We start from the raw sequence: 41,301 nt of genomic DNA on the forward strand, positions 1-41,301 counted from the left end.
GTCGCAAGACCAAAGAGGGGGACCTTCGGGCCTCTTGCCATCGGATGTGCCCAGATGGGATTAGCTAGTAGGCGGGGTAACGGCCCACCTAGGCGACGATCTCTAGCTGGTCTGAGAGGATGACCAGCCACACTGGAACTGAGACACGGTCCAGACTCCTACGGGAGGCAGCAGTGGGGAATATTGCACAATGGGCGCAAGCCTGATGCAGCCATGCCGCGTGTATGAAGAAGGCCTTCGGGTTGTAAAGTACTTTCAGCGGGGAGGAAGGGAGTAAAGTTAATACCTTTGCTCATTGACGTTACCCGCAGAAGAAGCACCGGCTAACTCCGTGCCAGCAGCCGCGGTAATACGGAGGGTGCAAGCGTTAATCGGAATTACTGGGCGTAAAGCGCACGCAGGCGGTTTGTTAAGTCAGATGTGAAATCCCCGGGCTCAACCTGGGAACTGCATCTGATACTGGCAAGCTTGAGTCTCGTAGAGGGGGGTAGAATTCCAGGTGTAGCGGTGAAATGCGTAGAGATCTGGAGGAATACCGGTGGCGAAGGCGGCCCCCTGGACGAAGACTGACGCTCAGGTGCGAAAGCGTGGGGAGCAAACAGGATTAGATACCCTGGTAGTCCACGCCGTAAACGATGTCGACTTGGAGGTTGTGCCCTTGAGGCGTGGCTTCCGGAGCTAACGCGTTAAGTCGACCGCCTGGGGAGTACGGCCGCAAGGTTAAAACTCAAATGAATTGACGGGGGCCCGCACAAGCGGTGGAGCATGTGGTTTAATTCGATGCAACGCGAAGAACCTTACCTGGTCTTGACATCCACAGAACATTCCAGAGATGGGATGGTGCCTTCGGGAACTGTGAGACAGGTGCTGCATGGCTGTCGTCAGCTCGTGTTGTGAAATGTTGGGTTAAGTCCCGCAACGAGCGCAACCCTTATCCTTTGTTGCCAGCGGTCCGGCCGGGAACTCAAAGGAGACTGCCAGTGATAAACTGGAGGAAGGTGGGGATGACGTCAAGTCATCATGGCCCTTACGACCAGGGCTACACACGTGCTACAATGGCGCATACAAAGAGAAGCGACCTCGCGAGAGCAAGCGGACCTCATAAAGTGCGTCGTAGTCCGGATTGGAGTCTGCAACTCGACTCCATGAAGTCGGAATCGCTAGTAATCGTGGATCAGAATGCCACGGTGAATACGTTCCCGGGCCTTGTACACACCGCCCGTCACACCATGGGAGTGGGTTGCAAAAGAAGTAGGTAGCTTAACCTTCGGGAGGGCGCTTACCACTTTGTGATTCATGACTGGGGTGAAGTCGTAACAAGGTAACCGTAGGGGAACCTGCGGTTGGATCACCTCCTTACCTTAAAGAAGCGTTCTTTGAAGTGCTCACACAGATTGTCTGATGAAAATGAGCAGTAAAACCTCTACAGGCTTGTAGCTCAGGTGGTTAGAGCGCACCCCTGATAAGGGTGAGGTCGGTGGTTCAAGTCCACTCAGGCCTACCAAATTTGCACCGCAAATTTGAAGAGGTTTTAACTACATGTTATGGGGCTATAGCTCAGCTGGGAGAGCGCCTGCTTTGCACGCAGGAGGTCTGCGGTTCGATCCCGCATAGCTCCACCATCTCTGTAGTGATTAAATAAAAAATACTTCAGAGTGTACCTGCAAAGGTTCACTGCGAAGTTTTGCTCTTTAAAAATCTGGATCAAGCTGAAAATTGAAACACTGAATAGTCGAAAGATTATTCGTGAGTCTCTCAAATTTTCGCAACACGATGATGGTTCGTAAGAAACATCTTCGGGTTGTGAGGTTAAGCGACTAAGCGTACACGGTGGATGCCCTGGCAGTCAGAGGCGATGAAGGACGTGCTAATCTGCGATAAGCGTCGGTAAGGTGATATGAACCGTTATAACCGGCGATTTCCGAATGGGGAAACCCAGTGTGATTCGTCACACTATCATTAACTGAATCCATAGGTTAATGAGGCGAACCGGGGGAACTGAAACATCTAAGTACCCCGAGGAAAAGAAATCAACCGAGATTCCCCCAGTAGCGGCGAGCGAACGGGGAGGAGCCCAGAGCCTGAATCAGTATGTGTGTTAGTGGAAGCGTCTGGAAAGGCGTGCGATACAGGGTGACAGCCCCGTACACAAAAATGCACATGCTGTGAGCTCGATGAGTAGGGCGGGACACGTGGTATCCTGTCTGAATATGGGGGGACCATCCTCCAAGGCTAAATACTCCTGACTGACCGATAGTGAACCAGTACCGTGAGGGAAAGGCGAAAAGAACCCCGGCGAGGGGAGTGAAAAAGAACCTGAAACCGTGTACGTACAAGCAGTGGGAGCCTCTTTAATGGGGTGACTGCGTACCTTTTGTATAATGGGTCAGCGACTTATATTCTGTAGCAAGGTTAACCGAATAGGGGAGCCGAAGGGAAACCGAGTCTTAACTGGGCGTTAAGTTGCAGGGTATAGACCCGAAACCCGGTGATCTAGCCATGGGCAGGTTGAAGGTTGGGTAACACTAACTGGAGGACCGAACCGACTAATGTTGAAAAATTAGCGGATGACTTGTGGCTGGGGGTGAAAGGCCAATCAAACCGGGAGATAGCTGGTTCTCCCCGAAAGCTATTTAGGTAGCGCCTCGTGAATTCATCTCCGGGGGTAGAGCACTGTTTCGGCAAGGGGGTCATCCCGACTTACCAACCCGATGCAAACTGCGAATACCGGAGAATGTTATCACGGGAGACACACGGCGGGTGCTAACGTCCGTCGTGAAGAGGGAAACAACCCAGACCGCCAGCTAAGGTCCCAAAGTCATGGTTAAGTGGGAAACGATGTGGGAAGGCCCAGACAGCCAGGATGTTGGCTTAGAAGCAGCCATCATTTAAAGAAAGCGTAATAGCTCACTGGTCGAGTCGGCCTGCGCGGAAGATGTAACGGGGCTAAACCATGCACCGAAGCTGCGGCAGCGACACTATGTGTTGTTGGGTAGGGGAGCGTTCTGTAAGCCGTTGAAGGTGTGCTGTGAGGCATGCTGGAGGTATCAGAAGTGCGAATGCTGACATAAGTAACGATAAAGCGGGTGAAAAGCCCGCTCGCCGGAAGACCAAGGGTTCCTGTCCAACGTTAATCGGGGCAGGGTGAGTCGACCCCTAAGGCGAGGCCGAAAGGCGTAGTCGATGGGAAACAGGTTAATATTCCTGTACTTGGTGTTACTGCGAAGGGGGGACGGAGAAGGCTATGTTGGCCGGGCGACGGTTGTCCCGGTTTAAGCGTGTAGGCTGATTTTCCAGGCAAATCCGGAGAATCAAGGCTGAGGCGTGATGACGAGGCACTACGGTGCTGAAGCAACAAATGCCCTGCTTCCAGGAAAAGCCTCTAAGCATCAGGTAACATCAAATCGTACCCCAAACCGACACAGGTGGTCAGGTAGAGAATACCAAGGCGCTTGAGAGAACTCGGGTGAAGGAACTAGGCAAAATGGTGCCGTAACTTCGGGAGAAGGCACGCTGATATGTAGGTGAAGCGACTTGCTCGTGGAGCTGAAATCAGTCGAAGATACCAGCTGGCTGCAACTGTTTATTAAAAACACAGCACTGTGCAAACACGAAAGTGGACGTATACGGTGTGACGCCTGCCCGGTGCCGGAAGGTTAATTGATGGGGTCAGCCGCAAGGCGAAGCTCTTGATCGAAGCCCCGGTAAACGGCGGCCGTAACTATAACGGTCCTAAGGTAGCGAAATTCCTTGTCGGGTAAGTTCCGACCTGCACGAATGGCGTAATGATGGCCAGGCTGTCTCCACCCGAGACTCAGTGAAATTGAACTCGCTGTGAAGATGCAGTGTACCCGCGGCAAGACGGAAAGACCCCGTGAACCTTTACTATAGCTTGACACTGAACATTGAGCCTTGATGTGTAGGATAGGTGGGAGGCTTTGAAGTGTGGACGCCAGTCTGCATGGAGCCGACCTTGAAATACCACCCTTTAATGTTTGATGTTCTAACGTGGACCCGTGAACCGGGTTGCGGACAGTGTCTGGTGGGTAGTTTGACTGGGGCGGTCTCCTCCTAAAGAGTAACGGAGGAGCACGAAGGTTGGCTAATCCTGGTCGGACATCAGGAGGTTAGTGCAATGGCATAAGCCAGCTTGACTGCGAGCGTGACGGCGCGAGCAGGTGCGAAAGCAGGTCATAGTGATCCGGTGGTTCTGAATGGAAGGGCCATCGCTCAACGGATAAAAGGTACTCCGGGGATAACAGGCTGATACCGCCCAAGAGTTCATATCGACGGCGGTGTTTGGCACCTCGATGTCGGCTCATCACATCCTGGGGCTGAAGTAGGTCCCAAGGGTATGGCTGTTCGCCATTTAAAGTGGTACGCGAGCTGGGTTTAGAACGTCGTGAGACAGTTCGGTCCCTATCTGCCGTGGGCGCTGGAGAACTGAGGGGGGCTGCTCCTAGTACGAGAGGACCGGAGTGGACGCATCACTGGTGTTCGGGTTGTCATGCCAATGGCACTGCCCGGTAGCTAAATGCGGAAGAGATAAGTGCTGAAAGCATCTAAGCACGAAACTTGCCCCGAGATGAGTTCTCCCTGAGACTTTAAGTCTCCTGAAGGAACGTTGAAGACGACGACGTTGATAGGCCGGGTGTGTAAGCGCAGCGATGCGTTGAGCTAACCGGTACTAATGAACCGTGAGGCTTAACCTTACAACGCCGAAGATGTTTTGGCGGATGAAAGACATCAATATCAGCTTGATACAGATTAAATTAGCCGGCGATAAGCGGGTTAATAAACAGAATTTGCCTGGCGGAGATAGCGCGGTGGTCCCACCTGACCCCATGCCGAACTCAGAAGTGAAACGCCGTAGCGCTGATGGTAGTGTGGGGTCTCCCATGCGAGAGTAGGGAACTGCCAGGCATCAAATTTAGCAGTAAGCCGGTCATAAAACTGGTGGTTGTAAAAGAATTCGGTGGAGCGGTAGTTCAGTCGGTTAGAATACCTGCCTGTCACGCAGGGGGTCGCGGGTTCGAGTCCCGTCCGTTCCGCCACTTATTAAGAAGCCTCGAGTTAACGCTCGAGGTTTTTTTTCGTCTGCAATTTCATTATTGCCAGAATCGCAAAAATCCTCTGCATTTTACGCTCTTTTTCCGCAACAATCTGAAGTCCATAATCATCTCAGTTAACGAACATATCATTAAAAGAGGCATATTATGGCTATCCCTGCATTTGGTTTAGGTACTTTCCGTCTGAAGGATGACGTTGTTATTGTATCAGTAAAAACCGCGCTGGAACTTGGCTATCGCGCAATTGATACCGCACAAATCTATGATAACGAAGCTGCTGTAGGTCAGGCGATTGCAGAAAGCGGCATACCACGTAATGAACTCTATATCACCACTAAAATCTGGATTGAAAATCTCAGCAAAGACAAACTGATCCCGAGTTTGAAGGATAGTCTGCAAAAATTACGTACCGATTATGTCGATCTGACACTGATCCATTGGCCGTCACCAAATGATGCGGTATCAGTAGAAGAGTTTATGCAGGCGCTGCTGGAAGCGAAAAAACAAGGGCTGACGCGTGAGATCGGTATTTCCAACTTCACCATCCCGTTGATGGAAAAAGCGATTACTGCTGTTGGCGCTGAAAACATCGCCACCAACCAGATTGAGCTCTCTCCTTATCTGCAAAACCATAAAGTGGTCGATTGGGCTAAACAGCACGACATTCATATTACCTCCTACATGACGCTGGCTTATGGGAAGGCATTGAAAGATGAGGTTATTGCTCGTATCGCCGCGAAACACAATGCGACTCCGGCACAAGTGATTCTGGCATGGGCGATGGGGGAAGGTTACTCGGTTATTCCTTCTTCTACTAAACGCGAAAATCTGGAGAGTAACCTGCAGGCAGTAAATTTACAGCTTGATGCCGAAGACAAAAAAGCGATCGCCACGCTGGATTGCAACGACCGCCTCGTAAGTCCGGAAGGTCTGGCTCCTGAATGGGATTAAACTTCTCTGACAGCTCCTCCGGGAGCTGTTTTTATATGCTCACTAAGGAAATCGATAAAGGCTCGTATACGGGTGCTCACTGCACGGTCGCTGTAATAAACGGCGCTGAAAGGCATTTCCACTGGCAGTACTCTATCTGCCATTAACTCTACCAGTTCACCACGTGCAATTTCTTTGTCGATCATATAGTCAGATAAACACGCGATCCCGTTGCCACTCAGGCAAAGCTGTTTCAGCGTTTCCCCGCTATTGGATGACAAACCGTACTTCACCTCATGTAATTGCCCATCGCTACAGGCTATCGGCCAGGTATTGAGGGAGGCTGGTTCAGTGAATCCCAGGCAAACATGCTGCTTTAAATCGTCGATAGTTTCTGGCTTCCCGTGGCGGGCAATATAATCGGGGGAGGCGATAATTTTTCGATAGCTGTTAAACAACGGTCTGGCTCGGAGGCTGGAATCCGTTAATGCGCCGGCGCGAATCGCAACATCCACTTTTCTTTCGATCAAATTAATAATGGTTTCGGAGGAGACTAGCGATAAAGTAACTTCCGGATAGCGTTCACGAAATGGTTTAATCAACGGCATCAGAAAGTGCAATATCACGGGGGTCGCGGCATCGATTCGTAACAGTCCGCGTGGCGTATTACGTGTCTCCATGATTTCTGATTCTGCTGCGGCCATTTCCTGCAAAATCGACTGCACACGCCGAAAATAACGTTCCCCTTCCTCCGTCAGGCTAAGTTGCCGCGTGGTGCGATTAAGCAGGCTAACGCCAAGTTTCATCTCCAGCTTTTTCACCGCCCGGCTTACCGCAGAGTTCGCTTGTCCTAATTGTTCTGCCGCCCGGCTAAAACTTCCGCTTTCGACTACCGAAACAAAAATGGCGAGTTCTTCCGACGTGGCTTTCATTTTTGCTCCTGTTGCAAAATATAAAAGAGATTTTGAATTTATTTGTTATTAAACCATTCGGACAGGTGATAAGTCATCCGATTTAATGATCATCAATGATGAGCCAAATTCTGTCCGATGTAAGCACTTGCTTACATAACAATATACAATTGCTCGTTGAAAGAGTGAGCTAAAATCCCTATAACAGTAGAACCCTCCCGAGTGCGGAAGGGTTGACGTAATAGAGGTTTCAAAGTCAAAAGTGCGAAAAAACACCTATGCCATGCGCTATGTTGCCGGACAACCTGCGGAAAGGATCTTACCGCCAGGGTCTTTTGCGAGCATCGGCCAGGCATTACCCCCCGGAGAGCCGTTAAGTACCGAAGAGCGTATTCGGATCCTGGTGTGGAACATTTACAAACAGCAACGTGCTGAATGGTTGTCGGTACTGAAAAATTACGGCAAAGATGCGCATCTGGTGTTATTGCAGGAAGCGCAAACAACACCAGAGTTAGTGCAGTTTGCGACCGCTAACTATCTCGCCGCTGATCAGGTGCCTGCTTTCGTACTGCCACAACATCCTTCCGGTGTTATGACGCTTTCGGCGGCGCATCCTGTTTATTGCTGCCCGTTACGCGAACGAGAACCTATTTTGCGTCTGGCAAAGTCGGCGCTGGTGACGGTCTACCCATTGCCAGATACGCGTTTATTGATGGTGGTGAATATTCATGCCGTTAACTTCAGCCTGGGCGTGGATGTCTATAGTAAGCAGTTACTTCCTATTGGCGATCAGATAGCCCACCACAGCGGCCCGGTCATTATGGCGGGAGATTTCAATGCCTGGAGCCGTAGAAGGATGAATGCCTTATACCGCTTTGCGCGGGAAATGTCGCTGCGTCAGGTGCGTTTTACTGATGATCAACGCCGTCGGGCGTTTGGTCGTCCGCTCGATTTTGTTTTCTACCGTGGGCTGAATGTTAGTGAAGCTTCCGTACTGGTTACGCGCGCTTCCGATCACAATCCGCTACTCGTTGAATTCGGTCCCGGCAAGCCTGATAAATAAGGTATGTCAGGTCTGCCACAGGGCAGACCAATGTTTGGCGCTGCCCTTTAATACTCAAACAACTAAAGGACAGCGCAATGACAACACAATCCCACCATGACCATGTAGAAAAGCAGTTTAGCTCGCAGGCCAGTGAGTATTTAACCAGTACCGTGCATGCATCCGGGCGAGACTTGCAGCGTCTGGCTGCGCGTCTGGCCGGATATCCTGAAGCTTGCGTGCTTGATATGGGCTGTGGAGCAGGACATGCCAGCTTTGTCGCGGCGCAAAATGTGCAGGCGGTGGTGGCGTATGATTTATCTTCACAAATGCTGGATGTTGTTACACAAGCGGCCAATGCACGGCAACTGACAAATATCACTACTCGCAAGGGATATGCTGAATGCCTGCCATTTGCCGATCGCTCTTTTGATATTGTTATCAGTCGTTATTCTGCCCATCACTGGCATGATGTCGGTGCGGCACTGCGTGAAGTGAATCGGGTACTGAAGCCCGGTGGTCTGTTGATTGTGATGGATGTGATGTCACCGGGTCATTCGGTGCGCGATATTTGGTTACAGACGGTAGAAGCGTTACGTGATACTTCTCACGTGCGCAACTACTCCAGTGGCGAATGGTTGGCGTTAGTCAATGAAGCCAGTCTGGTTGTTGATAACTTGATCACCGATAAATTGCCGCTGGAATTTTCTTCGTGGGTCGCGAGAATGCGCACGCCAGAAGTATTAGCAGACGCTATTCGTGTTTACCAACAGAGCGCATCTACAGAGGTGAAAACGTATTTTGCCTTGCAGAATGATGGCTCTTTCACCAGTGATACTATTATGATTGAAGCTCATAAAGCGGCATAAATAAAAAAGGCACCGGGGGAATCGGTGCCTTTCTGTTATCTGGTTTGTCAGGAATCTGGCATGTTGTTGTTTTTTACAAACAACGTCAGCTTATCGCCTGGTTGCAGATTCGCAGTGTCGCTGTTCCAGCGCATCACATCTTTGATGTTCACGCCGTGACGCTTAGCAATGCTTGAAAGCGAATCGCCTTTGCGCACACGATACGTAATGCTATCGCTGTTGTTTGCCAGCCGCTGTGCGCTATTACCCGCGCCGATCGTCAGACTTTGGCCGGGTTTCAGCTTAGAACCGCGCAGATTGTTCCACTGCTGCAAATTCTTTGTGCTTACGCCGAGACGTGAAGCGATGCTTGAAAGCGTGTCGCCAGAGCGTACGGTGTAAACACGGCTGTTAAGTGGCGTATTGTCGGCAACCAGAGTTGATTGTACGGCAGCAATTTCGCCTGAAGCCAGAGATTCACGCAGTTGATCTGCATGTTTCTTTGGCACCATCACGTATTGCGGACCACTTGCGCCCAGCGTGGAACCTTTTACGCCAGCGTTGAATGTCTTCAGCTTGCTGACAGAAATTCCCGCCATATCTGCAACCTTCGCCATTTCAACTGGGCTACTCAGGTGTACACGCGCCAGAGCACGGCTTTCATCGGTCGTCGGCAGACGTACGCCATAACGCTTGCTGTTCTTGAGAATATCACTCAATGCCAGCATTTTAGGCACGTACTGCTTCGTTTCCTGTGGCAACGGTAACGACCAGAAGTCTGTGGATTTACCACGCGCTTTGTTCGTTTTAATTGCCTTCATGACTCGACCTTCGCCGCTGTTATAAGCCGCTACGGTCAGAAGCCAGTCGCCGTCAAACATTTTGTTCAGACGCTGCATCATGTTCAGCGCAGCCGTTGTTGAAGCAACAACATCGCGACGCGCATCATAATTGCGGGTCTGTTTCAAACCATAATTGCGCCCCGTGCTCGGAATGATCTGCCAGATGCCTGCGGCATTGGCGCCAGACGTTGCGTGAGGATCAAAAGCGCTCTCCACTATGGGTAGTAGTACCAGTTCCATAGGCATGTTACGTTTTTTAACTTGCCCGGCAATCCAGTACATATACGGCTCTGCCCGTAAAGTTACATCGTGGAGATAGCTCTTATTGCGTAAATATTTCTGTTTCTGTTCGCGAATCCGGTCATTTTCCGGAATTCCCATCTTTAGCTCGTCGCCTATGAAAGCCCACAAGTCACCATCTGGCGCGATAGACGTCCCATCGTCCATCCATCGTGCCTGACTTGTAAACTTTGCTGCTTCCCCTTGACCAGCTGCAGAAAGGCTCTGTGCGTGCTGTTGAACGTTACCGGTACTCTGGCAACCTACGAGCAGGACAGAGGCGAGTAATATCGCTTTTGCCTTCATGTGTGTGTCAATAGTTGCTTAAAAGACGACCGATCATAACGGCGAACGAAGCCAATGACAAGAAAGTTTTATCAGAACCTATCTTTCTTTGACCTTAACCATGCAAAACGCTCTTCAGGTTGTTGCAATAATGTTTCTTTATTAATTACATTAATTAAATCAATATCTTCTGTTCTCAAAAAAACATTAATTTGTCGCTCATTTTTCAGAATTACGGGGAGTGTTATTTGATTTTTTGCCCGTAACTCCTTAACTTTACGATAATAATCATTTATGGACAAATCGTGCGGAAGAATACTCAAGGCAAACTTCATATTTGATAAAGTATATTCATGAGCACAACACACCAATGTATCATCAGGAAGTTCACTTAGTTTTTTAAGTGATTGATACATCTGTGGTGGAGTACCTTCAAATATCCTCCCGCATCCTCCAGAAAACAAAGTATCGCCGCAAAATAGATAAGGATTACTGAAGTAGCAGATATGTCCTAAAGTGTGACCTGGTGTAGCAATTACACTAAATTCATGCCCTAAAACGAAGGCAGTATCGCCATCTTTGACTACCTGCGTTGTTCCCTTATCTTGTGTCTCTTCGGGTCCATACACCACAATTTGCGGATACTTTTCTACCAGTTCTTTTACACCTCCAACGTGATCGTGGTGATGGTGAGTGAGGAAAATCGCTACTGGTTGCCAGTTGTTATCTGAAATCGCCTTTAATACAGGTTCTGCCTCTCCCGGATCGACAATCAGGCAACGACCTGCTTCATCAGATAAAACCCAGATGTAATTGTCATCAAAGGCGGAAATACTGTTAAGATTCATAGATTACCTCTCAGTGCGAAACGGAAGGTTGTGATGAAACCGGCAAGGAACCCTCAAACTGTCGTGGCTCCTGATTGCTGGGGCGATTTGCCCTGGGGAGAGCTTTATCGCAAGGCGCTGGAGCGTCAGCTCAACCCATGGTTCGCTAAAATGTATGGTTTTCATCTGCTTAAGATTGGCAATTTAAGCGCAGAAATCAATTGCGAAGCGTGCGCGGTTTCTCATCAAGTGAATGTTTCTGCACAAGGAACGCCCGTACAAGTGCAGGCGGATCCGCTTCATCTTCCTTTTGCCGATAAATCCGTCGATGTTTGTCTACTGGCGCATACGTTGCCGTGGTGCACTGACCCGCATCGTTTATTACGCGAAGCCGATAGGGTATTGATTGATGATGGTTGGCTGGTTATTACTGGCTTCAATCCCATCAGTTTAATGGGATTACGTAAACTTGTGCCGGTATTGCGAAAAACATCGCCCTATAATAGCCGGATGTTTACCCTGATGCGGCAACTGGACTGGCTTTCTTTGTTGAATTTTGAAGTAGTGCATGCCAGCCGTTTCCATGTTCTCCCGTGGAACAAATATGGTGGAAAACTATTGAGCACGCATATTCCTGCGCTTGGTTGCTTACAACTTATTGTTGCCCGGAAACGGACTATTCCTCTAACGCTCAACCCGATGAAACAGAGCAAAAACAAACCGCGAATTCGCCAGGCGGTTGGTGCCACCCGGCAATTTCGTAAGCCGCAGGCTTAAACTTCGGCTTGATAGCCCGTATCTTCCAGCGTGGGATTCATCGCTGCTGCGCGAGCCAGTTCATCGCAACGTTCGTTTTCCGGATGCCCGGCATGGCCTTTAACCCATTCCCATTTGATTTGATGCTGACCCAACGCGGCATCGAGACGTTGCCAGAGATCGACATTTTTTACCGGTTTTTTGTCTGCGGTTTTCCAGCCCCGTTTTTTCCAGTTATGGATCCACTGGGTGATCCCCTGGCGGACATACTGGCTGTCGGTACTCAAAATGACTTCGCAATGTTCTTTTAACGCTTCCAGCGCAACAATAGCAGCCATCAACTCCATACGGTTGTTGGTGGTGCGGGTGTAGCCTGCGCTAAAGGTTTTTTCGCGTCCGCGATAGCGTAAAATAGCGCCATAACCACCCGGCCCGGGATTACCCAGACACGAACCATCGGTGAAAATTTCTACCTGTTTAAGCATCTCTGGTAGACTTCCTGTAATTGAATCGAACTGTAAAAAGACAAGTCTGACATAAATGACCGCTATGAGCACTGCAATTACACGCCAGATCGTTCTCGATACCGAAACCACCGGTATGAACCAGATTGGCGCGCACTATGAAGGCCACAAGATTATTGAGATTGGTGCCGTTGAAGTGGTGAACCGTCGTCTGACGGGCAATAACTTCCACGTTTATCTGAAGCCCGATCGGCTGGTAGACCCGGAAGCCTTTGGCGTACACGGTATTGCCGATGAATTTTTGCTTGATAAGCCCACGTTTGCCGACGTAGCTGATGAGTTTATGGACTATATCCGCGGCGCGGAGCTGGTGATCCATAACGCAGCGTTCGATATCGGCTTTATGGACTACGAGTTTTCGCTGCTCAAGCGCGATATTCCAAAGACCAATACCTTCTGTAAGGTAACCGATAGCCTTGCGGTAGCGAGGAAAATGTTTCCTGGCAAGCGCAACAGCCTCGATGCGTTATGCGCTCGCTATGAAATAGATAACAGTAAGCGTACGCTGCACGGGGCATTACTCGATGCTCAGATCCTGGCGGAAGTTTATCTGGCGATGACCGGTGGTCAAACGTCGATGGCTTTTGCGATGGAAGGAGAGACACAGCAGCAACAAGGCGAAGCGACAATTCAGCGTATTGTGCGCCAGGCAAGTAAGTTACGCGTTGTTTTTGCGACAGATGAAGAGCTTGCAGCGCATGAAGCCCGTCTTGATCTGGTGCAGAAGAAGGGCGGAAGCTGCCTCTGGCGGGCATAATTATCCGTTGAAGGCGCTAAAAATAGCACGTTGGGCGATTTTTGCAGCAAACGATTCAAAAGATGAGAAAAACCGTTGACGAAGAACGAGGCAGTCCGTAATATTCGCCTCGTTCCCAACGGAACACAACGCGGAGCGGTAGTTCAGTCGGTTAGAATACCTGCCTGTCACGCAGGGGGTCGCGGGTTCGAGTCCCGTCCGTTCCGCCAGTATTCAGAAAGCCCGAATCAGTAATGATTCGGGCTTTCGTCGTTTTGGACGCTGAGGGAATGTGTTGCCCCAGAATTAAAACGGATATGATTTAAAAAATGGCCACATAATATAATGGCCAGCCGTTATACATTCCGTCCATTTCTGTTATTCCAGCGCATCCCATTTCTCCAGCAGTTCTGCTGGAATTTCATTTATTACCTCCGAGAAGCGTTTTCCACTCAGCCGTTCCGCCTGGCGCAGCAAGGGAATAGTCGGGCTGCTCGGTTCGCTGTGCTCAAACCATCGACGTATAACTCGTAAACGTTCCAGCGCGTCGTTCCGGTCACGGATCTGCCGGGGTTCTGCGCCGGGCAGCGGAGATATTCCCACCGCAGTATGTACCGGTGGCACAACGTGCTCTGCCTGTATCTGTTCAGTATGATCGATGGCGGCGTTCTCCGGCTGTTCAGCCTGCGGTTGCGGCGGGATCTCCGGCGTGGTGCTCTGCACCGCTCCTGGCAATAGGGCCAGCAATTGTGTAAGACGCGAAAAGTCCGGGGCATGATCATTCAGCGTTGCACGCGCATGACATTGCAGGCGCTCTGTGGTTTCCGAGGCCTGGCGAAAGGCATCCAGCGGCAGTGCGCCTTGAGCTTCCAGGTCGGCCAGTTGCTGGCGTACTGATTCTGGTGCCAGCGCATCCGTCGGGCGTGATGCAGACAGCGAACGCTCCACATCCCGTACCTGAAGGCGCATAGCAGCATTGTTTGACAGCATAATGCCACGAATATCCGCCATTACTCCTTCGTGGTCCAGCAGCGCCGACAGCGCGTTACTGCGTGCTACTGTAGCATCTTCGGCAGTGATATCTTCAGTCGCGAGCAGTTGTGGATGGATGGTGTCCGGGTACGTGGCGCACAGCATTTCCAGTAAGGTAAATGCCTCCGCCAGCCCTCTGGCACCGGCCTGCTGGATCCGGCAGCGCAGCAGGACAACCAGAATACGGATATCTTTACTGCGCGTCAGCAGGCGGCGGGCATCCCGCTCAAGCTCCGCCCAGTTAATGGTTTCCGGCGTACTGACAAAATCGCCGTATTGCGCTTCTTCACGCGGCGTTGCGCGGGTGAACAGCAGCAGGTATTCAGGATCGTACTCCAGATCCGGGCCACATGGGCATTCAGCCGAAACAGGGTCAGCCAGAGATGTTTCCATTAAATTATCCTCAGTACGCCAGATAGTGTTCAGGTTCGAAAATCATGCCCGTCACCGGGTTATCATGCATGGCCTTTCCAGCCCAGGCAGTCCAGCCAAGCTGGTATGGGCCGCCTGTAACAACCGGAGGTGCAGTGTGTGGTTTAAGCTGTAGCTCAATTTCCCAGCAGTATTCAAAACCGGTGAAGGCGCGAACCAGTTCCGTCAGCACCGGCAAATTATTGCCGCCAGGCAGAAAACGTTGGTAATCCTCTAGTGTCAGCGGACCAATGACCAGCCGAAACTTATACTGCATGTCCGGTACGGCCTGTCCTATGAGTGCGCCGTTGCCAATAACGGAAGAGGGGGCAGGAATGCCCAGTCGGGTGATCTCGTCATTTGCTACGGCTATCCAGTGCAAAACGTACTCCTGTACCCGGAATGGCACGCCGAAATAGTGCGCCAGCGTGGCTGCCAGTCCGTCCGGATTGCGGGATTCACGCACCAGATGAGCCGATGCCGCAAGGCGAACGTGATCCGGCAACGGGCTGTCGGCGCATTCCCGCAAATCCTGTCCGCTGAGACTGGCGATATAAAAGGCAAAGCGGTCATGTTGCGGATTATCCAGACCGCCCCCGGCGGACTGAGCGCTGCGCCATGCCTGGTAAAATTGCGTCAGCCAGCGGTGATGAAAAAGATCGGAAAAACGAGTTAGTGTCGGATCGCGGCGGCTTTCGGTCCGGTTATGTGCCAGTTCTGTGTAGTGCAGCGGTAGCGGGCCGTTCGGCCCCCACAGCCCGAGGCTGTAAAGGCTGATGTTCAGTCGTCCTTCCTGCCAGCTCACACTGGCGATTTCCCTTGGTGCAAAGGTCAGCGCAGGTGTTTGTCCCAGGCGAAATTTTTCCATCCTCGGTTGCCATGTGCCGCCAGCCGGGACGGTGCACAACTGCACATCAACGCGACGCATCAGGTTCAGAAAACCGTAACGCCAGGGAGTTTCCTGCGCCTGCGTGAAATTGCCGCTCATATGCTTCCCCGCTGTCCAGCCCTGACCGGCCAGGTCATAATTCTGCCGCGCTGCATGCTGTGTAGCGTCATTTGCGAGAAGGTGTTAATGGAAACATGACGGGCGATATAATGCTCCAGCACCAGACCGAACAGATATGGACTGATACCCGAGAAGCCTTCTTCATCCACGGTCAGTTCACAACTGACGCCTCGACCATAGACCAGCAAACCGGAACCTGGCAGACGACGTGTGACCGGTGTCGTTTTGCAGCCAACCAGACTACGCACCTGACGCGACAGCGGACTGTCATGCGCCGGAATAAACAGGCTCAGCAGATCGCGCAACGCCTGGCCGCCGGTGCGGTGATCCAGATCGGCCAGTGGCAGATAATTAAAAGATAACTGGCGGATCAACCGCCAGGCCATTTCACGTTCAGCCAGCGGGGGCTGCGGCGGTCGCGGTGGACGGATAAGCCCGACGCCCGCCACCGGGATTGCCGCATCCACGGTCAGGTCGTTCCGGCCATTGCGTGTAATAAGACAGGGGAGATCGCGGTTGGTTATCATGGCCGTGATGGTGATATGGCGCAGATTTTCCGGGTACGGCGCTTCATACTGATCAACCAGTGACAGGAACACTTCCGAACCCGTATAGGGGGTTCGGGTGCCGTAACGGCGGGCGTTTTCTGATAAGCGGCGCGGTTCCCGGCGCAGGGAAAAATAACGCCCGTGGTTGCCTTCATCGTTATTGCGCGTGTGGTAGAGCGGGCGAAAGGCTATCTTCCGTGTGGTGTCAGTTTCCAGCCCTTCCACTTCCTGAACCGAGAACACCTCATAATCCAGTGGATGGGTTCTGTCTACTACCAGATGCTGCTCCGTCGTGCTGTGCGTGACGTCGATCCGGGCGGTGACTCGGGGGAACAGGTTGACAACCGGGGTACAGAATAGACTGAGCTGTGTGGCATCCGTCTGGTGGGTAAGCCAGTCCGGCGGCAGGCGGTTCAGCAAAATGACGATTTCCGCCACGCCGCCGTGAATTTTCTGTAGCCCGGCAGACAGTCCCGTTGGTGTGAAAAAATAAAATCGCTCCGGGCAGGCGAAATATTCATGCAACAGGTTATGGCCGTGGAATACGTTCCACGCCAGCGGCAGTAGTCCCTGATCCGGCTCCAGACCCTCATACATGACGGGCTGTTTCAGGTTCACATCCAACATGCCGTCAAAATGGCCCGGAACGCCAACCAGTGTGGCGATAGCGCTGGTATGCAGCAGTTCGAACAGGTGTGAGGCCGTGCGTTCCTCGCCGCAGAGATAAAGCGGCAGCCTGTCCAGCCCGGCAATCTGGCTGAAAGTCAGTTCACCGAAGGTGCGCAAGGTAATACGCAGCGCGCCAGCAACGTGAATGTTAGCAGGCAGGTAGCGGTGCAGGGCGGGCATATCTGGCGGTGCGGCGGTCAGACGTGCTTCTTCGATGGCGAGTGGCCACAGTGTCACATCCTGGCTGCTGCGAAACTGACAGGCGGTGCTTTCACCTTCCGGGATGGCGGAAAAAAAGGCAGTGCTGCGCGGTACGGTGAACCCCTTTGCCAGATCACCTTCTTCCGGGTCGGGATGGAGTTGCGCCACACTCATTGAGGGCGTGGGGGTAACGTAATTAGGGCTGACGACCTCCAACAGACGCTGGGTGAGTCGGGGGAATTCAGCATCAATTTTAAGCTGCGTGCGGGCGGTCAGGAAGCTGAAGGCCTCGACCATCCTTTCTACATACGGATCGGCAATATCCGTTCCATGCATACCCAGCCGGGCGGCGACTTTAGGATGACGGGCGGCAAATTCGGCTCCCGTTTCCCGCAGATAGCTCAGTTCGCGGTTGTAGTATTCCAGTAGCCGTGGATCCATCGGTCACCTTCTGTATTAAAAAAATGTAATGTGGCTCTGTTCCATATCCAGCACGCTGCGTACCCGAAATGCTGTAGGGTACGGCTGCGTGAGGATTTCGCCGCGAATTTCAAACTGTAATGTGTTATGACCGCTCTGGCGGCGCTCATCCTGGAGCGGGATGATTTGCAGAGTGGATGCTTTCAGGCGGGGTTCAAACCGAATGATGGTACGTAAAATGGCCCTGCGGATATCGTCCCATTTGTGTTCATACAGAAAGCTGCCAGCCAGCGGCGGCAGACCGTAGTTCAGTACGGAAGCCGCAGCCTGCGGGTAACGCGCGGCATCAATATTATCTTCATGACTGACCGTGTTGAGCAAAAATGACAAATCCCTACGGATGATCTCCCTGAGCTGTACCGGACTGACGCTGATATCGTGGTCGCGCTTCTGCTGTGGAGCATCGTCACACAGTCGATCAAACAATGTAGGCATCAGGTGGTTGCTATGGCGCAGGCGAAAGTCGCTCATGCGTCACTACCTTCGGGCGCATTAAAGGTACAGGCGGTCATATCCAGCAGGCTGATATCGCCGTGACTGGTGAGCCACATTTTTTGTCCCAGTGCCGTAACCAGGGTATCTCCTGGCCCGTCCTGCCAGACGGTTTCCCGGCAAAGGCGTAAGGTGTCAGAAGCACTTTCAGAACCGCTGTAGCGGGAAAACAGCCAGGCGCTGTGCGTGTCACCGTTATGCAGGGTGATGTTGACGGGTTTCCAGAGCAAATCGGTCAGATGCACGGGCCGTGGCGATTTCAGCGAACGAATTTGTGAAAATGGCAGCCAGATATATACACCGCCCGCGATCAGTTCGAGTACCGGGCCGGTACGGGAATCACTGTCACTAATCCAGTCAAATTTACCGCCATTCCACTGCCCGGTAGTGTCTGTGATGGCCTCAAGTGCGCGGTTGCGGTGGACATCAGCTTCCTGCGCTTCACCACGGGTGTTACCGGTGAGGGCGGCCAGCAAATTCTCCATCCACGCGGGCGGGGAGAGAATAAAACCGGGACGCTGTTCCCCCTGAAAGCAGGTGTGGCGGTATATCTCACAGCGGATCAGCTCCCCAAATATCTGAGCCTCTCGGGTATAATTAGCGTCTATTCGGGCGCAAAGCTGAATTTGTTGTAGCGCCCGCGACCAACAGCCTGTCACGCACAATAACTGAAACAGATTGTGCCGATGTGAAGCCAACGTCGGCTGCTTCTTTACCTGTTGCTCCGCTATCTGAATTCCTTCCGCTACAGAATAATCCCGCAACAGCACCGACAACATCGCCGGTAGCACGTTATTATTTGTCATGATAAATATCTCCGTGTTGTACCGGGGTGACCCGGTAATGACTGTCAATGCCGATGATGCGGTGCTCACGTTGTGTCAGGTCGGGTAGAATGGCGTTATGTATCGTTTCCTGTGCATATTCCGGGGAAAGCAGATGCAGGATATCGGGGAGAATCGTTTCGACAGGCCAGGTGGTTTCTTCTTCGCCGGTGGTATCCAGCACATCGAGAATCGCGTCAATACTTAGCCCACCAGTGACTATATCCTGCAATGTATCAGTTTCAGAGGTCAGGCTGCATAAGGAGGTCAGATCCTGTGTGACTGCCTCTTCGTACAGGGGAAAAGGATCAACATGGTGATGAATATCCTGTTCGGGGGATGACAACGCCTGGCGGTATTCTTGATAAAGAAGGGGGAGTGGGTTATCTGTTTCTGGGGCAACTTCTGTGGTGACTGCGCCGTGGATCGGAATGATATCGAACGGGTTTTGCGGTTGTGTTTGCTGTTGTCGAAACCAGTCGAGATCGAGATACTCAATCATTGTTTTTGGTGAAGCGGTAATCTGCGCTGTCGTCTTTTCCACGTGTAAAGCCGTGGATGGTAGGTTACCGCGCACAAGACACCATGAAGATAATCCCCATTCAATCAAGTCTCCTTCGTTCAGGCGCATACGGTGATGCGGCTCGACAATCTGATCATTTACCGTGCAACAATATTCATCAGACTGATTAATTATCCACCATGCCTCTTCGTGGCGGGTCAGACTGAGGGCAATCTTTACATCATCATTTGCCTCAAAAACAGGGATCCAGGGAGTGGTAACGGTGAAGATAATTTGGGTTCCTGCAGTCGCATAAATTGTGTTATCGGAGATCCCATGCGCCTGTATTTTTTGTAGTCCCCAGGTAATATTTTGTTTCATTGCATATCACTGTGTAGAGTGTTTTTTTCAACAGAATAATTAATTAAAATTTTTAGATAAGCAATACTGATCAATTTGCTTTATCAATATTAGTCTTCGCGGAAATATATAGTGGTGATTTTTAGTGTAATATATTCATCATATATATGAAATTAAATTGCTATATTGAATATCACCATAAAAAAGATACTAACTGCTATATTACATTGTGTTCTGTGATATGCATCATTGTTTCATTCTGGGTTTTTGATGATTCTATTAATTAGGAATTTTAATCGATACAGTTATGCTTATGTATCATTTATATGATTTTACATCATCAGGTGTAACAGATGGACACTCCTGTTTCACGCAGTGCACTATATGGAAAGCTGACCAAATCTTTATTTAGATCTTTGGAATCCGCGACAACGTTCTGTAAATTACGTGCTAATCCTTATGTCGAACTGACACATTGGTTGCATCAACTCATACAACAACCAGAGAATGACATTCACAATGTGCTTCGACACTATCAAATAACATCTGCTGATGTAGAGAATGCGTTAATTCGACAACTGGAGATATTGCCTGCCGGGGCGAGTGTAATTAACGATTTTTCCCATCATATCGATCTATCTGTCGAAAAAGCCTGGATGTTGGCAAGTATCCGTTTTGGTGATCAAAAAATTCGTAGTGGCTGGTTATTACTTGCCTGGTTAACCACGCCAGAATTGCATCGGGTGTTAAAAAATATCTGTGCGCCTTTGGCTGGGCTACCGGTAGATGAACTATTAGATATCCTTCCGTCTTTAATCACATCATCTTCTGAAATAACAGAAATGCCATATGACGGCTCGGGTTTGAATTCTGCAGTACCGGGGGAAGCTAGCCAGGTATTTGCCAGCGAATCAAGCGGAAGTAAATCTGCGCTGGCGAAATACTGTCAGGACATGACTACACTGGCGCGTGAAGGCAATATTGATCCGGTCACCGGCCGCGAACACGAAATTCGTACCATGACGGATATTCTGCTGCGTCGTCGGCAGAACAATCCGCTGCTGACCGGCGAGGCGGGCGTCGGGAAAACGGCTGTGGTGGAAGGATTTGCGCTGGCGATTGCCCGGGGCGAAGTGCCGCCTTCACTGCGAAACGTGCGTCTGCTGTCGCTGGATGTCGGGGCGCTGCTGGCCGGGGCGTCCATGAAGGGCGAATTTGAATCCCGCCTGAAGGCGCTGTTGGAAGAGGCTGCGCGTTCGCCGCAGCCGGTTATTCTGTTTGTCGATGAAGTTCACACCCTGGTGGGCGCTGGTGGTACATCCGGTACGGGCGACGCTGCCAATCTGCTGAAACCGGCGCTGGCGCGTGGCACCCTGCGCACCATCGGCGCAACCACCTGGAGTGAGTACAAACGCCATATCGAAAAAGATCCGGCGCTGACCCGGCGTTTTCAGGTGTTGCAGGTGGCAGAGCCGGAAGAGGTTGCTGCTGTTGAGATGGTACGCGGGTTAGTCACCACGCTGGAAAAACACCATGACGTCCTGATCCTTGATGAGGCTGTGCGCGCCGCCGTACAGCTTTCTCACCGTTACATTCCGGCCCGGCAGCTACCGGACAAGGCTATCAGCTTGCTGGATACGGCGGCGGCCCGTGTAGCGCTGTCGCTGCATACCCCACCAGCGAAAGTCCAGTATCTGCGTCAGCAGCTCAATGCCGCCGAACTGGAGCAGGAGTTGTTATTAAAGCAGGAAAAAATGGGTATCCGCGCAGAGCGGGGCGACATACTGACGATACGGATCGCCTCACTGAATGCAGATCTTTCTGACACCGAAGCGCGCTGGCAGCAGGAACTGGAGTTGGTTCATACCTTACAGGAACAGCGTGCCGCAGAGCCCGATGAGCGTGATGAAACCACGTTACAACAGTCGGAAACTGCATTACGAGTCTGGCAGGGTGAAAACCCCATTGTGTTCCCGGAAGTTAACGCGGCGGTGGTGGCAGCGATTGTCTCCGACTGGACAGGCATTCCCGCCGGGCGCATGGTGAAAGATGAAGCCAGCCAGATCCTCGAACTCCCCATCCGTCTGGCGCAGCGTGTTACCGGGCAGATGGATGCGCTGGTGCAGATTGGTGAGCGTATCCAGACCGCGCGGGCGGGTTTAGGTGACCCGCGTAAACCAGTGGGTGTCTTTCTGCTGGCCGGGCCGTCCGGTGTGGGTAAGACCGAAACCGCGCTGGCGCTGGCGGAAGCTATTTACGGCGGCGAACAGAACCTGATCACCATCAATATGAGCGAGTTTCAGGAGTCCCATACCGTCTCCACGCTGAAAGGTGCGCCGCCCGGCTACGTGGGCTATGGCGAAGGCGGCGTGTTGACGGAAGCTGTACGTCGTCATCCCTGGAGCGTGGTGCTGCTCGACGAAATTGAAAAAGCCCATCATGACGTCCATGAGTTGTTCTACCAGGTATTTGATAAAGGCGCGATGGAGGATGGCGAAGGTGTCCACATCGATTTCAAAAATACCACGCTGTTGTTGACTACTAACGCAGGAGCGGACCTTATCAGCCAGATGTGTGAGGATCCGGCGCTACTGCCTGATTTGTCAGGATTAAAAGAAGCCTTAATGCCGGAGTTACGCAAACACTTCCCGGCTGCTTTCCTGGGACGGGTGACGGTTATCCCCTATCTGCCGCTGGATGAGACGGCGCGTGGCGTTATTGCCCGCCTGCATCTTGACAGGCTGATGGAGCGGATGGCAGAGCAGCATGGCGTTTCACTCGTCTATGGCGATGAATTAATTACGCACATAGTGGCACATTGCCCGATGCACGAAACCGGCGCTCGTTTGCTTATCGGCTATATCGAACAACATCTCCTCCCACAACTGTCCCGTTACTGGTTGCAGGCGATGACAGAGAAAACGGCCATCACGCAAATCCGCATTCGTGTTGATGAGGATGAACAGATTATTTTTGAAACGGTTCATGAAGCATGATTTATCCGTATGAACCAACTGTTTGCTGTGCATTTTTAAACTGTACCGTTGAACCGCTCTCCTGGCGGTCGGCGGCTGACTGATAAGGAAATGAAGGATTATGGCTATCAACAACAGCGCGCAGAAGTTTATTGCCCGCAACCGTGCGCCCCGCGTGCAGATTGAGTATGACGTTGAGATTTATGGCTCCGAAAAAAAAATCGAACTGCCGTTTGTCATGGCGGTGCTGGCCGATCTGGCCGGTAAGCCACGTGAAGAGTTGCCCACAGTAACCGATCGTAAATTCCTTGATATTGACATCGACAATTTCAACGAGCGAATGAAGGCTATTGCGCCGCGCGTGGCGTTTGCTGTCCCCAATACGCTGACGGGCGAAGGGCAGTTAATGGTCGATATTACGCTGGAGAATATGGATGATTTTTCACCTGCGCAGATTGCCCGCAAGGTGGACGCCCTGAACCAACTGCTGGAAGCACGTACTCAGCTTGCCAACCTACAAACCTATATGGATGGTAAAGCAGGAGCAGAAAATCTGATCAATAAACTCTTACAAGACCCGACGTTACTGAACGCTCTGGCCAGTGCACCAAAACCTGTCACTCAACAGGAAAGTGTCTTATCAGGTGAAACGGGAACAACAGACTAACTGCGATTTTATTAAGGAACTTTCATGGTAAACGATACTCTTCTGGCGACAGGCGATCTCACTGCTGAGCAAAGCACAGCCTATCAGGACACTGAATTTGATTCACTGCTGGATAAAGCCTTCCGTCCCAAGACACCTCAGGCTGCAAAGGCTGTTGAGGCTGCAGTTCAGACGCTGGCCCAACAGGCTCTGACAAATACAGTCACCGTCAGTGACGATGCTTACAAAAGTATTGCTACGATTATTGAGCAGATCGATTTCAAATTAACGGAACAGATCAAGCTAATCCTGAGTCATCCGGATTTTCAGAAACTGGAGTCTTCCTGGCGTGGGATGGAACATTTGGTTTACAACACCGAAACCGATGAAAAATTAAAAATCCGCTTTATGAACCTTTCAAAGGATGAATTGCGGAAAAATATGAAGCGTTACAAAGGGATCGCCTGGGATCAAAGCCCCATGTTCAAAAAGCTGTATGAAGCTGAATATGGGCAGTTAGGCGGAGAACCCTACGGTTGTATCATTGCGGATTATTATTTTGATCACACCCCGCCGGATGTGGATCTGCTCGGCTCCATTGCCAAAGTGGCTGCCTCAGCCCATGCGCCGTTTATTGCCGGGGCCTCTCCGTCAGTGTTGCAGATGGACTCCTGGCAGGAACTGGCTAACCCGCGTGATCTGACCAAAATTGTGACCCAAAACCTCGAATATGCTCCGTGGAATTCGCTGCGAAAAAGTGAGGATTCTCGTTACATTGGCCTGACGATGCCACGTTTTCTCTCCCGTTTGCCTTATGGTGCGAAAACAAACCCTGTCGATGAGTTTGATTTTGAAGAAGATGCAGATGGTGCAGACCACAGCAAATATGTCTGGAGCAATGCTGCCTATGCAATGGGCGTAAATATCAACCGTTCTTTCAAACATTACGGTTGGTGTACGTTGATCCGTGGTGTGGAGTCTGGTGGTGCGGTGGAAAACCTACCCTGTCATACATTCCCTACCGACGATGGTGGTGTGGACATGAAATGTCCGACGGAAATTGCCATCTCTGACCGTCGGGAAGCTGAACTGGCGAAAAATGGTTTTATCCCGCTGATCCACCGCAAAAACTCTGATTACGCCGCCTTCATTGGCGCACAGTCGTTGCAAAAACCACAGGAATATTACGATCCGGACGCCACGGCCAACGCCAATCTCTCCGCACGCCTGCCGTATCTATTCGCCTGCTCGCGGTTTGCGCACTTCCTCAAATGTATCGTGCGCGACAAGATTGGCTCGTTCAAAGAGCGTGAAGATATGCAGCGCTGGCTCAATGAATGGATCATGAACTACGTTGATGCCGATCCGGTGAACTCCTCGCAGGAAACCAAAGCCCGCCGTCCGTTGGCTGCTGCTGAGGTAGTGGTGGAAGAAGTGGAGGGGAATCCGGGTTATTACGATGCCAAATTCTTCCTGCGCCCGCATTTTCAGCTTGAAGGATTAACAGGATCGCTGCGTCTGGTGACAAAACTGCCGTCAGTAAAACAGGGTACTGCCTGATTTTTATGAATATTTTAATGAATGATGTCGGGTAATACTCAGGGGGGATATATGGCATATGTTTATGGACTGGTAGATTCATTGCAGGGCACTGAAATGGTGGGAATGGCGGGGGCAGGAGACAGAAAGGAATGTGTGTTCTTGGTTCAGGTATATGCACATGTGGGGCATACCGGAACGTGGAAGCAGGGTCGGAAGGTTTTCGGAGACAAATCGATTCCCAGAGGAACAGCAATTGCGACTTTTGTGAATGGGAAATATCCATCGGGGGACAATGCTCATAAACATGCTGCTTTCTATCTCGAACAGGATGATTCGTATATTTATGTTATGGATCAGTGGACAGGCAAAGCCTCGAATGTATCTGCGCGCAAAATCTCCAGAAAAGGTGGGATGCGCAGTGATGGGACATATCATGATGCCAGTAATAACGCTGAAGCTTTTTATGTTATTGAGTAGAGGATAGATTCAATGGGGACCCGTTTTATTTTTTCTCTGTTATTGGGTTATATGTTGTTTTATTCACAATTTGTTGCAGCGTGGGAAGTCAGTTGCCCCGAGTTTATCAATATAAAATCCTCAACGACAGTACTGGAGTCGGATGTACCTGCATCCTGGCAGGGATCTTCCCGCTATGAACCCCGTCTGTGGCTGGACGGCGTAGGGATGTCGCAGGGAAAACCTGAAAATCGGATAGATCTAAAACCAGAGACAGAGAAAATAAAGGGTGAAACCAGGCAAATATGGGATACCACAATGACCACTAATCAGGATAGTGAGCGTTACTGGGTTTCTTGTATTTATAACCACGGACAGGTTTGGTTATCACAACCAGTACCAGCATCTGCAACACAGTGCCAGGCATCTTCTTTACAGCGTCAGCGGGAACAAGGAGAGTCATTGATATCTGTGATATGTAAATAGACGTAATACATTCAACATGTAAATTAATTAAATACTGGTATCTCATTACCGGAAATTATACAGCCTTCTGTTCTTCTGAAATAAAGGAGAGGGGGTTCTGTACGGCAATGGTTTATCTGCATTCAGCTATGCAGATAAATCAGAGATTATTTTTAAGTAATTCTTAATAAGGAAATAAAAATGGCTTATGACATTTTTTTGAAAATTGACGGCATTGACGGCGAGTCAATGGATGACAAACATAAAAATGAAATTGAGGTGCTGAGCTGGCGCTGGAATATCCACCAGGAATCCACCATGCACGCGGGCAGCGGCCTGGGATCCGGTAAAGTCTCCGTGACTAACCTGGAGTTTGAACATTATATCGATCGCGCCAGCCCGAACCTGTTCAAATACTGCTCCTCCGGCAAGCACATTCCGAAGTCCATCCTTGTCATGCGTAAAGCAGGCGGCAATCCGCTGGAATACCTCAAGTACACTTTTACTGACCTGATTGTGGCTGTGGTTTCCCCCAGTGGTAGCAAGGAGGGCGAGATCGCCTCCCGCGAAAGAGTCGAACTCTCTTTCAGCACCGTGAAACAGGAATACGTGGTGCAGAACCAGCAGGGCGGCAGCGGCGGCACTATCACGGCAGGTTACGATTTCAAAGCTAACAAAGAAATTTAAGCAATTTTTTTCCGGCCAGGTATATAGCCTGGCCGTTATTTATTATTTGATTTTAAAGGAAATTACAGTGAATAAATGGCGTGACCCCGGTTGGCGGTTATGGGCGGTAGCGTTGTTTTTTATCTGCCTTTTGCCCGGGTGCAGCATTGACAGCGACACCGTGCCGGACCTGATGTCACAGCGACTTGATCTGGTGATGAAGGCTTCCGATAAGGTGAACCCAGACAATCAGAAGAAAGCCGCGCCCATAGAGATACGCGTTTATGAACTGAAAAATGATGCAGCTTTCACGGCGGCGGACTGGTGGTCTCTTCAGGACAATGACAAAACTGTTCTTACCGATGATTTACTGCACCGCGACAGCTTTATCCTACGTCCGGGCGAGGAGAAAAAGCTGCGTCGCTCTCTCAATAAAGAAACCACGGCACTGGGGATCCTTGCTGGCTATCGCAATCTGGGAAAATCGGTATGGCGAGTCACGTATAAAATTCCTGATCCCCCGGAAAAAAGCTGGTACAGCCGCTTTATGCCAAAGAAAAAAGTCGAACTGGATGCCGGTATAGAGCAAAGCGCCATAGTGATTAAAGAACGGGATGAGTAAATTATGAGTTGGAATAACCGGGTAGTCTGGAGTGAAGGGCAATTTTTGCTGCCACAGATGTTTCAGCAGCAGGAACGCTATCTGGAACATGTCATTCATTACCGCAGTTTGCCTCTTTCCCCCTTTTTCTGGGGCTTCAGTGAATACGGCATTGACAGTGAAGCACTGAACATCGGAAAGCTGGTACTCACGAAGGCTTTTGGGGTGTTTGCCGACGGAACACCGTTTAATGCGCCGGGACACACACCACTACCGCCGCCTCTTACCATCCTGCCAGAGCACCTTAACCAATTGATTTATTTGGCGGTGCCAATACGTACACCGAACAGCGAAGAAACCAGTTTTGGCAATAATCCAGAATCGCTGGCACGCTTTTCGGTTCATGAAAATGAAATCCGTGATGCAAACTCATTGGGGCGCGGCGCACAACTGTTGCAACTCAGCCACCTGCGCCTCCGTCTGTTGCCGGAAAAGGCGGTGACGGATGCGTGGATCGGCCTGCCGCTGACACGTATCACAGCATTGCATCCAGAGGGGCGGGTTGATATTGATGAAGATTTGATCCCGCCGGTGGTGAACTATCAGGCAAGTTCACTGATATGTACATGGTTGTCGTGGATCAACGATCTGATCAAAATGCGGGCAAATTCTCTGGCTGAGCGATTGACGGGCAGTGATAAACACGGCCATGAGGCGGCGGAAGTGTCGGATTACCTGCTATTGCAAATTCTCAATCGTTTTGGCCCCTTACTGATCCATATGTCGAAAACGCCGCTGTCGCCTGAAGTGCTCTATCGTAATCTTTGCGCACTGGCCGGAGAACTCTCTACCTACGTGCGTCCGCAAACACGCCGTCCGGAAAAATATAAAGAATATAAGCACCTGACGCCCTATGCCGGGCTGAAATCGGTGGTAGATGAGGTGCAGTATCTGCTAAATGCTGTGCTGATCCGCGGGGCGCAGCGAATCACTCTGGAGGAGGGAACTTACGGTATTCTCAATGCGGTGATTGAACCTACCGAACTGTCAGATTTCAGCTCGTTAGTATTGGCGGTGAAGGCGCAGATGTCCGCCGAAACCTTGCTGCAACATTTTTCGGCTCAGACCAAAATAGGGCCGTCCGAACGCCTGCCGGAGCTGATTCGTTCGCACCTGCCGGGCCTTGCTTTACAGGTGCTGCCGGTGCCGCCGCGTCAGATTCCGTTCCAGTCCGGTTATATCTATTACGACATCCGTCGCGACGGCGTGCTGTGGGAACATATCGCCCGCTATGGCGGCATGGCAATGCATACCGCCGGAGAATTTCCAGGGCTGGAGCTGGAGCTGTGGGGAGTTCGCGATAAATGACCGACGATATTCTGACGCATCCTGCGATGAATACCCAGCCATTCCAGCCATCAGTGGGGGGGACAAAACCACCTGATAATGAAGGTTATGATATCGCAATACAGGACAGCCTTCGCAGGGAAGATATAAAGGTGGTGGTTGAAGACGGCCCGGATATGAAACTCCGGCTGGCCGAAATCACCGCTGCGGCTAATCCCCTGCTGGCGGCGGCAAGTCCGCTGCTGTGCGCACTGGCGCAGATGCCCCGTGAACTTGCCCCTGCTTTTGTCGAACATTACCGCGCCCTGCTGGAGCGTGAAGTTCGTCGGTATCAGACGCTGTGCGACCAGGCAAACCTGCGCCGCGAACATGTGTTGGCGGTGCGCTACTGCCTGTGTACGTCGCTTGATGAAGCCGCCAACAACACCACCTGGGGACGACGCGGTGTCTGGGCTGGGAAGAGTCTGCTGGTCACTTTTCATGGCGAAAGTGAAGGTGGCATCAAACTATTTCAGATAATTGGTCGTCTGGCCTCCAGCTTCCAGGAGCACAGCGATGTGCTGGAAATTATTTACCACATTCTGGGGCTGGGTTTTGAAGGTCGCTACAGCGTACGGCCCGACGGACGTAAGCAACTGGACGATATTCGCCAGCAACTGCTGACCCAACTGGTCCAGCGCCGCGATCCGGTCACGCCGACGCTCTCGCCGGGATTTACCGGAGCTGTCAGCGGACGGATGCGCCGGATGCGCCGGGTGCCGGTCTGGCTGAGTGCCGGAATAGCTCTGCTGGTGATGCTGACGTTGTTTGGCCTTTACAGCCACCGGATGAATCTCGCCACCTTAACCGTACAGCAGCATATCGACGCCATCGGTAAACACCTGTCGCCGCCACCGATTCCGGTGCACAAACTGCGACTGAAGATCCTGCTGGCGAACGAAATTGCCCGTGGCCTGCTGACGGTGGAGGAAGATGACCATCACAGCCGTGTGATCTTCCGAGGCGATACGATGTTTATACCGGGGCAGAAAACCGTAAATGATGCGCTCCGCCCGGTGATTGATAAGGCCGCGCGCGAGATTGCGCGTGTGGGCGGTGCGGTGACGGTGACCGGTCACACCGACAGCCAGCCTATCCACTCCGCTGAATTCCCGTCGAATCAGGTGTTATCAGAAAAACGTGCGGCAGAAGTGGCTTCGTTGCTGACGTCCGGTGGCGTTTCGGCCAGCCGGATCCGGGTTGTCGGGAAGGGGGATACCGTACCGGTGGCCGATAACCGCACTAAAACCGGACGGGCGCAGAACCGCCGGGTGGAGATTCTGGTGGTGGAACAATAATGCAAAAATTTCTCAGTCTGCTGTTTTCCCGCCGTGCGCTGGTCGTTGTCTGCGTGGTGGCGTTGGCGCTACTGGTCTGGTTTCTCGGGCCGCTGGTGGCGTTTGATACCCTGCATCCGCTTGCATCCGTGGGGAGTAGGGTAGTCACTATCGTTCTGTTACTAATGTTCCTCGCGCTGTGGCTGGTGAATTGGTCGATGAGCATCATTGGCGTGACGGTTCTGTGCCTGGTTATCGGCTTTGTCTCACCGTTGCTGGCCTTCGGTGACGTTCGCCCGTTTGCGCCGCTGTGGCTGCGTCTGACGCTAATCGGCATGATCCTGCTGAGCTATGCGCTGTATGGCCTGTACCGGCTTTGGCGGGCGTTGCGTCTGGATGAACAACTGCTGCGCCGTTTCTTGCATCCGCGCGGGGAAGACGTACCGGTGGCAGGGGAAATTAAGGCCGATCTGCGCACCGTCAGCCATATTTTCAACCGCGCCATCCGACAACTGAAACAACTGCGTGTGGATCTACCTGGTTGGCGTAAGGTCCTGGAAGGGAAACGCTTCCTGTACGAACTGCCGTGGTTCATGGTTATCGGCAGCCCCGGTGATGGTAAAACCACCGCGCTGCTTAATACCGGGCTACAGTTTCCGCTGGCGGAACAGATGGAGCAGACCGCGCATATCCTCACCGTGCCGGGCGGCGGCACGTTGCACTGCGACTGGTGGTTTACTAATGAGGCTGTGCTCATTGACACCGCCGGGCGCTATGCCCGCCACGATGATGGCGGTGAAATCAGTGCAACCCAGCGCAACGCCGGGGAATGGCAGGGATTTCTGGGGCTACTGCGTAAACACCGTCCCGGCGCGCCGCTGAACGGCGTAATTTTGACGCTGAATGTGGCAGATTTGACCGCACAATCCCCGGCTGAACGGCTGGCTGCCTGTGCAGCCCTGCGTGCGCGGCTGGCGGAACTGCGGGAGACACTGGGCATTCGTTTCCCGGTTTATCTGGTTGTCACCAAAATGGATCTGCTACCCGGCTTTACGGAGTATTTCCGTGGATTGACCAGTCACCTGCGTGCTCAGGTCTGGGGCTTTACTCTGCCATACAGCCGCAGGCGTCGCGCCAGTGATTCGCAGTCACTGCATGCGCTCTGTGGTCAGGAACTGGCAAATCTGACGCTGCGGCTGGATCAGGGGATGGATAGTCGGTTGCAGGAAGAGTACGACCTTAAAAGCCGCCAACGGCTCTACCGCTTCCCGCGTGAATTTGCCGCGCTGGGCACGCCATTGCTGGAAGCCATTGAACAGATTTTCCTCGATTCAAAATTCGATGCCACCCAGCTTAACAACACCCTGCGCGGGGTATTTTTCACCAGTGCCGCACAGGCGCAGGCAGACGCCGTAGCAGACCAGACGGGCATCTGGCAGCGTTTTGTCCGGGCAATAAAAGGGAACGAGGAGTCTCCGTCCCATACTCTGCCGGATGGCAACCGAAGCTATTTTCTCCATGACCTGCTGACTAAATTTATCTTCCGTGAAGCGCACATGGTGGAGCCGAACCTTCAGTGGGCCTGGCGTTACCGCCTGCTGCGTACCGGTGGGCATCTGCTGGTACTGGCGCTGGCTTTCTGGTTGTGGCAGGGAATGCAGGGCAGCCAGCAGGGTAACAGCGATTATCTGCATGAAATCACCAACCGGACGACCCAACTGGATGATGACGTCAAAGCCTATACCGGAAAACCCGCCATGCAGCCGGTTCCCGCATTACTGAACCAGGCGCGGGCGCTCTCTGCCTGGCCGGGGTTGGATCCGGACTCACCGCCGCTGGCCTGGCGTTATGGTCTTTACAGCGTCCCTCCGGTGATGGAGAGCGTGGCATCCCTGTATGACCGCCTGCTTGACCAGTTACTGCTACCGCCGTTGGTGAAGCGCATGGAATACGTACTTTCGGATGCGATTGCCCGTCAGGACAGTAAAGCTGCCTATGACGCTCTGCATGTTTATCTGCTGCTGAACCTCGATAAAGACCACGAGGACAAATACAACGCCGCGGAGATCCACGCCTGGGTGTTGAACGATCTGAACAACCGCGACAGCGTGGCGGATTTCGGCGGTCGCGCAGCCGTGCTGGAACATATCGATGCTCTGTTTGACGGCAGTCGCGTGGTGCATTCGCCATACGAAAAAGATGAGGGGCTGATCCGCCTGGCGCGAGCCTTTCTTGACGGTCATACCAGCACCGAGCGTATCTATACTCGTGCACTGGCTTCTATGGAGAGCGAAGCGCCGCAGGAGTTTTCGCTGGTTCGTGCCGTGGGCGCGGATGCGGGAACGGTTTTTGTCCGCACGGATGGTGCGCCATTAGATCGGGGCGTGCCTGGCATCTTCACCCGCGAAGGCTACCGGGAACTGTTCGACAAACGGCTGTCGGAGTTTGTCGCCGCCGCATCAGCGGATGACGCCTGGGTGATGGGGCGCGAAAGTGCGCAAAAAAAAACGACTGAGATTGTAATGAGCCAGTTACCGGGACAGGAACTCCCGATTACCCGTGAAGTCCGTCGCCTGTACCTCGCTGAATATGCCCGCCGCTGGCAGGATTTTCTGGCAAGCATTCACAGCATCAACAGCGCTGGGGAAGACGGCAGCCCCGGACTGGCGTATGACCTTCAGGTGCTGCGTACTCTGGCCTCACCTGATTCCCCGCTGATGCGGCTGAGTAAAGTCGTGGTAGATCAGACCACCCTGGTGCCGCCGCTGGATGCGCAGGCCAGACAAAAGCAGATGGCTCAGCGAGCGCAGGATCGGCTTTCCGGTAATGCGGGGAAAGCGGTACAGACGGCGAAGCTGTTGCAGGACATCCATCCGGAAGAACGTCTGGAGAAAACACTGGTGGATGATCGTTTTGCCGCATTGCGGGAAGTGGTTTCCGGGCGTACGGACAGCGCACAAGGGGGCAGCGCACCACAGCTTAATTCGTTGCTGACGATGCTCAATGAGTATTACACCCAGCTCACCATTGCCGACAGTGCGCTGGCGGCCAGCACATTACCGGGCCGCATTTCGGCGGCGGATAAACTTCAACTGGAGGCAGCAAAACTGCCTGCACCGCTGAAAAATATTCTGCTGGATTTAACACAGCAGGGGACGCGCAAAATCAACGCCGGAACGGGTGAAGTGCTGAATGCGCAAATGGAGGCGGTGATCGGTGATGAGTGCCGTGATGCCATTGACGGACGCTACCCCTTTGCCGACAGCCCACAGGAAGTCAGTGCGGATGATTTTAACCGTATCTTTGCCAGCGGCGGCGTGCTGGATGCTTTCTGGACGAAGCAACTTGCCCCGCTGGCGGACACTGCCAGTAACCCGTGGCGCTACAAGCCGACCGAAGGCAACATGACATTGCTCGGGCCGGATCTGACACCGTTTCAGGAAGCAAAGCAGATCCGTAGCGTTTTTTTTAACGGGGAAGGCGGGAAAAAGTTCTCCTGGGCGATGCAGGTCCGCGTCGTGGATATGGACCCTGCCATCACCGAACTGGTGATTGACATTGACGGGCAGGTGCTGCGTTACGCTCACGGCCCGGTCAGGCCGCTGAAAGTGAGCTGGCCCGGGCCGCGTAATGGCTCAATGGCGGAAATCACCGCCAGCCCGCGCATCCGCCAGGACACCTCGACGCTACTGACTAACGGGCCGTGGGCGCTGTTTCATCTGCTGGATGCGGGTAACGCGCAGGAGACAGCGGTACGGGGAACTCAGCAGGTGGAGTACAGTTTTGATGGGCGGCGGGTGGTGCTGGAGATTACCGCTGGGCGGGATTTTGACCCGGTGAACCGGGGGCTACTGCAACGCTTCGCCTGCCCGGAGAGGACGCTTTGATGCGCCGGGCTACGGCAGTATCGGCTCCGGCGATGTTCGGCAGACTGCCGGACCAGCGGGACTACGTGCGCTGGCGGGTGAGTGCGAACGAAGCGCAGGTGTGGCAGGCATGGCTGAACCAGCAGACGTGGCTGGGACAGGGGCGGCATATTGTTCTGCCGGAAGGAACGGATGCTGCGAAGGCTGGAGCAAACAACGGCTGGATGCACCTGTCACCGCGTGAGAAAAAGACGCTGCCGGAGCACCACCCATTGCCGTGGAGTTTTGTGCTATCACCGGGGTTTCTCCCCATTGGCGGGCGTGATGAATGGCTGACCGGAGTATTGACCGCATCGCGAGACAGTACGGGCAGACCGTGGCCGCTGGTGATTTATCAGCGTGCCGGACGGGAATGGCTGGAAGAGAGCCTGGATGACACGCAGGGCTGGTTGTACTGGCTGGCGCAGTTGGCGGCAGTATATGTCTCACCACAGACAGAATGCTGCGGGCGGCTGGCTGAGCAGACAGATCAACTGTGGGCGATGTGGCGGCCGGGGCCGCGCTGGGCGCAGTGGCTGCGCGGCTTGCGACGTGTACCGCAGCGTAGCCGGGAACTCACCGGGCTACCGGACGCGCCGATAGTGGAATTGCCTGGTGTGCGCCACCTGCCGTGGCCAGGCTGGCCGGACAAAATGCTGGCGCAGGCGCAGCAGGGGCAAGGCTGGTTCTGGCAGCAGAACAGCGAGGGGCGGTATGTGGATGCGCTGCGGTTGGAGAAAAAATAATGTGCCCACGAATGCTGAGAATAGCTATACAAAAATATGACGATAAACGTGTGGATGGGAAACAAATATACCCATGAACTTCAAGTTGATTGCTATTTGTTGACTTCAGGCTACCCTTGGTCCCGTCTGCATTGGTGGGTAAGCAATCATCTTCAGGTTTATTGGATATATAGCAATATAAGGAGGTGAACATGGGTAACTCTCATGATGAGGCTATTCAGCAGGCATACGATGCTTATGACGACTTAATGCTGGATAAACGATATATCAGGGACAATGATGCCTGGGGAGATTTAAGAATTGACCGTGAAAATGGTGCAATCTCATTATTGCTGAGATGGAAATATAATTGGATAAAAAGATGGGATGCAAAAACTGATTGGACAGATATGGAGAAAAATACCTTTCATGGGAAAGTTATTTTTGTCATTAATCAAACATGGAATAATAAGGTTTTTTTATCCGTTTCTGGGAAGTATGAGTTTGTCAGTAAGTTTAATGGTAAGGATTTACCTTTCACAATAGAAATAATTCAGACTGATCGTCATGGGTATTGGGATGTAGTGGTGTTTAAAATTGATAATGATGATCCAAATAGTTTTCGTCAGAGTTCCATTGTCTGGAATAGTCGATACGTGGAACTTGACTCTAAAGATATAGTTGCTGCAGCTAAATGTCTTGGTTCATCAAAAGTTTGCCATGAGCAAATAGGGTTGTCTCACGAGCTTGGGCATATTATTGGATATCTTACTGATGAATACTATAGTGATGATGCCGATAAAGCAACTACCCCATTTTCCGGGGATTCCAGTGCGTTAATGAATATTGGTATGGAGCTGCGCTCTCGTTATATGGGAAATGTCATTGAGCGGTTAAATAGAATGGTTCCGGGTTCTAATTTTTTTGTGAAAAGCGTAAAAAAATGAAACTAATATACGCTGTGATTATTTTTTTGATAGTGGGTGGGGCGAAAAATAACATGTCTGATATTCCTGGGCATGCTTATCTGAATGCGAGTGGTGTGTATAATGGAGTTGAAGAGAATGTTCTATTAAATAACTATGGTCAGCCAGCGTATGAATTTATAAAACCTCGTTATAAATTTGTCGGTGAATATTATATAGAAATTGAAAATACCTATCGCTCAACAAATCCTGAATTCAGAAATATCCCCATCAAAGAAATGTTTTGGCATTTGCCGGGGGATTTAAATCTGACATGTTTTTTTCATTATAAAGATGGACAGTGGCAGGTTATTTCTTATTTTTTCTGGCCGCCGGGCGCTAAATTCTAATCCGATATTAAAGGAATAAATATCATGAGTTTTGTATCTACGGGTAATAAATCTGGCAGTAACGGTGGGCCAGCCATCACCACGCCGCCAATAGCCGGAGAAAGTAGTGCTGTAAGCGCAGGTTCAGCCGCAACAGATGTAGCTGATGCAGCCGAACAGATGGCAGAACAGGCAGCAGCGGATCTGTTTGGTGCGCTGCCGGAACCATCGGGACTGGTGAAAGCGGCGGTAGCCGCAGCGCAGGCCGCCGCTGCGGCGGCAGGGATCTCGGATATGGCTGGCGCAGTTCAGGATGCGGTGGCGTCGCTTGCAGCCGGTGGACCGGGGGCGCATAACATCACTGTAAGCGGTAGTGCGGTGCCACCGCAGATGCTGTTGTTCGCGGGGATGAATGGTTCGGAAGGGCTTGGAAATCTGTTTTCCTACACTGTGCAGCTTAAAACTCCAGACACCCTGAACCTGGGCTACGTTTCGCCCGCCGCCAATCTGCCGCTCAAGCCGATGGTGGGCAGAGATCTGTGCGTCAGTATCGAACTGGACGGTGGCGGAAAACGGTATATCAGCGGGCTGGTGACCGCTGCGCGGGTAGTCGGCCATGAGGGACGTTCGGTCACGTATGAATTACGCATTGAACCGTGGCTGAAACTGCTGACCCACACCAGTGACTACAAAGCTTTCCAGAACAAAACCGTGGTGGATATTCTCAGTGAAGTACTGGATGAATATTCCTTTCCGGTGGAAAAGCGGCTGGTGGAAAATTATCCGCCCCGCGCCTGGCAGGTACAGTACGGTGAAACTGACTTTGATTTCATTCAGCGCCTGATGCAGGAATGGGGGATTTACTGGTGGTTTGAACACAGTGAGAACAGCCACACGCTGGTGCTGGCTGATGCCATCAATGGTCATAAAGCATGCCCGGACTCGCCGCTGGTGGAGTGGCACCAGGAAGGACTGAAGCTGGATAAGGAGTTTATCCACACCATTACGGCCAGTGAGAAGCTGCGTACTGGAAAGTGGGTGCTGGACGATTTTGATTTTATGAAGCCACGTTCGCTGCTGAAAAGTACCGTAGCTAGTCCGCGCGATACCGGTCATGCTGAATATGAGCATTACGAATGGCCTGGTGATTACTTCACTACGGGAGAAGGTGAGATGCTGACGCGCATTCGTATGGAAGCACAGCGCAGCCCCGGCAGCCGTGTTGGCGGGGCGGGAAATATCCGCACCCTCATGACGGGCTACACCTTCACGCTGATGAATCATCCGACGGCAGAAGTTAACCAGGATTACCTGTTGGTACAGACCACGCTGTTTTTACGGGATAATGCGCAGCACAGTGGTCAGAACCAGCATTTTACCTATGTCACCACGTTTGAACTGCACCCCACCTGCGAAGTTTACCGTCCACAGCGAACCCTGAGCAAACCCCACACCAAAGGCCCGCAGAGCGCCATCGTCACCGGCCCGGCGGGGCAGGAAATCTGGACGGATAAATATGGGCGGGTGAAGGTGCAGTTTGGCTGGGATCGTTACGGTAACAATGACGAAAACAGCTCCTGCTGGATCCGTGTCAGCTATCCGTGGGCGGGGAAAGGATTCGGCATGATCCAGATCCCGCGCATCGGCCAGGAAGTACTGGTGGACTTTAAAAATGGTGACCCGGATTTACCGATAATCATCGGGCGCACCTACAACCAGGACACCATGCCACCGTGGGGGCTACCGGGCATGGCGTCGCAGAGCGGGATATTCAGTCACTCGTTAAAGGGCGGGCCGACGAACGGAAACATGCTGCGCTTTGATGACAAAACGGGTGCGGAAGAAGTGAAGTTCCACGCGGAAAAAGACCTGAATACTACGGTAAAAAACAATGAAACGCATACAGTCATGGTCGATCGCACAAAAACCATTGTTAAAAATGAAACCATCAGCGTGGGAGAAGACCGCAATGCCACCATCACAAAAAATGATGGGCTTTCCGTCAAACAGGCCCAAACCATCAATGTCGGAACGACATATCGTCTGGACGTTGTCGATCAATTTACCCTTCGCTGCGGCAATGCAGCGCTTGTATTACACAAGGATGGCTCGATTAAGTTTTGCGGAAAACAACTTTTACTGCACACCAGCGATGTTATGCAACTCATTGGCAGTGGAATTGATATGAACCCGGATGGCGGCAAAGCCATGACTGCGGATGATATTGCCCCGTTACCTACCCCGGACGCTTCTGAATAAAAAATATAAAAGGAATTTTTTCTATGACCAGCCTTTACCGTATTCAGGAGGGCAGCTTTGCCCTGCCTGAAACTTTTCTTGACCGCACCGTCAATATCTTCGTCCCGTCGGGCAATGAGAGAGCATCACCCAGCCTGAATATTTCCCGCGACACGCTCAGGCCAGAGGAAAACCTGACGACCTACATTGATCGCCAGATAGCATTGATGAAAAAAAACCTTGGCCAGCATCGGGTACTTTCGCGGGGAACGGCACTGGCGGGAGCCGGCGAAGATGCCATGACAGGTGAGCAGATCCTCGCCACCCACCGTTCTGGAAAAACAGAAGTGTATCAGCGTCAGGCCGGGTTTATCACCGGGTCAGCAAAGGTACTGGTGTTGACGCTGACCAGTCAGCGCCCTTTTGATGAGCACACCGACCAGCTATGGACTGCATGGTTGACCAGTTTTCAGCCTGCTAAAAACTAAAAAACAGGGAGGTTTTATCATGTATGAAGCCGCACGGGTGGATGATCCTATCTACCACACCAGCGCCCTTGCCGGTTTTTTGATAGGGGCCATCATTGGCATTGCCATTATTGCCGCCGCCAGCTTTGCTTTTGCTACCTGTGGTTTTTTTGCCGGACTTGTTCTGGGATTTCTGGCTGATCAGATCGCTTCCGGAGTCCTGCAACTTGGGGAGGCCATCGGGCGCTCGATACATTCCACAGCAGGAAAAATTCTGACCGGATCTGATAATGTCAGAACTAACAGTCGCCCGGCCGCGCGCGCCGTACTGAGTACGGTGATATGCGAAGACCATTCTCCGGAAATCCGCATTGCCCAGGGTTCCGGCAACATCTACATCAACAGTCAGCCTGCCGCCCGAAAAGATGATCATACTGAATGTGATGCGGTGATTGAGGATGGCTCCCCCAATGTCTTTCTCGGCGGCGGTACGCAGACGGTACTGGAAATCAGCCCGGAAATCCCGGACTGGCTGCGTCAGGTTGTGGATGTGCTGTATGTGGTCGCCGGAATGCTGGGGGGGCTGGCTGGAGCCTCGCGTCAGGCGACAAAGATGGGCTCGAAATTTGGCACAAAATGCGCGGCAAAATTTATTGGTGGCGAAATTGCCGGGATGGGCATTTCCGAGGCCGCTATGGGATTGTTCAGCAACCCGGTTGATGTAACTACCGGGCAAAAAATTCTGCTGCCGGAAACGGATTTCACCCTGCCGGGCCGCCTGCCTGTTACCTGTTCGCGCTTTTATGCCAGCCATCTGGAAACTGAGGGGCTACTGGGCAAAGGATGGCGGCTGAACTGGGAAATAACCCTGCGCACCGATGAGAAATATATCACTCTGATTGGCGGCCAGGGGCGTGAGTTAAGTTATCCGAAAGACATGCTGACGCCGGGGCACCAGATATTCGATCCGGAAGAGCAGTTTTACCTGAGCCGCCTGCATGACGGACGCTATGTACTGCATTACACCGACCGCAGCTATTACATATTTGATGAATTTGATGACCACGGCGTCGCACCGTTACTTTTTATGGAGACGCCCTACCGACAGCGTATAGCTTTCGGGCGAGAGAACGGCAGGCTGGTGCGGGTGGCTTCCAGCAGCGGGCACCATCTGTTATTGCACCGCACAATGACCCCGGCGGGGGAAAGACTTTCGCATATTGAACTGGTGAAGGGAGGACGTCCCGGTAACCTGGTGGAATATCGTTACGACAATAACGGGCAACTGACCGGTGTGGTGAACCGGGCCGGTGTGGCAGTGCGACAGTTCGCCTATGAAAATGGCCTGATGGCAGAGCACCGCAACGCGACGGGCTTCACCTGTACCTACCGCTGGGAAGAGATTGAGGGGGTTCCCAGGGTGGTGGAGCACTCGACCAGCGATGGCGAGGATTACCGGTTCCGCTATGATTTTGCTGGCGGGCAGACGGTGGTTACCGGCAGGCCGGGGCATAAGTGGCAGTGGTGGTTTGATGAACAGACGTATGTGACTGCGCACCGGACGGCGGGCGGGAGGATGTACCGCTTCACGTACAACGAAAACCATTTTCCCGTAGCAGTTGAACTCCCCGGCGAACGCAGGGTAACGCTGGAATACGACACCCTGAGTCGGGTGGTGAAAGAGACGGATCCGGCAGGCCGGGTGACACAGACGCAGTGGAACGGCAGTTTTGATGAAATCACTCGTCGTGCGCTGGATGACGACCATGTGTGGAAAGCGGGTTACAACGAACACGGTCAGGTAATACAGGAAACAGACCCGGAAGGACGCGTCACGCGCTACGGGTATGATGAACAGGGGCTGGCAGTCAGCCGCACGGATGCGAGGGGCGGCCTGGTTGCGCTGGTGCACGATGCGCGCGGTCAACTGGTGCATTACACCGACTGTTCAGGGCGCGCCACGGGTTATGAATACGATGAAGACGGCAACCTGACGGCGGTGACGGACGCGGAAGGGAAAACGGTACACATCAGCTATAACCGTCTGGGACAGCCGGAGACAGTCAGCCATCCGGGCAAACAGCAGGACCGTTACACCTGGAACGCGCTGGGATTACTGAGCAGCCACCGTCGTCTTACGGGCAGTATACAGAGCTGGCAGTATACGCCGCGGGGGCTGTTGACGCTCCACACGGATGAAGAGAAACGGGAGACGCGCTGGCATTACACTGCGGAGGGGTGGATTGCCAGCCTGAGCAACGGCAACGGGGCGCTTTACCGGTTCAGTCACGATGCGGATGGACGACTGACGGGAGAACAGCGCCCGGACGGCCTGATACGGATGTTTGCGCTGAATGCGGGCGGGTATCCGGTCATCATCCAGACGCAGGGTACAGAAGGCGGGGTGCGCAATGAGAAACAGCAGCGTGATGTGCTGGGTCGCCTGCTGCGCAGTGACACGCAGCACAGTACACGGACCTTCAGCTACAACCGTCTTGACCAGATAACGGAGGTGACGCTCACTCCCACGGAGGCGGGGGAACGGCTGCACCACATGCAGGCGGACACGGTGCGTTTTGCGTATGACCGCAGCGGGTGGCTGACGGCAGAGCACAGCGTACACGGCAGCATAAAGTACCGGCGTGACGCGCTGGGCAACCCCACCGATATCACGTTACCGGACGGGCAGCACCTCAGCCATCTTTACTACGGCAGCGGGCATCTGCTCCAGACGGCGCTGGATGGTATCACGGTCAGTGAATATGAGCGTGACAGCCTGCACCGCCAGGTGATGCGCACGCAGGGGGCGCTGACGACGTTCAGCGGCTACAACGCCGACAACCGGTTAAGCTGGCAGCGCAGCCTGCCAGGCGGCAGCCGGAGTCCGCAACAGGTCGGAAATCCTCCGACACAGAGCGACAGCGTGACGGGGCGGGATTACATCTGGAACGCAGACGGTGAAGTCAGCGGCATTAACGACAAACTGCGTGGCTGCCTGGTGTTCAGCTATGACCGGAGCGGCTGGCTGACCGGTCGTACGGGGCAGATGTACGACCATGACCATTATTATTACGACAAAGC

General features: G+C 52.5%; 31 protein-coding genes, 4 tRNA genes, 2 rRNA genes and 3 other annotated features. Of the genes, 27 read left to right on the top strand and 10 right to left on the bottom strand.

Annotated features, from left to right (window positions below; all coding sequences use genetic code 11):
• Positions 1-14 precede the first annotated feature (14 nt).
• Positions 15-167 (top strand) — a sequence feature (16S ribosomal RNA rRNA prediction is too short).
• Positions 168-220: 53 nt separating this feature from the next.
• Positions 221-362, top strand: a sequence feature (16S ribosomal RNA rRNA prediction is too short).
• Positions 363-373: 11 nt separating this feature from the next.
• Positions 374-1,346, top strand: a sequence feature (most likely nonfunctional fraction of RNA operon).
• 81 nt (positions 1,347-1,427) lie between these two features.
• The 6 genes from A1SC_RS02235 (at position 1,428) to dkgB (ending at position 6,020) form a co-directional block, all read left to right on the top strand.
• Positions 1,428-1,504 (top strand) — tRNA-Ile (locus A1SC_RS02235).
• Positions 1,505-1,546: 42 nt separating this feature from the next.
• A tRNA-Ala gene (locus tag A1SC_RS02230) sits at positions 1,547-1,622 on the top strand.
• A gap of 185 nt (positions 1,623-1,807) precedes the next feature.
• Positions 1,808-4,712 (top strand): 23S ribosomal RNA (locus A1SC_RS02225).
• A gap of 96 nt (positions 4,713-4,808) precedes the next feature.
• Positions 4,809-4,923 (top strand): 5S ribosomal RNA (gene rrf / locus A1SC_RS02220).
• A 54-nt stretch (positions 4,924-4,977) separates the two neighbouring features.
• A tRNA-Asp gene (locus tag A1SC_RS02215) sits at positions 4,978-5,054 on the top strand.
• Positions 5,055-5,216: 162 nt separating this feature from the next.
• The gene (gene dkgB / locus A1SC_RS02210) at positions 5,217-6,020 is read left to right on the top strand and encodes a 2,5-didehydrogluconate reductase DkgB (RefSeq protein ID WP_016262896.1); all 804 of its coding nucleotides are present in this window, start codon (positions 5,217-5,219) and stop codon (positions 6,018-6,020) included.
• On the opposite strand, the gene yafC is transcribed toward dkgB, so the two are convergent.
• A complete protein-coding gene (yafC, locus tag A1SC_RS02205) occupies positions 6,017-6,931 on the bottom strand; it encodes a DNA-binding transcriptional regulator YafC (protein ID WP_000648552.1) in 915 nt (304 codons plus the stop codon). The two genes, dkgB and yafC, sit on opposite strands and share 4 nt — an antisense overlap.
• A gap of 241 nt (positions 6,932-7,172) precedes the next feature.
• Between yafC and A1SC_RS02200 the strand changes: the two genes are divergently transcribed.
• Both A1SC_RS02200 and A1SC_RS02195 read left to right on the top strand, forming a co-directional pair.
• Complete coding sequence (locus tag A1SC_RS02200) at positions 7,173-7,973, top strand: endonuclease/exonuclease/phosphatase family protein (RefSeq protein ID WP_001230982.1); 801 nt, start codon at positions 7,173-7,175, stop codon at positions 7,971-7,973.
• Between the two features lie 77 nt (positions 7,974-8,050).
• Positions 8,051-8,821 carry a class I SAM-dependent methyltransferase gene (locus tag A1SC_RS02195; protein WP_000211694.1) on the top strand — a complete coding sequence of 257 codons (771 nt, stop codon included), beginning with the start codon at positions 8,051-8,053 and terminating at the stop codon, positions 8,819-8,821.
• A gap of 47 nt (positions 8,822-8,868) precedes the next feature.
• On the opposite strand, the gene mltD is transcribed toward A1SC_RS02195, so the two are convergent.
• Both mltD and gloB read right to left on the bottom strand, forming a co-directional pair.
• Positions 8,869-10,227, bottom strand: coding sequence for a murein transglycosylase D (gene mltD / locus A1SC_RS02190; protein WP_000644687.1), 1,359 nt, complete (start codon positions 10,225-10,227; stop codon positions 8,869-8,871).
• A gap of 71 nt (positions 10,228-10,298) precedes the next feature.
• Positions 10,299-11,054 (bottom strand): hydroxyacylglutathione hydrolase, encoded by a 756-nt coding sequence (gene gloB / locus A1SC_RS02185; protein ID WP_001515750.1) that lies wholly within the window; start codon positions 11,052-11,054, stop codon positions 10,299-10,301.
• Positions 11,055-11,087: 33 nt separating this feature from the next.
• Between gloB and A1SC_RS02180 the strand changes: the two genes are divergently transcribed.
• Entirely contained in the window at positions 11,088-11,810 is a 723-nt protein-coding gene (locus A1SC_RS02180; RefSeq protein WP_001515751.1) for a class I SAM-dependent methyltransferase, read from the top strand.
• On the opposite strand, the gene rnhA is transcribed toward A1SC_RS02180, so the two are convergent.
• Complete coding sequence (gene rnhA / locus A1SC_RS02175; RefSeq protein WP_000917882.1) at positions 11,807-12,274, bottom strand: ribonuclease HI; 468 nt, start codon at positions 12,272-12,274, stop codon at positions 11,807-11,809. The two genes, A1SC_RS02180 and rnhA, sit on opposite strands and share 4 nt — an antisense overlap.
• Positions 12,275-12,338: 64 nt before the next feature.
• On the opposite strand from rnhA, the gene dnaQ reads away from it, so the two are divergent.
• Positions 12,339-13,070 (top strand): DNA polymerase III subunit epsilon, encoded by a 732-nt coding sequence (gene dnaQ / locus A1SC_RS02170; RefSeq protein ID WP_010379295.1) that lies wholly within the window; start codon positions 12,339-12,341, stop codon positions 13,068-13,070.
• A 132-nt stretch (positions 13,071-13,202) separates the two neighbouring features.
• Positions 13,203-13,279 (top strand) — tRNA-Asp (locus tag A1SC_RS02165).
• Between the two features lie 148 nt (positions 13,280-13,427).
• Here A1SC_RS02165 and A1SC_RS02160 read toward each other — a convergent pair.
• Genes A1SC_RS02160 through tagK form a run of 6 tightly spaced genes read right to left on the bottom strand, consistent with a single transcriptional unit; the run spans position 13,428 to position 19,598 of the window.
• Positions 13,428-14,474 (bottom strand): type VI secretion system protein TssA, encoded by a 1,047-nt coding sequence (locus A1SC_RS02160; RefSeq protein WP_016262897.1) that lies wholly within the window; start codon positions 14,472-14,474, stop codon positions 13,428-13,430.
• Positions 14,475-14,484: 10 nt separating this feature from the next.
• A complete protein-coding gene (gene tssG, locus A1SC_RS02155) occupies positions 14,485-15,480 on the bottom strand; it encodes a type VI secretion system baseplate subunit TssG (RefSeq protein ID WP_016262898.1) in 996 nt (331 codons plus the stop codon).
• Positions 15,477-17,360, bottom strand: a complete 1,884-nt coding sequence (gene tssF / locus A1SC_RS02150) for a type VI secretion system baseplate subunit TssF (protein ID WP_016262899.1) — start codon at positions 17,358-17,360, stop codon at positions 15,477-15,479. Before tssF ends, tssG begins: the two co-directional genes overlap by 4 nt.
• Positions 17,361-17,375: 15 nt before the next feature.
• On the bottom strand, positions 17,376-17,870 hold the full coding sequence (gene tssE / locus A1SC_RS02145) for a type VI secretion system baseplate subunit TssE (RefSeq protein WP_001515754.1): 495 nt from the start codon (positions 17,868-17,870) through the stop codon (positions 17,376-17,378).
• Positions 17,867-18,697 carry a type VI secretion system accessory protein TagJ gene (locus tag A1SC_RS02140; RefSeq protein ID WP_016262900.1) on the bottom strand — a complete coding sequence of 277 codons (831 nt, stop codon included), beginning with the start codon at positions 18,695-18,697 and terminating at the stop codon, positions 17,867-17,869. Before A1SC_RS02140 ends, tssE begins: the two co-directional genes overlap by 4 nt.
• Positions 18,687-19,598 (bottom strand): type VI secretion system-associated protein TagK, encoded by a 912-nt coding sequence (gene tagK, locus A1SC_RS02135; protein ID WP_000812393.1) that lies wholly within the window; start codon positions 19,596-19,598, stop codon positions 18,687-18,689. The genes A1SC_RS02140 and tagK overlap by 11 nt, the downstream gene beginning before the upstream one ends.
• Positions 19,599-19,930: 332 nt before the next feature.
• On the opposite strand from tagK, the gene tssH reads away from it, so the two are divergent.
• The 16 genes from tssH to A1SC_RS02055 all read left to right on the top strand — a co-directional run.
• Positions 19,931-22,573, top strand: a complete 2,643-nt coding sequence (gene tssH / locus A1SC_RS02130) for a type VI secretion system ATPase TssH (RefSeq protein WP_016262901.1) — start codon at positions 19,931-19,933, stop codon at positions 22,571-22,573.
• A 100-nt stretch (positions 22,574-22,673) separates the two neighbouring features.
• On the top strand, positions 22,674-23,219 hold the full coding sequence (gene tssB, locus A1SC_RS02125; RefSeq protein ID WP_000996822.1) for a type VI secretion system contractile sheath small subunit: 546 nt from the start codon (positions 22,674-22,676) through the stop codon (positions 23,217-23,219).
• Positions 23,220-23,243: 24 nt separating this feature from the next.
• Entirely contained in the window at positions 23,244-24,758 is a 1,515-nt protein-coding gene (gene tssC, locus A1SC_RS02120) for a type VI secretion system contractile sheath large subunit (protein WP_000245852.1), read from the top strand.
• 51 nt (positions 24,759-24,809) lie between these two features.
• Positions 24,810-25,217 carry a BPSL0067 family protein gene (locus tag A1SC_RS02115; protein ID WP_000332236.1) on the top strand — a complete coding sequence of 136 codons (408 nt, stop codon included), beginning with the start codon at positions 24,810-24,812 and terminating at the stop codon, positions 25,215-25,217.
• A gap of 12 nt (positions 25,218-25,229) precedes the next feature.
• Complete coding sequence (locus tag A1SC_RS26090; RefSeq protein WP_001515757.1) at positions 25,230-25,682, top strand: STY0301 family protein; 453 nt, start codon at positions 25,230-25,232, stop codon at positions 25,680-25,682.
• A 180-nt stretch (positions 25,683-25,862) separates the two neighbouring features.
• The gene (locus A1SC_RS02105) at positions 25,863-26,348 is read left to right on the top strand and encodes an Hcp family type VI secretion system effector (protein ID WP_000312805.1); all 486 of its coding nucleotides are present in this window, start codon (positions 25,863-25,865) and stop codon (positions 26,346-26,348) included.
• Between the two features lie 67 nt (positions 26,349-26,415).
• Complete coding sequence (gene tssJ / locus A1SC_RS02100) at positions 26,416-26,949, top strand: type VI secretion system lipoprotein TssJ (protein ID WP_001045927.1); 534 nt, start codon at positions 26,416-26,418, stop codon at positions 26,947-26,949.
• 3 nt (positions 26,950-26,952) lie between these two features.
• Positions 26,953-28,296 (top strand): type VI secretion system baseplate subunit TssK, encoded by a 1,344-nt coding sequence (tssK, locus tag A1SC_RS02095; RefSeq protein WP_000118766.1) that lies wholly within the window; start codon positions 26,953-26,955, stop codon positions 28,294-28,296.
• Positions 28,293-29,612, top strand: coding sequence for a type VI secretion system protein TssL, long form (gene tssL / locus A1SC_RS02090; RefSeq protein ID WP_016262902.1), 1,320 nt, complete (start codon positions 28,293-28,295; stop codon positions 29,610-29,612). The genes tssK and tssL overlap by 4 nt, the downstream gene beginning before the upstream one ends.
• The gene (tssM, locus tag A1SC_RS02085) at positions 29,612-33,478 is read left to right on the top strand and encodes a type VI secretion system membrane subunit TssM (RefSeq protein WP_016262903.1); all 3,867 of its coding nucleotides are present in this window, start codon (positions 29,612-29,614) and stop codon (positions 33,476-33,478) included. The genes tssL and tssM overlap by 1 nt, the downstream gene beginning before the upstream one ends.
• Positions 33,478-34,242 (top strand): TagF domain-containing protein, encoded by a 765-nt coding sequence (locus A1SC_RS02080; RefSeq protein WP_001250469.1) that lies wholly within the window; start codon positions 33,478-33,480, stop codon positions 34,240-34,242. Before tssM ends, A1SC_RS02080 begins: the two co-directional genes overlap by 1 nt.
• A 191-nt stretch (positions 34,243-34,433) precedes the next feature.
• On the top strand, positions 34,434-35,168 hold the full coding sequence (locus A1SC_RS02075) for a hypothetical protein (protein ID WP_016262904.1): 735 nt from the start codon (positions 34,434-34,436) through the stop codon (positions 35,166-35,168).
• Positions 35,165-35,536, top strand: coding sequence for a hypothetical protein (locus A1SC_RS02070; protein ID WP_016262905.1), 372 nt, complete (start codon positions 35,165-35,167; stop codon positions 35,534-35,536). The genes A1SC_RS02075 and A1SC_RS02070 overlap by 4 nt, the downstream gene beginning before the upstream one ends.
• A gap of 24 nt (positions 35,537-35,560) precedes the next feature.
• Positions 35,561-37,774 (top strand): type VI secretion system Vgr family protein, encoded by a 2,214-nt coding sequence (locus A1SC_RS02065; RefSeq protein WP_016262906.1) that lies wholly within the window; start codon positions 35,561-35,563, stop codon positions 37,772-37,774.
• A gap of 23 nt (positions 37,775-37,797) precedes the next feature.
• On the top strand, positions 37,798-38,241 hold the full coding sequence (locus A1SC_RS02060) for a DcrB-related protein (RefSeq protein ID WP_000203117.1): 444 nt from the start codon (positions 37,798-37,800) through the stop codon (positions 38,239-38,241).
• A gap of 19 nt (positions 38,242-38,260) precedes the next feature.
• Positions 38,261-41,301, top strand: a 3,041-nt coding sequence (locus tag A1SC_RS02055; protein ID WP_016262907.1) for a DUF6531 domain-containing protein, incomplete at its 3' end; no start/stop codon positions are given.

Source organism: Escherichia sp. KTE52 (assembly GCF_000408325.1).
Taxonomy (GTDB): Bacteria; Pseudomonadota; Gammaproteobacteria; order Enterobacterales; family Enterobacteriaceae; genus Escherichia; species Escherichia marmotae.

Coding starts and splice junctions, on each gene's coding strand:
- dkgB (WP_016262896.1), top strand. CDS start 5,217: ATGGCTATCCCTGCATTTGGTTTAGGTACTTTCCGTCTGAAGGATGAC.
- yafC (WP_000648552.1), bottom strand. CDS start 6,931: ATGAAAGCCACGTCGGAAGAACTCGCCATTTTTGTTTCGGTAGTCGAA.
- A1SC_RS02195 (WP_000211694.1), top strand. CDS start 8,051: ATGACAACACAATCCCACCATGACCATGTAGAAAAGCAGTTTAGCTCG.
- mltD (WP_000644687.1), bottom strand. CDS start 10,227: ATGAAGGCAAAAGCGATATTACTCGCCTCTGTCCTGCTCGTAGGTTGC.
- gloB (WP_001515750.1), bottom strand. CDS start 11,054: ATGAATCTTAACAGTATTTCCGCCTTTGATGACAATTACATCTGGGTT.
- A1SC_RS02180 (WP_001515751.1), top strand. CDS start 11,088: ATGAAACCGGCAAGGAACCCTCAAACTGTCGTGGCTCCTGATTGCTGG.
- rnhA (WP_000917882.1), bottom strand. CDS start 12,274: ATGCTTAAACAGGTAGAAATTTTCACCGATGGTTCGTGTCTGGGTAAT.
- dnaQ (WP_010379295.1), top strand. CDS start 12,339: ATGAGCACTGCAATTACACGCCAGATCGTTCTCGATACCGAAACCACC.
- A1SC_RS02160 (WP_016262897.1), bottom strand. CDS start 14,474: ATGGAAACATCTCTGGCTGACCCTGTTTCGGCTGAATGCCCATGTGGC.
- tssG (WP_016262898.1), bottom strand. CDS start 15,480: ATGAGCGGCAATTTCACGCAGGCGCAGGAAACTCCCTGGCGTTACGGT.
- tssF (WP_016262899.1), bottom strand. CDS start 17,360: ATGGATCCACGGCTACTGGAATACTACAACCGCGAACTGAGCTATCTG.
- tssE (WP_001515754.1), bottom strand. CDS start 17,870: ATGAGCGACTTTCGCCTGCGCCATAGCAACCACCTGATGCCTACATTG.
- A1SC_RS02140 (WP_016262900.1), bottom strand. CDS start 18,697: ATGACAAATAATAACGTGCTACCGGCGATGTTGTCGGTGCTGTTGCGG.
- tagK (WP_000812393.1), bottom strand. CDS start 19,598: ATGAAACAAAATATTACCTGGGGACTACAAAAAATACAGGCGCATGGG.
- tssH (WP_016262901.1), top strand. CDS start 19,931: ATGGACACTCCTGTTTCACGCAGTGCACTATATGGAAAGCTGACCAAA.
- tssB (WP_000996822.1), top strand. CDS start 22,674: ATGGCTATCAACAACAGCGCGCAGAAGTTTATTGCCCGCAACCGTGCG.
- tssC (WP_000245852.1), top strand. CDS start 23,244: ATGGTAAACGATACTCTTCTGGCGACAGGCGATCTCACTGCTGAGCAA.
- A1SC_RS02115 (WP_000332236.1), top strand. CDS start 24,810: ATGGCATATGTTTATGGACTGGTAGATTCATTGCAGGGCACTGAAATG.
- A1SC_RS26090 (WP_001515757.1), top strand. CDS start 25,230: ATGGGGACCCGTTTTATTTTTTCTCTGTTATTGGGTTATATGTTGTTT.
- A1SC_RS02105 (WP_000312805.1), top strand. CDS start 25,863: ATGGCTTATGACATTTTTTTGAAAATTGACGGCATTGACGGCGAGTCA.
- tssK (WP_000118766.1), top strand. CDS start 26,953: ATGAGTTGGAATAACCGGGTAGTCTGGAGTGAAGGGCAATTTTTGCTG.
- tssL (WP_016262902.1), top strand. CDS start 28,293: ATGACCGACGATATTCTGACGCATCCTGCGATGAATACCCAGCCATTC.
- tssM (WP_016262903.1), top strand. CDS start 29,612: ATGCAAAAATTTCTCAGTCTGCTGTTTTCCCGCCGTGCGCTGGTCGTT.
- A1SC_RS02080 (WP_001250469.1), top strand. CDS start 33,478: ATGCGCCGGGCTACGGCAGTATCGGCTCCGGCGATGTTCGGCAGACTG.
- A1SC_RS02075 (WP_016262904.1), top strand. CDS start 34,434: ATGGGTAACTCTCATGATGAGGCTATTCAGCAGGCATACGATGCTTAT.
- A1SC_RS02070 (WP_016262905.1), top strand. CDS start 35,165: ATGAAACTAATATACGCTGTGATTATTTTTTTGATAGTGGGTGGGGCG.
- A1SC_RS02065 (WP_016262906.1), top strand. CDS start 35,561: ATGAGTTTTGTATCTACGGGTAATAAATCTGGCAGTAACGGTGGGCCA.
- A1SC_RS02060 (WP_000203117.1), top strand. CDS start 37,798: ATGACCAGCCTTTACCGTATTCAGGAGGGCAGCTTTGCCCTGCCTGAA.